We start from the raw sequence: 57671 nt of genomic DNA on the forward strand, positions 1-57671 counted from the left end.
CTATCGTCACATTCCGCTACCAGTACCCGCAGTGGCTCTTCCCGGGCAAGACGCAGCTCAGTTCTGAGCCGCCACCTACGGGATTGGAGATCTACCCCATCCTCCACTCACTCTGGCCAGTCAACTGGCTCAAAACCGCTCGGCAAATAGCCGAATGGAATCCCGAGGTACTCCTCGTTAACGTTTGGCTCCCCTTCTTTGCCCCATGCTTAGGCACGATCGTACGCGCTGTACGCCGACGGCGACCAACGATCGTTTCGGTTGGCATCATTCACAACGTAACACCCCATGAGCATTTCCCGGCTGCAGATGCCTTAACTCGCTATGTCCTGCGGCCACTTGACGCCTTCTTGCTCCTTTCCGAAGCCGTGGCCCGCGAGCTCCAGCGCTTTGATGCCTCCAAGCCGCGGCGCGTGTCGCTTCATCCGCCATTTGAGTATGGCGAGCTGGTTTCGCAAGAAGAAGCACGCCAGCGGTTGGGCCTACCACTGAACGCTCCAGTCGTGCTCTTCTTCGGCTTGGTCCGCCTGTACAAGGGAGTTGATCTTCTCTTGGAAGCCCTGCCGCGAATACCCCTGCCTGCTTACACCGTCATTGCCGGCGAGTGGTACATAGATCCGGCTCCATTCCTGCGCCGTGCCCGTGAACTTGGGGTGAGCGAGCGACTCGTCGTCCTCAACCGCTTCATCCGGCGTGAAGAAGCGCCTCTCCTCTTCAGTGCAGCCGATATCGTCGTGCAACCATATCGCAGTGCGACTCAGAGCGGAGTTACTCCCTTGGCACTCCGCTACCAACGTCCTGTTGTGGTTACCAACGTCGGTGGGCTTGCCGAGTACGTTGAGCCTGGGAAGACTGGCTACGTTGTCCCGCCTACTCCGGAGGCTATTGCGGCAGCTCTCACAGACTTCTTCGTACACCGTCGAGGAGTGTCGTTTGCCCCCTTTCTCCAAGCTGCCGCTCAGCGGTGGAGTTGGGACAACGTCGTCACGACCTTAGACGAACTTGTCGAAGGAGTGCTCCAGCAGCGCCAGCAACAGAACCGCACGCAGACACGCCCCGGAAAGGAAGCCCTACGCCAAGGCCTCCCGTAAGCGTGCCGAGGCGTAGTCCAATATCCAGACTACGGCAGCAATCACCAGCACAATTAGGCCAACCTCATGCCAGCGAGCTAGCCCCTGGTACTGCATCAGAAGCGTTCCAATACCGCCACCCCCCACCAAGCCGATTACCGTTGCCATCCGGACGTTCGTATCCCAGCGGTAGATCGTGAACGCCAAGAAGGGCAGCACCACCTGCGGCACGATCCCGAACCAGACGACCTGGATCGGATGCGCCCCTGTCGACTCCACTGCCTCAATGAGTCCAGGGTCGACGGATTCCACCTGCTCCGAGTACAGCTTCGCTAACGCGGCCACTGTATGTACCGTCATCGCCAACATCCCAGCAAAAGGGCCAATCCCAACCCAGACGGAGAAGATGACAGCCCAGATGAGTGGCTCAACCGAGCGTGTGAAGTTGATGAGCACCCGAAGGACCGCGTAGAGCGCAAACGTCAAAGGATGGCGTCGCATTACGTTCCGCGCTGCAAGGAATCCAAGGAGCAATGCTGGCGCTAAGCCGGCCAAGGTGGCCATCAGCGCAATGTAGATGGTCTGCACCATCGCCGCGAGAGCTTTATCCAAGATGGAGAACTCGGGGGTCAACAGCGCCCGGAAGAGACGGCCCGCGCTCTCCAAGCCCTGTGGCGAGAAGAGCTCCAGCGGCGAGATCTTCGTCACCACCCAGCCTGCCCAAACCGTCAGTACTAACAGCGACAGTCCCCAGTGAAGAGCTCCAGCTTGCTGCCACGGACGGAGCCCATGCCCGCCAGCACTAATCCATGCGCCAAGCGTGCAATGGCATCCTAGTCCAATCGCCACCGTCAAAGCTCCGCCTCCCACGTACGCTGCCAACTCGACGGCAGAGATGACCTCTGAACCGCTCCCCACCACCATGTGCTGCCACACAACCCGATGGAGAACAACGGCCGCGTACGTGCCCAACAGGAAGTCCACCACGATACCCTGCCAACGGCGGTGCGTCATCGGATCTCCACCTCCTGTGCTTCCTCGCCGTAGATGTGGCGGAACCACTCGTCGGTGATTTCCGTTGGAGCCCCCTCGAACACTATGCGCCCTGCGCGGAGCGCGACGACACGGTGAGCATAGCGCCGCACGAGGCTCAAGAAATGGAGGCTGCAGACGACTGTGACGCCAAAGCGCTGGTTGACCTCCTCCAAGTACCGCATGACAGAGTGAGACGTTGCCGGATCCAGACTAGCCACAGGCTCATCCGCCAAAAGGGCCTGAGGACGCTGCATGAGGGCTCGGGCAATTGCCACCCGTTGTTTCTGTCCACCGGAGAGCATCCGGACACGGTCGTAGGCCTTGTCAGCAAGTCCGACCACTTCCAAGTTGTGCAGTGCCTCTTCGATGAGCTCTTGCGAGAAACTCCCCACGAGCGAACGCCAGACGCTGACACGCCCCAGAGCACCTACGAGCACGTTCTCCAAAACCGTCCGACGCTCAACGACGTTGAATTGCTGGAAGATCATCCCAATCCGCTGACGGAAGCGGCGTAGTTCCCGTCCCTGGAGATGGGTCACGTCCTGCCCATCGAAAAGGACTCGCCCTGTCGTTGGCTCGGTGAGCCGATTGATACAGCGCAGCAGTGTAGACTTCCCAGAGCCACTCAGCCCAATGACAGCCAGGAACTCCCCCCGCTGCACTTGCAACGAGACACCATCCAACGCCTTAACACCATTTGGGAAGACCTTGCTGACGTCGTGGAGCTCAATGAGTGCCATCAGCGCAGCAACCTCTCTACATCGCCAACATATCGGCGCAGGAGTTGCCGAAGTCCGTCGTAGTCTTGGTCCCGCACGGGTGCGAACCCCTCCACGCTGTAAATCTCAAAGAGAGCCCGCCGACCTTCCGGCGTAGACTGGAATGCCAAAAGACCGCGCACGAGCCGCTCCACAACAGGCTCGGGCAAATCTGCCCGCACGACGATGGGGTCATTCGGAATGGAATCCGTCAGTGCGATGATCCGCACCTTCTCCACAACATCTGGGAACTGCTTTAGGACGCGAGCTCGAGCATCACGGATTTCCCCCGTAACGGGGTCTGGCGGCGAGTAGTACGTTGCTCCGGCATCCACCTGGCGCTGGTAGACCATCGTCACCACGTTGTCGTGGCGCATCGCGAAGACCTCTTCCGCAGGACGGACACCTGCCTGTTCCAGGAGTGCTTTGGGCAAGATGTAGCCAGAGGTAGAGGCCGGGTCAACGTAGGCGATGCGCTTTCCGGAGAGCTGCTCCAGTTCTCGGATGCCGGTATTCGTGTGGGTGATGATCTGGCCACGGTAGCTCAGCTCCCCATGTCGCCGGACGACTCGGAGTACAGCCCGGACCCCATACCGTTCGCGGGCCAATAGGTAGCTGAAGGCATTCATCGCAGCGATATCAGCCTTCCCTGCTCCGAAGGCTTCTACGACGGCTATGTAGCTCGTCGGTACCGAAGCCTCGACGTGATAGCCCGTAGCTTGCCGGAGGAATCTCACAAGCGCCTCGGCGCTCTCTGTCACCTTCTGGGCGTCCACAGCCGGCACCAGCAATAGCCGTATAGGTCGTCCCGGTGTACCCAGGGCCTGGGAGACAAACAACGGCTGAAGCGAGAGCTTCGCAACACCGGCCAGCAACAGAATGCCATAGCCTAACAATAGGCGCAGTAGCCGCCGTCTGTGTTGCCCGAATTCCATAGGTTTGCGCGTCAAAAGAGGGCCTGTGTCACGCCAAATTACAACGCCATGTACCTACCTGTGCTGTTAGCTCTTCTGCTGCTCCTATCGTGTGCTCCGAGCCGTCAGCCCGAACCAGCAGCCGAGCCGCAAGAGCTCCGACTGGATACAGCTCCTAAACCAGTCGCGGATACAGCTGCTGCGCAGCCGGCTGCAGTTCCTCAGCAGAGTGCCGACACAGCGAAGCAGACGGCAACTCCACAGAAGACCGAGCAGAAAGCCCAGCAGCAAAAAGCCCAGCAACAGCAGCCTCGTCGGCTACCGCCAGCTCCGCAGACGGTAACGCCTCCTGAGGAAGGGATCCAGATCCGCACAGAGAAGAAGCCACGCGACGGCGCCACTCAGCAACAAGCCCCCCAGCAGCAAGCTCCTCAACAGCAGCAGAGTGGTGCCGAAGAGGGCGGCCTGCAGATTCGAACTGAGAAGAAGCCGCGTAATCCGTAAAGCTGCTCCTGAGGACGAGAGTGTAGAGGCCGCCATGAACCTGCACGAGTTCCAAGCGAAGGAGCTCCTACAACGATACGGCGTCCCAATTCCATTGGGACGGGTCGTCCGGACTGCTGAAGAGGCTGGGGCCGTCACTTATCGAGACTTCGTGCTGCGGAACATCAATGCCATCGTTGTGAAGGCACAGATCCACGCTGGTGGGCGCGGGAAAGGTCAGTTCGTCCATGCCGAGACCGGCGAACCCCTCACTTGGAACGGGGAACCGCTGCGGGGCGTGGTGCTCCTACGGGAGGGCAACATCGCCGACAAAGCCTACCGGGTAGGCCTGTTGATGCTGGGGAATCGGCTAGTCACGGCACAAACAGGTCCCGCAGGACGCCGTGTGCGTTATCTGCTCCTCGAAGAGGCACTCCCGATTGCTCAGGAGCTCTACGTGAGCATCACATTGGACCGCAGCCGTCGCCGGCCCCTGCTTATGGTCTCTGGCGAGGGAGGTGTGGAGATCGAAACGATTGCAGCCGAACGTCCTTCGGCATTGCTACGCGAGCACATTCACCCCTTCTTAGGCCTCCAAGCCTTCCAAGCACGCCGTATTGCCTTCTGGATCAGACTGGAAGGCGAGTTGATCCCTACCTTCACGGAGCTGCTCCAGAGGCTTGCCCATGCTTACGACGAGCTTGAGTGTAGTCTGCTGGAGTTGAACCCGCTGGTCCGTACCCAGGACGGACGCTTCATCGCCCTGGATGCCAAAGTGAGCTTGGATGACAACGCCCTCTTCCGCCATCCGGACCTAGCCGCATTAAGGGACACCGAGGAAGAAGACCCGCGGGAGGTGGAAGCCTCTCAATACCACCTCAGCTACGTCAAACTCGATGGGAACGTTGGCTGCATGGTCAATGGAGCTGGTCTGGCAATGGCAACGATGGACATGATCCAACTCGCGGGAGGCCGACCAGCGAACTTCCTGGACGTGGGGGGTGCAGCTAACGTAGAGCGGATTGCCCATGCTTTCCGGATTATGCTCTCCGATCCCGACGTCCGGGTAGCCTTGGTCAACATCTTCGGGGGAATCGTGCGCTGTGACCGCGTCGCTCAGGGAATCGTTCAGGCACTCCAGCAGATAGAACCGACCGTTCCGATTGTCGTCCGGCTGGAAGGGACGAATGCCGAAGAGGCAGCCCAAATCCTCCACGCTTCGGGGTTGCGGTTCCGCGTCGCTCGGAGCTTGGAGGAAGCTACAGCCCAGGTTCGGGAAGCTCTCCAAGAGGCCGGTGCACAGGCAGTAGTGTAGTACATTCGGCACTGTGCTATGGCACTTCGGGTTGCCATCAACGGATTCGGACGCATCGGGCGCCTCTTCCTCCGGGCTGCTCTCCAGCGCCGCGTTCCGATAACGTTCGTCGGCATCAACGACCTAACCGATGCTCCCACGCTGGCCCACCTGTTCAAGTACGACTCTGTCCATGGGCGCTTTCCGGGAGAGGTCAAAGCCGAAGACGGAGCCCTCATCGTAGATGGACATCGGATCCCAGTCAGCGCTAGCCCTACTATCGAGGACATCCCATGGAGCGAGGTAGACATCGTTGTAGAGGCTACAGGCAAATTCACCCGCCGCGCCGACGCCGAAAAGCACCTCCAGCGGGGTGTGCATAAGGTACTCCTCACAGCCCCTCCCAAGGACAGCGCCGACGCAATCATCGTCCTTGGGGTCAACGAGGACTCCCTTACAGGGCAGGAGCGCATCATCTCGAATGCCTCCTGCACAACCAACTGCATTGCTCCGATGGTGAAGGTCCTCCACGATGCCTTCGGGGTTGAGAGTGGCTTCATGGTAACCATCCACGCCTACACGAACGACCAGCGCATCTTGGACCTCCCCCACAAAGACCTCCGACGGGCCCGAGCAGCGGCGCTGAATATCATCCCGACGACGACCGGGGCAGCTCGAGCCGTCGGAGCTGTCATTCCAGAGCTTAAAGGCCGCATAGACGGCTACGCTCTCCGAGTCCCCGTGCCGGACGGGTCCGTTACAGATCTGACCGCCGTAGTGAAGCGTCCGGTAAGCCGCGAAGAGGTGAATGCTGCTTTCCGCGAAGCAGCTACAGGAAGACTCCGTGGCATCCTGGAGTACACGGAAGAGCCGCTGGTCTCCAGCGACATCATCGGCAATCCGCACTCGTGCATCATTGACGGCCTCTCCACGATGGCCAATGGGACGCTGGTCAAGGTCGTAGGCTGGTACGACAACGAATGGGGCTACGTCCAGCGGCTCGTAGACTTGGTGCTCCGCTTAGGGGATTGAGCAGCCACCTCAATGATACTCCGCCTGCACGAGCTGCCGATTGCTGGACGCCGTGCCTTGGTACGCGTCGACTTCAACGTCCCGCTCTCCGAGGACGGGGCTATCGTCGACGACACCCGCATTCGAGAGGCGCTACCAACACTCCAAGAGCTTCGCTCAGCCGGAGCGATACCAATCCTCCTCTCCCACCTCGGACGCCCGAAGGGTAAGCCCATGCCGCATCTGTCGTTAGCTCCTGTTGCCCGCCACCTGGCAACACTGCTGGATTGCACTGTACACTTTGCTCCCGACTGCATCGGCGAGCCTGCCCAGCGAAGCATTGCCGACGCCCGCCCAGGGGATGTCGTCGTCTTAGAGAACCTCCGCTTCCACCCAGGCGAGGAGTCCAACGACGAAGCCTTTGCCGCGCAGTTGGTTCACGGGACTGAAGTCTACGTCAACGACGCCTTCGGGACCATTCACCGAGCACACGCAAGCGTTGTAGCGCTTCCGCGTCGGATGCGGTGGAAAGGCATGGGGTTGCTAATGGAGCGCGAAATCACGGCGCTCCGACGACTCCGAGACACTGCCGAACGCCCGTACGTCGCCATCCTGGGTGGGGCGAAGGTATCTGACAAGCTGGATGTGCTGCAGGCCCTGCTCCAGCGCTGCGACGTGCTCTTGCTCGGCGGCGGCATGGCCTTCACGTTCTTGGCAGCCCGTGGAGTCCAAATCGGCAACTCCCTCGTAGAGCCTGACCTCATCCCCACAGCTCACCAACTCCTCCAGCAGGCCGATGCTCTCGGCAAGCAGATCCTACTTCCCGTCGATGTCTACTGCGCTCCGGAACTGCGCAATGGGGCTCCCGTGCAGCTCGCCTTGCTCTCGGAGGGAGGCATTCCCGAAGGCTGGAGAGGAGCCGATATCGGGCCACAGACAGTAGCGCTCTTCGCACGCCAACTGGAGTCTGCTCGCACCATCTTCTGGAATGGCCCGCTTGGCGTCTACGAAATCCCTGCATTCCGCGCTGGGACCCTTGAACTAGCCCGCGCTATTGCTGAAGCCACCCGCCGGGGGGCTTTCAGCCTGGTCGGTGGCGGCGATTCCGTTGCAGCGCTACGGCAGTTAGGGATGGAGAGTGCTGTAAGCCACCTCTCTACTGGTGGTGGCGCATCGCTGGAATTCTTGGCGGGACGCACTCTACCTGGCCTAGAGGCCTTGGAGGGGCAATCTTAGCCGATGGGCTACGTCTTACAGCGCCAGGTACGGAAGTACCCCAGGCGATGACCTACTACGACACCTGGCGCCGGCGCCGCTTCCTGGCCGATAATCCAGCCCTGCGAGCAATCATCCTCCTCAACATTGCCGTCTTCGTTGTCCAGCACCTCTTCCTAGCCCTCTTCCGGTACCACGGCACACCGCTGGAGGTGTTCTTCGTAGAGTACTTCGCCCTCCAGCCTCTGCTGAGCGGTTCCTTCTTCCCCTGGCAGCTCCTGACCTACCAGTTCATGCACGCTGGTTTGGAGAACATCTGGCACATCGTCTTCAACCTCTTCATCCTCTGGATGTTCGGGATGGAGCTAGAGCAGCTCTGGGGAAGCCGGCGCTTCACGTGGTACTACCTACTCTGCGGGATTGGAGCTGGCCTCCTCCACCTCCTCGTCCAGCTCTTCTGGACCTACCCTGCCCCAACGGTCGGCGCATCGGGAGCCGTCTACGGCGTGCTGCTTGCCTTCGGTCTGACCTTCCCTGACCGCCCTGTCTTCATGTTCCCCTTCTTCATCCCCATCCCGGCCCGCATCCTTGTCATCCTCATGGCAGGCATTGAGTTCATCTCTGGCGTCAGCAGCGCTGGCTCGCCAATTGCGCACTTTGCCCACCTGGGAGGCGCCCTCACCGGTTTCCTCCTGCTGCGCTTCGGAGACCGCGTGGGACTCTTCTCAGCTCTCGATCGAGCGTGGTTCTGGGCACGTCGAGCACGTTTCCGGCTCTCCGCTCCACCACGGCGCAGGAGCAGGAGAGGTGTTTCGCAACCTCAAACGGTGCGCCTTGTCCCTGCTGAGGAGGTCCTCCTCTACTTTGAAGGGCAGCCTATCACCCAGAGCGACATTGACGCCATCCTGGACAAGATTGCGGCCTTCGGGTACGAAAGCTTGTCGGAACGCGAACGTCGCATTCTCTACGAAGCAAGTCGCCGTCTCCAAGCAGAGCCATGAGCGAACTCATCAAGCTACCTGTTGCTGCAGAAACCTCTGCGGCTATCACCGAGCAGCCCTATGCGACTCGACCATACCGGCGCCGCCGGACCCGGCGCGTCTGGGTAGGGAATGTTCCCGTCGGAGGGAATGCTCCGATCTCGGTGCAGACGATGACCAAAACCAAGACCGCCGACGTAGAAGCTACGGTAGCCCAAATCCTGCGTTGCAAAGAAGCCGGTGCCGACATCGTGCGTGTCACCGTCAACGATTGGGAAGCCGCCGAAGCCATCCGGGAGATTGTTCGCCGTGTGGACATCCCCATCGTCGCTGATATCCACTTCAACCACGTCTTTGCCCTCAAGGCCATAGAGGCCGGAGTTGCCAAGGTGCGCATCAATCCTGGGAACATCGGCTCTCGAGAGCGCATCCGCCAAGTCCTCACGGCTGCCAAAGAGCGGGGCATCCCCATTCGGATCGGCGTCAACTCGGGCTCGCTGGAGAAGGATATCCTGGAGAAGTACGGCTACCCTACCCCTGAGGCACTGGTGGAGAGCGCTCTCCGGCATGTGGAGATCGCCCAGGACTTCGGCTTCGATGACATCGTCATCTCTGTGAAGTCCACCGACGTGCGGCTGATGATCGAAGCTTACCGCCTTCTGGCAGACCAGGTTGATTTCCCGCTCCACTTGGGCGTGACCGAAGCAGGACTGCCCGGTCCAGGGATCATCAAGTCAGCCGTCGGAATTGGCACCCTGCTGGCCGAAGGAATTGGAGACACCATCCGCGTGTCCCTCACGGACGAGCCGGAACGGGAGGTCGAAGTCGGCAAGGAAATCCTCCGCTCGCTCGGCTTGGCGCAGCGTAGCGTGGAGATCATCGCCTGCCCGACCTGCGGACGAATTGAGGTGGACCTGTTCCGCATCTCCCGAGAGCTAGAGGAGGCCGTGCGGCGCTCGGGAATCCGCAAGCCCGTCAAGATTGCCCTCCTGGGCTGTGCCGTCAACGGTCCTGGGGAGGCCAGTGAGGCGGACATTGGCATTGCGGCAGGCCGTGGCGTGGCGATCCTATACAGAAAGGGCGAAGTCGTCCGCCGTGTGCGAGAGGAAGAGATCGTCTCGGCCATCTTGGAAGAGCTAGAGCGGTTCCAGCCCGAGGAGTAGCCTGCCCGATGGAACTGAGCCTTGAGGGGAGGCGGGCGCTCGTCTGCGGCAGCACACAAGGAATTGGAAAAGCCATCGCTGAAGCCTTCGCACGCGCCGGCGCCTCCGTGACACTGCTGGCACGCTCCCCAGAACGCCTGGAGGCCGTCCGAGCAGCTCTCCCTACCCCTGCCGGACAGCGCCACCATGCCATCGCTGCCGACTTCAGCTACCCCGAAGAGCTAGATCGAGTCGTGCGCGAACACCTGGACCAATCGGGCCTTGTCTACCACATCCTGGTGCACAACACCGGTGGGCCTCCACCAGGGAAGCTCATAGAGGCACCGCTGACCGCCTTTGAGGCCGCTTTCCGCCAGCACCTCTGGACAGCCCATCTTCTCATGCAAGCCCTGCTGCCGGACATGCGGGCCGAAGGATACGGTCGGATCCTGCTCGTGCTCTCCACCTCAGTGCGTCAGCCGATTGAAGGGCTGGGAGTCTCCAACACTGTCCGCGCTGCATTAGCAAGCTGGATGAAGACTCTGTCGGCCGAGGTAGCTCCCTGGGGGATTACCGTCAACGCCATCCTGCCCGGAAGTATTCTCACCCAGCGTCTACAGGCCCTCTGGGAGTACCAGGCACAGCAACTAGGGATTCCCGTTAGCGAAGTCATCCAGCGCACCATAGCCTCCATCCCCGCCGGACGGATAGGCCAGCCTGAGGAGATCGCCGCCGCTGCTCTTTTCTTAGCCTCCCCAGCGGCAGCATACATCACCGGCGTCAGCCTTCCTGTTGACGGCGGCCGCACCCGTTGCCTATGACTACGGCATCCTGACGAGGACGCCCTCCGTACTCCAGCGTGGCTTCAGCTCTATCGGCCCCACTCGCACAAACCGTTCGGCGAAGCGATAAGGGAAGGCCTGCCCAGCGCTGTAGCGTCCGTTGCGGTCCTCATCGCAGAAGGCCTCCAACTCGTAGAAGCCCGGTGGAAGCTCCCGAAAGCGCCATGGACCAGGTTGGGGGAGCTCCTGCCGCCAGATTCCAGAAGCCCCGCGCGTAGCCCGCACCTCGAGGATGTAAGGACCACGACACCGGAGGCTGTCCTGGAGTTCTCCGGCTAGGTCCGCATACTGGCGAGTATCCACGCTCCGGAAGGAGCGAACCAAGAGCGTATCGGCAAGCATGCGTCCGCCAGGAAGCTGACGGGAGCGGAAATGGACTCGGAGTTGCTGCCATTGCTCGCTGTCCCATCGCCCTTGAGGCCATAGCCGCCAGTGGTTCGGAGCCACCACTTCCCACCGGTACGGCATTGCCCGGCCGCGTTCATCCCGAATGGAGACTTCTGCGGTTGTGCTATCCAACGGCGCTTCAGCAATGAGCTCGAGGGGCTGCCACGGGAGAAGGGACTGGAAGCTGTCGGGCGGAACAGTAGCCCAGCGAACCCATGCGGTATCAAGCCCTCTGCGGAAGCGGAAACGTCGTTGCTGCGGTGCAACAACATTCCCGGACGTGTCCCGAATCCCGCCTGGCAACAGGTGGAGAAACCACAAGCTCAAGGTGTCCATGACAGGCTGAGCCATCATGAGCTCCACCATTGCAGAGCTCCCCGGCACCAGGTATGCTGCCACGATTGGCAACCGCACCGAACCAGTGCTGTCCTCCACAACAACGGCCGATGCCTGCACCGACGCCGTGTCCAGCGGCTCGCTGAAAACCAAGCGCACGCGCTGCTGACTCTGCGGACGAACGTCCATAAGCTCTGGTGGGGCTTGGTCAAGAACAGGATTGAGTCGGAGGAGCGCTACGGCTGGGGTATCCGCTCGGACGAACACTGACTCAACCGTCGTCCCAATACCGTCTCGGCCCTCCGTGTAGAGGCCATCGCGGTCAGCGTCCCGCAGGGCGAAGAGCCGATACTCCCCATCTGGCAGCCCTTGGAGCCGAAAGGTCCCCGCAGTCCCAACCTGCGTCCAGTACCGGGCGCGCGTATGGGCTGGATTGAGGGTATCGGGTTGCAGATTGGCCAGAGGATATGCCAGCACGAAGACTCCAGCAGGCTGTGCGTCCACGAGCCGTCCCTCGATCTGGCCGCGATCGATGCGCTCGCCTGTGGAGAAGACGACACTAACGGCAGCCGCCGCTGTATTGCCAGCGATATCTCGGTAGTCAGTACCGAGCGTGAGCACGTACGTTGTGTTGGAGTCCAGCGGTTCAGTGAAGCGCAACGAGAGCGTCTTTCCGAGCCAATCCCACGTTGCTCTCCAGGGTTTCTGCGGCTGTAGCGAAAGAGAAGCCAATACGGAGGCCTTGTCCACGAATTCGCTGAAGCGGAGCACGATGGTATTGCCGCGGAAGTGCGTCGTCCCAGAGACAGGCTCAGTAGAGACCACTTGCGGCGGTTCCCGATCCGGAGGTCCCCCGGGGGGCAGCAATGGATTAGCGCAGCCTGCAAGGAACACCCCTACCGCACAGCAGAGTCCTAACACAGCCCACGTTCTATAGCCCCACCGTCGCCCCATGCCGCACCTTGCGACGCTGTCCCCAGACCATGAGCATGACCCCGAGAGCATAGAGCGTCTCCATGCCGACGTAGACGTATGCAACGGCGATGCTCCCCCACGGAGGCAGCAACGATGCTGCCGACAGGAAGCCCAGCCCCAAGACTACCGCTGCCCACAGCACGATCTGGCGTTGTCGCCCTCGAAGGGTCAGACCGTAAGCTTCAGCAAGATGCGAGAGCATCACTCCCGGCAGTGCCCACGCCAATACTTGCAGCATCGCCACCGCTTCTGGTATCCGGAAGGTCCACTCTATGAGCCACGGCGCAGCACCGTAGATGCCAGCGGCGATCGGGACGCCTACAGCAGCACTCATTCCCACAGCCCAAAGCTCCGAGAACTGGTCGGGCAGCTTCGCGAACTGCGGGAGTAGGACCCGGAAGAAAGCGTTCGGGATCATCCGCAGGACCATCATGAATCGCTGTGCTGCGGAGTAAGCCCCGATAGCGGCTGCCTCAGCCCCTACCCAACCGAGGAAGAGGACCCCAAAGCGCATGTAGCCATTCGTCACAAAGCCGAAGGCAATCCAATACCACCGCTCCCGAAGTACATCGAGGACAGCCTCCCACGTACCCCGCACCCCTCGAGCAAAGACATCGCGGAGGAACTCCACCGCATACGTCCGCCACAGAGGCCACCCTGGTTGCCAACGTCGAAGAGCAATCCCGAACCACACCCATGCAGAGAGTGCACCAACACCTCCTTGGACGAGAATCACAGGCACGAGCGGCCACCCAGCCACTACCGCAGCAATCCCTGCCAAAGCCCCCAACGTGCTGCTGACGGCAATCACAGCCCCCAAGAGCTGTAGCGCCCCAAGTCCCTGGAGGAGAGCCGCGTAGCTACTTACGAAGCTATGGAAGAGCGAGACGACAAACGCTGCCACCGTTGGCGCAAGCGCATCAGCCCTTCCCAGCCCAATCGTGAGTCCGACCCCCAGCGGAAACCCTATCAGCGCCAAGTACCACTTCGCAAGCTGTGCTTGGCGCAGTGGGGAGGCTATCGTGCCAGTACGGGCCACCTCCTGCGGCAGTGTCACAGCAAAGTTTGCCTCTACAAACAGCTGCAAAAGCAGCGCCTGCGCCATGCTGAACGAGTATAGCCCCAACTCCTCTGCCCCCCGAAGCCGCCCTAAGAGGATGGAGAAGAGCACAGCCCCAATGATCCCCAGTCCGTCAGCGATCAGGAATGAGGCTACCGACCTCAGCAGCTGCCGTGAGGCCCTCGGCATTCCGGAATCCGCCTACCACCGTATTTTTGCGAGCGAATTGACGTACAGCATTCCACGGTAGCTCAACGGTAGAGCACCTGGCTGTTAACCAGGGGGCTGTGGGTTCGAATCCCACCCGTGGAGCTGAGCTTCCGCTTCGCGCGTGGAGGTTTTGCACCACCCTCCGGTAGGCCCTTCCCAACAAGCTCAAGAACGAGCGCCGACAGCCGATACATTTGGCAGCTTGCCGACGGCGGCTACGGCATCCTCTACCAAGTCCACGCCCCAGAACTCGGCAAGTGGGACTTAGGGAGCTGAGGAAGCACATTCGTCCTCGCAGGTCCAATCATCGTCCTTGCCGGCACCATCACCAGACACATGCTGTAAAAGCAGGCGACCACCGGCCCCGTTCCAGAATCAGAGTTCGATTGACGGCCCAGTTCTTAGGGCCTTGTCACTGCTGTCGAATGTAGTAGCAAGCCACGAACAAGTCCGGCCTTCCACCCCCAGCTTTCAGGAGACGGAGAGGCCTCAAGCAGCATGGTTGCGAAGATGGCACAACCACGACAAGAAGGATTGACGGTCATTTGTCGCCGATCGTAGTGAACACTCTGGATATCACGGCAGAGCGTCGAAGGTGGCCTATACAGATTCGTTACCGCCGTGATGCGATTCCTCTGAGTTGTATGGAGCATGCAGCCCAGCGGGTCCGCTCGCAATGCCACCATCAGCCATTCCACAAACCCAGAGCTTTAGCCTCCTAGCAAGCAAGCCACTTCCGAGACATCAGGACACACCCCGGAATGCTACGCACCCAGGAAAAGGTCAGACTGCTACAACAACTCCTCCAAACGCTGCGGGCCGCATTACGCCTTCCCGGGTCGAAGTAGGAGCGCCGATGTCAGCCTAGAGCAACACCCAACTGAAGACATTGCTCATGGCTTCATCTCCTGGTCCGAGGGCCTAAGGTAGGGAGAGCACCGCAGACCGCAGGACTTCGGGAGAGGTGAAAGCATCCATCCAGCGCTTCGGCTGCCGCTGCCTCCACACACCCCGATGGTAGACGTAGCCTACCAGGAGCGGAAGGGCCAATGTAGCTTCGGCGAAGACCATCTGCTCGTATGTTCCCGCAACCTTCCCCCATGAGCTGGCCTCCCGGAGAGTAGAGCCCGAAAGCCCTCCATCACGCTCGTCAGCGACTGTGATCTGGATGGCGTACTTGTGCATCGGCACGGCATGTCCCAAGATATCTGCCGCGACCACCACGTCTTGCGCGAAGTTCTTCGGCACCCCACCGCCCACCATGACCAACCCTGTCTCACCCGCCCGGATCTTCAGGTAGGTGAGCTCCCGAAAGTCCTTCACGGAATCAATCGCCACATGCCGTTCTGGGTGGCGATGCTGGTGGAGTACCAGGCCAAATCCAGCTGAACAGTCAGAGAAGGCCGGAACGAAGATGGGCACGCCGTGCTCGTATGCCGTCCGCACGATGGACTCCTCTCCAATCCCTCGCGCAACCAAGTACTGTCCCATCGCAGCGATGAACTCCCGCGAGCTGTAGACGCCTGGAGGAAGCTGCTCTGCGAGTTCAGCGACGGTATGGTCGCACACCCGCAGTTCCTCCTCATCGATGAAGGTGTCGTAAATGCGGTCAATCATGAGCTCCCGCAGCTCGTCGTCGTCCACCCGCGGCGAACCTTGGTAGTGTCGGAAGCCCAGAGCCTCAAAGAAGTCTTGGTCCACGATGATGGCGCCGGTAGAGACGATGACATCCACCATCCGGAAACGGATGGCGTCGGCAATCACCCGTCGCAACCCCGCGCTGACCAACGAGCCAGCCAAGCAGAGGATAACCGTACAGCGCTCGTCTTGCAGCATCTGCTCGTAGATATGTGCAGCTTGGTGGAGGTTCCGAGCCTGGAACGCCATGCGCCCCATTGCCTCCACCAGAGGAGCAATGTCGGGGTAGCGTGTAATGTCAAGGTGCTCTATAGCGAGCTCCGGGCGGAGATATTCGTGCTTCGTTGGCATCTTTCCTACCTCGTGCAACTTTGAACGAGGGGCCAAGGACGAAGGGTCCATCAGAGTGTTGCACCCTACGCGAAGAGCTCCGGAAAGAGTGCCTCTTCCAGCATCTCGCACCAGATGTGCCCCACGAGAATGTGGGCCTCCTGAATCCGCGCAGTCACGTGACTGGGCACCACAACAGCAGCAGTGCAGTACGGCAGGATTCGTCCACCACCAGCGCCTAACAGCCCAATGACACTCATCTGCTGCCGTTGCGCCTGCTGCACAGCGCGGAGCACATTCTCCGAGTTACCGCTGGTGGAGATAGCAATCAAGACATCCCCGGGACGCCCGTATGCTTCTACCTGACGGGCAAACACATTCTCGAAACCCAGGTCGTTTCCGCCCGCTGTTAGGATAGAGCTATCCACAGTCAGCGCCATGGCGGCAATAGCGGCTCTGTTGACGTGTCCTCGCAGCCGTATGACCAATTCGGCAGCCAGGTGCTGGCTGTCAGCGGCACTACCTCCATTTCCACAGAGCAAGGCCTTCCCCCCACGGCGGTAGGTCTCTATGAGCAGTTCCCCACAGCGCTGGATGTCTTGACTACACTCCTCCAGGAGCCGACGCTTCACGGCGATAGATTCGGTAATGGCTTCAGCAATTCGACTCTGGAAGGGGCAGCTCTCCATCAGTACTTGACGACGTAGCACACAATCTGCCCTCGCCACCCGCCGAAGCGGACTGCATAGACCCCTGCAGGGAGCGACCGGACAGGCACAGTAGCATACTGCTTCCCCATCCTCTGCGCAGTCCCGCTCCACACCGTCCGACCGAGGACGTCGCTCAGCACCACCTGGGCCGTCTCAACTTCCTCTGGCAGCTCCACCCAGAGGAAGTCGCCAACAGGGTTCGGAACACACGGCGCCATCCCTCCAGGCTGCAGAGCCACACTGACAACGACCCCTATCGGATCGGACATGTTCCGACAGCCGTTGCTGTCTGTGATCTCCACGGCGTAGCTCCCCGAGAGTCGTGCCACCAGGCGGCGTCCTGTTGCACCGACAATCGGCTGTCCGTTGAGATACCATCGGTAAGCGGCTGCCTCCCGAGTGCAGATGAGCGTATCGCCACGGCGCTCAATGTCCGGCTTCGGTGGCAGCGGATAGACCCGAATTGTCACCGAATCGGAAGCCCCTCTACAGCCTGCAGTAGAGACGACCTCCACGTAGTAAGTCCCTGCACTCCGCACGACGATGCGACGTGTTGTATCACCAGTACTCCAGCGGTGGCGGAGATATCCCGCCGGTGCCTCTAGCACGGCACTATCGCCCTCACAGAAGGCCGCACGACCGACAACCGTCACTGCCGGCCGTGGCAACGGATGGACGACCACCCGGAAGGTATCACTGAGGGCCTCGCATCCATACTGGCTCCGCTGCCGCAGGAGCAGACGGCCTGTGCCAGGGGTTGTCCAGCGCACCAGTACCTCAGCCATCCCCTGGCCACGGAGGAGTTGACCTCCCAGCACCATCCACTCAAACCAGTCGCCCGCCTGTGGCAGAGTTGCACGGTATGACGCAGTATCTCCAGCACAGGCAGCGGACGGTCCTGTAACTTGTGCCTGGGGCAGTGGATACACTGTCACCACAACCGTATCCGAAGTCCCCCAACAGCCGAAAGCATCTTGTGCCATTACCCAGTATGGGCCACCACGGCGCACCGTCAGGACACGCACTGTATCACCCGTGTTCCAGCGATAGCGCTGGTAGCCTATCGGCGCAACCAGACGGACGCTATCACCCTCACAGAATGCCGTCTGCCCAATGACTGAGAGCCTCGGCTCAGGCCGCGGACGTACGACAATGGTCACCGTATCTCGTGCCTGACACCCCCGAGCATCGGTAACGGTCAGCACGTACTGCTGTGAGGTCTCCAGCCGCGCCGTAGGGTTTGCACTCGTGGGGTCGTCCAGCCCTGTGGTGGGCTCCCAAGCATATTGGTAGGGGGCCGTCCCGCCCGAAGCCGTCGGAGCGCCCCCTAAACGGATGCTCTCACCAGGGCAGACGGCTCGATCTGTCCCTGCGTCTGCTACGGGCAATGGGTAGACCGTGATGTAGTTGGTACGCACCAAGGTGTCACTACCGTACGAGTTGCTGACAATCAGCCGCACCGTGTACTGGCCAGGCTGCTGGTACGTGTGGACACAGTTGCGGGTCGTGTAATCAGTAGCCCCATCGCCATTTACATCCCACGCCCAGCTCGTGGCACCAGTGCTGGAATCCGAGAAGGCAACCGTCAGTGGAACGCAGCCTTGGCGTGGTTGTGCCCCAAAGCCAGCTACTGGACGGCCGACAACGCAAGTACTCGATGTCAACGGCACCATAGCCCCTGGACCGCACGGCGCACTAGCAGTGCTGAGCTGCATAACCCGGAGTCCACCAGCTCTGTCCGTCTGTTCACCTAGAGTCCGTGTAGTCTGCCCTGGGCCGATGGCGTAGTGCATCAGCTGTCCTGCTGCAATGATGTGCCCCAGCAGATGGGCATGCCCCAACTCGTGGAGCGCAACGGACTCGAAGTCGTACTGAGTGCTGCTCGGCAGCTGCGGGCCGAAGTTCCACCCCCCGCCTGGAGCCGTACGCCGAAAGACGAGGTCAAAACCGGCCCGCCTCCAGTACTGTTGGCCCCCCATGGAGCACGCAGTGTAGTAGTTGTAAGTTGCCCCTAGAACGCCACTCGGTAGCGAGCACGAGGTAGCGTCAAAGCTGACGATGTTCGTCCCGTCGTCGGAGGGACAGTTGATGTTGGTCGTTGTCTCCATGAGGCCAAAGTTCACGTACGTGCTACAGCGCCATGTCTGGAGCGCTTGCATGAACGCCTGGAATGCCGCCGTGTTTGCGGCGAAGTTGCTGTTTGGCACCAGCGTATACCCACCACTGCCGTTGTGGTTCACTAGGCGCACTGGGTAGCGCACACCGCCGGAGGAAATCGTCAGCAGTGCGTAAGGGATGGTGACCTGGCTGGGGGAAGTGATGGTCTGGTTGGCAGAGGTTATGACTTGGAACGTGCCTGTTCCAGCCTGTGTTGGGACGATAACCCGAATCTCAGTATCGGTCCACAGCACGATGTGGTTGCTCGGTACGCTAACCCACGAACTCCCGCCATCGTCTGGATTCCGGAAGCGGACACTTCCGGCAGTGCTCCCGAACCCAGAGCCCAAAATCCGTAGTGTGTCAAACGTGCCCGCAGGAATCGTGCTGGGAGTGAAGCTTGTGATGTTCGCCATCGGCTGCATTGGCTCCCCCTTCCGTAGGCCCTGGGGTTGGGGTACCGGAGCATACTCCCGGTAAGGCCGCCCCGTCAGCTGTTCTAGCTCCCGATAGAGCTCCAGTAGTGAATAAGTGGCGAAAGGATCATAACCCCTCTGCTCAGCAAGCTCGTACAGTATCACCCCCTGTGGACCTGCTGTGAGTGTGTACATCTGGCCTTCTATCGGCTCCAATGTAGGGAGGCGCTGCAAGAAGAAGAGCCCTACGCTCCCCAGCCGTAACGGCGCTGATGGCTCAACGACGACGGCTCGGTCCCCGAGGACCCCACCCTCCCGCGCTACACGTAGCCGTGGTCCTGGCAGCACCCCATGGAAATGCTTCGTCACAGCGAGCTCCCACACCGTGTAGAGCATCCGTCGGGATGGCTCTTCAACAACCCATTCTCGCACCAGCTGTCCCTCCACTACTAGCTCGCTTTCGGCCACCCGCTCCCAAAGTGGCACCGGATACAGTAGGCACTGAGCTACTGACTCATGCGCCACGGCAACTGTAAGGAACAGGAACCCTAGCCACATCGGCATGCCCTCCATGCCGTTGAACATCCAGCGCTGTATAGGGCCACCCGTGCCCTACCCCTCCAATAGCTCCTCGTCCCGGATGAGCAGCAAGATAGAGGAATGAGGCACGACGACATACCGTTCCCCTTCTAACTCCAGCTCTAAGGCATCCCGCTGAAGGTAGATCGCCAAGTCCCCTTCTCGCGCCTGGAGCGGGAGGTACTGGACTTCACGAGGCTTCCACGGCTCCTCCCACTCCGGCGGGGCTGGAACTAAGTAGCCTGGGCCCACTTTGACGACGTAGCCAGTCTGTACCCTCTCGTTCTCCCGGACTCCCGGCGGCAGGTACAGCCCTGACTTTGTCCGTACTTCCCCAACCCGGGGTCTGATGAGCACGCGATCACCAACAACAACAACCCGTTCCAATAGTGCTAACATATTCCCAGCATGGCGATACCCACATTCTCACGAAAGCCGGCAGTGCTTCGTTATACACCTTGCCGACGACTCGTGTTTCTAAGACGATGATGCTGGAGCTTCCCGTGCTCTCTCAACTCGAGCCCTTCCAAGTCCCTAGCAAGGAACAGAGGGCACGCCGAGTCTACATCGAGACCTACGGCTGCCAGATGAATCTCAACGACTCCGAAATCGTGCTGGGTATTCTCCATGCCAATGGCTACGGCATCACTGAACATCCCGAAGACGCAGACGTCATCCTCATCAACACCTGTGCCGTCCGCGAGCACGCCGAGCAGCGAGTCTTCGAGCGGCTCAACCACCTGAAACCCTACAAGCGTCGCAAGCCCGAGCTTGTCGTCGGGATTCTGGGATGCATGGCTGAGCGGCTTCGCTCTCGACTCCTAGGCGAGAAGCGCTTGGTAGAGCTTGTGGTCGGTCCCGACGAATACCGAAAGCTCCCACAGCTCCTAGAACAAGCCTTCGCTGGCGAACAAGGGATTGCCGTCCGCCTTAGCCGTGTCGAGACCTATGACGATATTGAGCCCCTGCGGACCGAGGGAATCAGTGCCTGGATCTCCATCATGCGCGGCTGCGACAAGTTCTGCACGTTCTGCATTGTGCCATTCACCCGTGGACGTGAGCGCTCTCGCCCGCTCCAGTCCATCGTCGCCGAGGTCCGTCGTCTCTGGCAGCGCGGCTTCAAGGAGGTCACCCTCCTGGGACAGAACGTCAACAGCTACCGTGATCCCATCACAGGGGCAGACTTTGCAGACCTCTTAGCCGCATGTGCCGAAGCAGCCCCGCAGATGCGCATCCGCTACCTCACCTCCCACCCGCGCGACATGAGCGACAAGCTCATCGACACAATGGCCGCATACCCCAACCTCTGCAAGTACATCCACCTGCCCGTCCAATCTGGCTCCAACCGCATCCTCGCCCTCATGAACCGGGGATACACCGTAGAGCAGTACCTGGAGCGAGTAGAACGCATCCGCTCCGTCATGCCCGACTGTGCGCTCTCCACCGACATCATCGCTGGCTTCTGCACAGAGACCGAAGAAGACCACCAAGCGACGCTGGAGCTGCTGCGCACCGTTCGCTACGACGGCGCTTACATGTTCAAGTACTCCCCCCGTGAAGGCACGAAAGCCTGGAAATGGGGCGATGACGTCCCAGAAGAGGTCAAAGTTCGCCGCCTCAATGAGATCATCGCTCTGCAGCAGCAGATCTCGTACGAGATCAACCGAGAGAAGGAGATTGGCCGGCTCCACGAGGTCCTGGTTGAAGGCCCTAGCAAGCGCAACCCTGAGCAATGGCAGGGTCGGACCGATACGAACAAGGTCGTTATCTTCCCCAAGAGTCCAGAGATTGGCACCGGAAGCCTCATCCGCGTTCGAATCCGACAGGCGACTTCAGCAACGCTCTTCGGCGAGGTGGTCGCTATCCTAGAACCCGCATCCCAGCAGTCAGCCTGACCGCCTCCTCTGAGTGATGCTTCACGCATGCGTAACCTCCAGAACCAATCGCCGAGCAGGATGGCGTATCTGCAGAGTAGCTGCCCAAAAGCCGAAGACGCACGCCGATGGATTTCTTAGTCACCCTCCACGGACACAACCGCTGGCTCGTCGTTGTGGCGTGGATAGTAGCGCTTGTGGCTGTTCTCGCTAGCAGCCTGCAGAAGTCCAATCCATCCGTGCCACGCACGGCAGTAGCCCCTCTGCTTGTGCTGCTGGGACTCTTCGCCCTCCAGTTCCTCTTGGGGAGCGTGATCTTCATCCAGAAATGGACGGGCTGGGCGAACGTCCCACACTACCGCTGGGAGCATACGGCGCTCATGATAGGATCCCTAGTCCTACTGCACTTGCCGCTCCGCTGGCGGAGACGCTTACCCGCATCCCAGTGGCATCTGCGGACTACTCTCCTCCTTCTCATCGTTGGCATACTTGGATTCCTCGGCGTTGCCCGCCTCCCCGAAGGCTGGCTGGGATAATCTCCTGGTCCATGTCTAACGAGCTGCAGCTAAGCCGCACTACTAGAGCGAGCAAAGCAAGCCGAGGACTACTGAGTTGAGCTACACGTCAGACAGCGGTCTATACAACGTTCGGCACAAGATGCAGAGGTGGTTGCTCCAGCAGATGTAGCTGAGTTGCCCTTTCAACGGGATAGTTTGTAATGACTAATTCCGTGATTCTGCCTCGCTTCGCGCCGTTGCAATTGATAGCGCGGTTTGCCAGTACTTCACCTATGGTGAAGTAGGGCAAGCTATAGAGAGACCGGACGACTTCGGTATCAGAGTTAGAGAGCATAACATACACTCTGTTCTTGCTTAGCTCGACGCAGACATCACGCAAGCGTTTTTGGTCAGATAGTCCAAAGCCATTTGCGTGGTACGACCTGAAGTTAGCCGTCTGTGATAAGGGCACATACGGCGGGTCGAAATACACCCAATCGCCTGGAGCTGCCCTTTCCAGTACCGTTTCGAACGGTGCGCATAGAATGTCAACATCTTGTAATGCCCGAGAAACTGCAAGCAGATTCTCTCGGTCCAAGTACTTCGGGGACTTATACCGTCCAAACGGAACGTTGAATTTCCCCTGGCGATTCACGCGATACAGACCATTGTATCCCGTCTTGTTCAAGTAAATCATGCGAGCTGCCCGTTCTGGTAGGCCCAATTGCCAAGGGTCTTTTTCACGGATAGCATAATAAAACTCTCTGTCGTGAGGAAACTCGGAAAGAAGCCTGATGACTTCTGAAACACAGTCGCGAATGGCCAGGTACGTATCGATCAGCTCAGCGTTAAGATCGGAGAGAACTGCACGTCGTATTCTGCGCTCGCGGTAGAGGCGAAAGAAGAGAGCGCCGCTCCCTACAAAGGGCTCATGATAGACGTTAAACACAGGCGGCATGCGTTCCAGCAACGCATCCGCCAATTGTGTCTTGCCACCGGCCCACTTAATATAAACGCAACCACTCCTCAAGTTCGCTATACCAAACTACTTTGCCGGTAGACATCAAGTAGTGCCGCATATTGGCAGAGAAGCCCTCTCCGTCTATTACAATCCCAGGGATCGGCCAGTGAGCAATGTCGTCAATTGTAGCAAGTATTTTCTCCTCTGCCGTTCCTGGTGTGGCTTGATATTTGCATTCCACGCCCAAACGTTTGCCCGTTCTCTCGTCCGTAATGACCACATCAATGTAACGTCGCTGCCCCCAGAGTCTCCTGGCAGCCTCGACTTCCGTCTCCGCTTTCAAACCCATCCTCTGGGCGAGAGCAACTACTTTTCGCTTAAGTTCATCGCCGCTCTTTGGAGCAGCACCTTTTCCCGGCATAGTTTACCCTCGCGCGTGATTTACTGCGATTTTACACCACCATTGCGCTACATGCTACTGTCACCCAACTATTGACTGAATGACTAGGGTCCTTTGCGGTCAACATCCTCAACATCGTCCTTGTCATCTTACAGGTTCTTATGCAGCCTCTGTACAACATCGTTCTCTGTACGGACAATGCGTCAATTGGGCTACGCGACGTACACTCTTCTCCGCCAGGGTTCAGAACGTGTGTATGTACCGTTCTCACGCCCTTATGTCCTACAAACTCCTGCATCGTGCCGACATTGCACCTGCCACGCAAAAACACCTCATCGCTCTAAATAACGGGATCAAAACCGCCCCGTGACCATCCATAGCTGCCATTGACAATGCCCCTGGCCAGCTCTCCTATGCTCTTGGTAACGTAGAAAGAGTTTTTGTTCCACGTGACTACCACACATCAACACTACCACTGTGCGAAGTCGAAGACTATGCCAATATTCGATACTGCCGGCTCTCACCACCGGAGAAAATTTAGCTCATAGCCAAGCATTATGTAGGGCATCAGTGCTTCCACCGGAGTGCCTTTCTTCCCCGTGGCAGTCAACCCCATTCCCACGGTCCAGGGACTGCGGGGGATAAAGTCTATCGCGATTGTTGCCACATAGCGAAACGGAGGCCGTGGACCGCCGGATGACCCCTCTATGGAGCCAAAGCGCTCGCGCACAACCGCACCAAGTGCAAGACGCACAAGACCACTAAATGCCATCCCGACTGATAGCTCATCCCGTTGCCATCCTGTCAGGGAGAACTGCCGAGTAAGCAGAAGACCGACTTTGTCGGCAACCACGACTTCGCCATCGCTATCGCGCACAAAACCAAAGCGATATGAAAGTCCCACCGCCGCCCGAGGGAGAAAGGACCTTCCGTATACTTCGTAACTCGATAGACCGATGCATTCAAGCGAGAAGCGTTCACCGAGCTTTTCGGTGATGGTGAATTCTTTTTCCTGGATCCAACGTTCGCGTCGTTCAAGCTCTCGCTTGCGTTCCTCCAACTCTTGCTCTCGGCGATTGAGGGAATTGGACTTGATCTCGTACTCTCGGAGAAATTCCTCTGCCTGCCTCTTTCTTGCCTCGAAAGCCGCTTTCTCCCTCTCAAAGTTCATCCGCTCCGAGCGTAGTCGCTCCCACTCACTGTCGAGCCGCTTCTGCTGCTCCTCTAGGCGTTGACTCTGCTCCTCCAACGCGCGCTGCTGTTTTTGAAGCAAACGAAACTGTTCTTCCAAACCCTGCGGGGTAGGGTAGAACAGGGGATCCGTGCTATACGGGATACCATAGTAATCAAGCAGGCCTTTGAGAACGTCAGAACGCACTCCAAAGTTCGCAGTCTGTGCCAGAAGGACTATTTCCTGGGCTACCCCAACTACTTGCCCCTGTGCGTTGATGAGCGGACCACCACTGTTGCCCGGATCAAGCGCAACGTTCAATTGCAGAAGGTCCTGGTAACTGTTGTTCGAAACAATCCCCTTCGTCGCATTCCACGGACTCCCGAGGGGATGACCTATTGCAACGATTTCCTCTCCTACTTCAGCGACAGTTGGCTTGATGGGCAAGACCGTTCTCTGCCGCGCCCGTACTTTGAGAACTGCAAGGTCAATTTGGGGATGATCACGGAAAGCGTTAACTTCAATGACCGGGATTGTTTCTCCTGACTTGAGATGCACAGTAATCTGATTGGGCGAGTAGTATGCTGTTTCGTACTTGCGCATATATGACTCTGCACCCCCCCCTCGCTCGATAACATGCTTGTTGGTGACAATGTATTGTGGGTGAATGAAGAATCCTGCCCCCACACCCTTCTCCGTCTCGATGCGGACAACGGCAGAGGCACATTTCTCAACAATTTTCCTTGCATCGAGCTGCTGCGCGTACACAGTACATGCAGCCCAGCACGGCGCGATGATCGCAAGGCGGATAGCAGCAACACCTCGCATCTTGCAGCTACCCATTTTACTCTGCCACGCTGTTTATCGTACAGGTTGTCGGCAAATCTACTTTGTGACCAATCCGCAACCCATTGCCATTCGTGGGTCCACCTGCGACATGGTCGGCAAATCTACTTTGTGATCAATCCTCAACTCACCCACGCGTCGAACGCTAGTCGTGATGGTTGCTGGCAAATCTACATGGTTTGTAGCAATCCGCAATTACTTTGCGGTCGTCCCCCGATGCACAACTTTGAGAGTTTCTCTACGCCCCTCGTTATACTGAATATGCACCAGGTACACCCCCGCTGCTAACCCGCTCATCGGCACCACTACCCGCTCCTCCACCACACCCCTGTACACCTCCCGCCCATCCACGGACACCACCCTTACCGTCCCCCGCTCTGGCAGTAGCACCGTCAGCATCTCCTCCACCGGGTTCGGGTACACTACCGCCCACTTCTGAAGAGGAACCTCGCCATGATGCCCTATCACTGTTGTATCATATCTGACGCGCATCAAAATCCGGCTCCCCCATGGTGCCACTTGCACACGCCCCCACACTACTTGACTATCCAACGTCATGTACACCCATCCCCGCGGTAGCTCAACTGTGCGAACCGTGTCCGATGGATTGATGAAGATTGGAAACAGCTCCTCAAACGACGGCACCGTCTGCGGGTCAATCTCCTCGACGTTGTAGTAGCTCAGCCACACGGTATCTCCCGGCTCCATAACCACGTGCGGCATTGTCCAGAACTGCCGAAACCGCGGCTGGTAATACACCCGCAGTGTGTCCCCCTTGTACGGCTGTCGCACCGGCAGGGCAAAGTGGTAGGGAATGATGATAGTATCTCCTGTATTCGGGTGAATTGTCCGCGGCCACCACACCGACCAGTACTCCTTTCGCCGATTGCTTGCCCAAAGGAGACTCCACCGGTAAATTTCGTTCGGTGCTGTAAGAGTGGAATAGAACGGCTCTCCACTAACCATTACAAAGCCCGCCCAGTGATTGCGAGCAGTATCTGGATACCAGAGCATGACCGCAGGACCTCCCAGCGGTGAATTTGCCACTCGCTCCATCTGAACTCCGCCGAATGGCCGGATTGGCAGCGGCTCTATTTCCAACACTGCATTCCGTATCAGTTGCCGCTTCACACGAGCTGTATCCCACGCTCTCAGCTGCACCCACTCCAGCCACCGGCTCAGTGGCGATTGCTCGTACGGCGTTCTGCTCCTGAGCTGCCCGAAACCGTACACAAAATCCCTTCGTTCCTCCGCACTCCAGTGAAAGTATGCCGGAGCGTAGGTCGGCAGGGCGTAGAGGTTCTCGTTGACGAGGTCAAATCTGTCAGCTCTTCCGTTTCGAGAGTAGTCAAGGGCAGCCACAGCTGCTGTCCCATGCATTGGTCCAAAAAACACATTTCCTCTCACCTCACACCCGCGGATTTCTGTTCCCTCCCCTGCTACTGCATCGGCACCTTGCACTCTGCAGTTGTAGAAGGTATTCCGGTAAATCTTGATGTTCCGGACCGGACCGCCTCCATAGTAGTTGTGGCACCCCAAGTCGGTACCAATTACAGTGTTGCCGTCCCAGACGACATCATGCGGACCAACATCGCTGTAGATGCCTATCGCAAAGGGCCTCACGATGTAGGCATGGTGGGACTTATCCCCGTTGTGGCCCTTGATGAGAATGTTGTTGCGCACAATTCCGTTCCTGCAGTAAAAGCCGAGCTTGATTGCTGCGCAGTCGGAGTGATGCATACAGAAGTTCGTGATGAGGTTCTTTTCTATCACAAACGGGATGGTTCCCTTGTATGCACTGTCCCATCGAGCTTCTGTGACGTAGGATGCAAAGATTCCTGCTTGGTCGGAGCTGTCAATGACGTTGTAGCGTACAATGACACTGTCAATGTTATGGCCCACAATGATGCCACCAGTCTCCACCACAAACCGCGAGCTATCGACGCTTGCGGTTTGCCATGACCATCGGTGTGGGAACCCAGTCCGTTTGATTGTGTTGTGCTCTACATACACCTTCCGCGTCATGCATCCAGGATGGCCAAGGAGTCTCGCAGGAGTTCTCCCGTACACGCAGACGGGAAAAACACCAGTGTCGAAGAACTTGTTATTGACCACCGAAAGTCCTTCTGCAAGGAAGTTCCAAACTCCTCGGAAGCAGTCTGTGAACATGCAGTTGCGAATCGTTACATCCTTGACCCCTGCCAGTCGGACACCTTCAACGAGCCGGGAAAAGTGAATGTTTTCGATAACAACGTTCTGGAGAGGAAAACGCGGAAGAGTGTCATACGAGATTGTGAGCACTAGCCCTCGAGAGAGATAGTTGATGTTTCGATTCGCTTGGTTGATCCCGATGACCATCATTTCGTACTGCTGCGGCTCAAAGGGAAGCTCTGGCGGCAAAAGGTACAGCGTGTCGGTCTGCTCGTCATAGTACCACTCGCCGGGCTTGTCAATGAATTCCCTTTTGCCCTCAAGGTAAAACCGGGAGCCTCGCAAAGGATAAGCCCATCCCCAACTAAGCGTGATCAAGCTGTCGCCCGCCTGCCGGATTACCTTCGAGCAGCCCCACGAGTAGTCAGCCCCAACTGAAGCCCACACAAGCGCTCCAGCCGCGGAGGGCAACGCCCCCTGCCCCCTGGCAAGAACAAGCGTATCGGGTTGAGAAGGGTCTTGTGCTCGGACGTTTGAAAGGATGAGCATGGTGTCGTTCGGGAAGCGTGCGGGAGTAAGAGGAATGCCTTTGTAGAACACCCTCAGTGGCATCAGGCTGTCGTGTCCCCCAAATGGCTTTGCCACTCTGACGATACCATCTGTCCCCACAACAATACTGCGCGCCGAGTCGCTCAAGCGCCATGTTCCCGTAATCATTGGAAGCGGCGCATCTGGAGGTCCGTAAGCTGTAATCACCACTGGCAAGCCAGGCTGTGTCAGGAGCCTGCTGTGGAGGCTAATCCAGTACGCCAGCGGACCCCACGACTGCGCATACACAACTCTGAAGGTATCTCCTCGCAGCAATGCGATTGTGTCCCCTCGCTGCAGCGCATCACCCCCGATTGCACCACCCCACAACAGATGCTGCAACATCTGCACCGACCTCAACGCGGTTGCCGGCGTCTTGCCATCATTCCTGTCGTCCCCCTGCGACGACGAAAAGTACCACGTCCGTTGACCAAACGCCACGTGGACACACAACCACCAGCTAAGCACAACGATCGCTTTCAGCCGCAGAGCCATGGCATCTCTCCCGTTGTGGCACGAGAAGTGCACTGAGAATAGCATACTGCTGTTAATCAACGGCTTTTTCAGAGACCTCGTTCCACGCGTCACCCAAAAGCATAACAGCGGAACCGCCTGTTGCACTACTTTTCCTAACCACCTCTCCCACTCGTTCACTACGTTGCCAGCAAATCCAACCCGCAAACGCCACGAAGTCACCGATCGAAAAACAAAGCTACATCTGGGCCTGTGGTCGCTAGAGAGGACAGTACTTGCGGCGACCACCAGCCCTCTCCCTAGGAAAACGGAAGCAGCATACGAATTTTCGCATAGCTTACACAACCTTCGCACGCACGAAGCTGCGATTCGCACTATTGAAAAAGGCCATGTCTATAATCCCACCGATCGGGATCTTTGCAGCCAGTATACATGGTCGCTGTCCCCCTCATCCTTGGGTGTCTAACCGCAGTCTACTACGGAGACGGGGTTGCTACAGGTCCGCGTATTGATGTGCTACGGAGGAAGATTGTCTGCGCGCGAGATCCGCAGTTTGCCAAAGACTACCATGACCCGGAAAAATGCTCGCTCGCAAACAGCCTCACTGTTGGACTCAACGACGCCACCCTCCTCGACGAAGTAGCCGCCGAGTAACCAATTCGTCACAAACGCTGGCGCAAAGAAGGCATTCCCGAGCTGCTCCAAAAGTTCAAGACAAACCTAGCACGAAGGTTCCCTGGAAAACACTGGACTTTAACACCGTTGCATAGATGCCTATCCACGAGTACACGGACCTATCTGGTGATTGAGGTGCCCACCAGCAGACAGGCTCTCAACACTGTGCACCACAAGCACTAATTCTCTGCCGTGAGCATGCACGTGAACTCGACTCAGCAGGTTTAGTTACCGAAGAGACAAACAGTGAAATGGCTGGCCCTCGCTTGAAGGAGTATAGACAACGCATACGAACTTCCGAAGCCCGATGTACTGCTCTTCTCCCTCAAGCTGCTCGAGCAAATCCTCACGCCTCTGGCGAAACTCATGTCATCGTTTCGATACCGCAGCTACCTGCTCTACGACGTTCCGCGTTCGGAGCACCTTGAAACCTGTACTCTGCAATAATCGCTCGTTTTCACCCAACAGCGTATACAAAGCCAATTGGGTTTCGATTTGCGATCTCGTCATCGGTCAGAATGGCGGTGACCACACTGAGTCGGTGACAGCGCCCCAGGTTATAAGACCCCGAACCACTCCTTGAACCAGCTTGGAGTTGACCGGTGTGACTCTCATCAGGATCAACGGGTTCGTCATGGGAGATGGCTCTGAAGCAATACTCTATCTCCGTGAGAACACACATATCGCTGCCCAACGGTCAGGTTCGGCCGCATTGCGGAGCAACGTCAGTTGCAACCCGTTATTGGGTGGCCGGGTTGCCAACTTGACCAGATCGAAAGGGAATTTCCTACTGGTCGGCCATTCCTTCGTTTTCCGCACCCTCCGGTTCAACAATAACCTCCGCACCTCCGGCCGGTAATTGTAGGATCCGGATGGCTTCTTCCTCAGGCAACTGTTCGACGGAACGAAGTTTCCGCTCCATAGCACGAGTCCGCATGCTGGTCTCTTCGATCGTGCGGCTAGCTGCATTGAGCTGTCTCTTTACCTTGTCTAGGACTTCGCCGAACTTTCCGAACTCCGTCTTTATAGCTCCAAGGACTCTCCATACCTCCGCTGCACGTTGCTCGATCGCCAAGGTCTGGAAGCCCATGCGGAGGCTACTCAGAATGGCTGCCAAGGTTGTGGGACCGGCAACGACGACGCGATAGTTGTGGGACCGGCAACGACGACGCGATACCGGTGCAGGAGGTCCTCGACAAGGGCTGGCTGCCGAAGCACCTCGGCATAAAGACCCTCGGTAGCGAGGAACATAATGCGAAATCAGTGGTAGCGGGTGGGTGTATGTACTTGTCGTGAGTTTCCTTCGCAGCCTTCCGGACAGTTTGTGCCAAGGCCTCTGTTGCCCTTTGAACCGCCTCAGCATCCGCGCTCTCCGCAGCCTCTTGCAAGCGGAGGTAGTCCTCCTGGGGGAACTTGGAGTCAATAGGAAGCCACACGCAGGCCCCGGGATTGTCCTTTGGCCCCGGCAACCGAATAGCGTACTCAACTGCTTCCGTTAATTCCTCATTCACGCGGACGTTCCTTTCGTACTGTCCATTTGTGAGAATCTGCTCCAAGATCGCTCCAAGCTGGACTTCACCCCACGTTCCGCGTGTTTTCACATTTGTCAGAACCCGCTTGAGATCTGCTACTCCAGTGGCCAAAGCCTGCATTTCGCCAAGACCCTTCTGGACCGCCTCCAATCTTTCACTAACGAGCAAGGACTCGCCAAGGCGCTTCTCAAGGGTATCGTGGAGCTTCTCATCCACTGTCTTGCGCATTTCTTCGAGCTTCTTTTCGTTGCCTTCCTGAAGTTCCTTGACGCGTATGTCGAAGGTCGTGCGGATGTTCTCCAGTGCTCTCTGGCTAGAATCCGTGATTTCTTTCAACTGCTTCGTCATGCTCTCAAGCTGGTTCTCCTGGAGCTTGCCCATGCTCTCGAGCGTCTTCGAAAGCGTATCGTAGGCTGATTTCAAAGTGGCAGATATCTCTTCCCGAAGACTCTTTGCCTCCTCACGCCCCATACGGAGTTCATCGCGCAGTTCCTTCCCAGCGTTCTGGAAAGCCCACGACGAACGAACCAGCACGACGACCACGAGGACAACCGTGAGGGCCGTGCCGAGCAAGATCAGCCAAAGGAGGACCTCATTCATGACTTACTCCATGCCACATAGCGATTGAGTTTGTATAGTTCTATACAAGCCGCTTCCACCGCTTCACTGTTGGCATAAAACGTCTCTGGAGTAAGTTCTTTGCTATCAATGTCCCCAACATGGCTGTTGTCATCCCCGGGTCTCATTCGGTTTCCGTATGACATGCCTTCATTCTCTCGACTGTATCTTGTCCTACTGCGGTTCAGAACGTGCGTACATACCATCGTTGTTTTCACATCCTTACGTCCTACAGACTCCTGCGTTATGTGGATATTGTATCTGGCACGCGAAAATATCTCGATGGACTACCACTCCAAATCACGAGAGTGAAATTGCCATAACTATTCATAACGGTCACGCAAAACGTATCGGGCACAAACGTACAATACACTCGCTCTCATGCTCGCAAATCCGTAGCGACCGCCCATGCATGTTGTTTGTTACATCACCTCCGCAGCAACCACTGAGCTACTGCAGCGTCAAACCGTTGTGGCTCCCGACGTGCTTTGTAGGGTTTCTTCCAGTTACTGCCCCAACACCTTCGCCACTAGCCGACAGAGGTGGTGAACGCCTTGTTCCTGCGAAGGAGAGAAGCGGCCAGCCTTGTAGAAACGTGATTGGATCCCCCGCTGGACTGCTTCCACCACCGCTTCTTCTTCGCGCTCCACGCGGTCCAGCTCCGCTCCCGCTCCGACGCTGAGCTTGTCGGCTCGCCACACGTACGAACGAAAGCTCACCCGCGTCAGCCTTACCTCCAACGGCCGCACAATGTTCAGCGACAGTCCCCACGGATAGAAGTTGAACATGATGTTCGGGAACAGCCAGAAGTAGTACGCGGCGATTTGCTGGCCAGCATCCTCGTGCTCGGGCGGGAGTTCGAAGACCTCCTCTCCTCCTCGCGCAATCCCAACCTGACAGCTCCCCCATGGCAGTAGCTCTGTCCGGTACGCTTCGCAGTCCAACGCCGCTGCAAGGCTGCGGTGCACAAACGGGATGTGGAATCCCTCCAGGTAGTTGTCGCAGTAGAGCGCCCAGTGCGCCCGCACCAGGTAATCCCGCGAGCGGGCAGGATCAAAGCGGAACTCCTCGATGGGCAAAAACCACACCTTGCACTCCATTGCGGCAATCCATTCTTCAAACGGCACAAGAGGATCAAGCGAGGTGAACAGAAACTGCCGCCACCGTCCAAGGGGCAATTGCCGTAGGTTATCGGACTCGCATGGAAAGTTTTCCATCCCCTCTGTTGCAGGCATGTGGAGGAATCGCCCATCGAGCGCAAAACGTCTGCCGTGGTAGTTACACGTGATTACCCGTTGCAATCGCTGCGGATGCCACACAAGCAAATTCCCTCGGTGGGTGCATACGTTCGATAGACACCGAATCTGGTCGTGCTCATCTCGCACAAGCACGAGCGGCTCTTCCAGGAAACCTTCCATGAATACACAAACGGCAGCGCATCGCCCGGAACACGGACATAGTCTTCGGCTCCCACGATCATCTGCCACGAGCGCGCGAAGATGCGCTCTCGGCATGCAGCGAACATCTCTGGCGAGCGGTAGAACTCTGCCGGCAGCGTCGCTGCGCGGCGAATGTCGTCGTGAATCTCAAGCTTCATCGTCCATACAGTCGCTGGGAACGACGGCCTCGCATAACGGCTCAGCAGCTCAATCGTGGACTCGCTACTGAGAGACCACCACCGAACAACACATGCGCCCCTGAATCCTCAGGCATAGGAAGTATGCTCCCGAGGGCAAATTCCCTAGTCCCAGACGATACACCCCTGGGCGGAGCTCAGTCAAGGAGGCCCGGTAGCTTATAGCCTGTCCCAGGAGATTGTAGAGGCGCACGCTCACTCCTGGATCGGCAAGACTGCTTGGTTGGTCGGTGACGATGGTAACGCTCTCCCCGTCATAGTCAAATGCTAGACAGTCAAGGCCGGATCGGATTGCTTCTACCGACTGTGGCGAATCGGCGCAGTTGGTGATATAGCGCAGCGTCGCAGAGAGCTTGGGAGCTGGTACTTGTGCTGTGTCCTGATGGAGGTCTTCCAGCAAGCCCCACGAGCCATACTGGGCACTGCGCCCAAACACAAGCGTGAAGTTCATCAGCAACCAGGGATGAACTCCCCGGTGAATGCGTTTTAGGTACTCGTAGTTCTCTACGTACAGGTTGTACATCGCTGTGTCGCGTTGGATGTCCAGTAGCACCTGGTCGTAGGAAGACGGCACACCAAATGGAATGGGCGTGATGTGTTGCCCACCTTCGTAGAAGTACACCTTCTTGCCCAGCGGCACGGCAATGGAGTCCACAATCTCCTTGATCCAGACCCATTCCCGCTCAGCGCGGTCGCGGCGCACACGTTCGGCAAGGAGCGCGACCGTCGCGTTACTACCCAAGGAATCCAGCAGCGCATCGCTCTCCTCGCTAATGCCGAAGTAGTACGTCGGCGCAACAGCATCGAAGCTGCCGGGACGAAGGTTGACAGCAATCCGCCGGCTTACATCCAGCCATGAGGTGAACATCCCAACAGCTCGTGTGATGCGGTGGAGCTGCCCGGCATACTCTTCCGTCCAGATATCCAGCGCCTGCTGGATTGCCGGCACAAGGCATTCGGGCCAATAGTTTCCTCCCTGTTCGCAGTGGTATCGCTCCCACAGCCAATGGGATTGCCCGAAGATGGCGTTCCAAATTTCATTGCTGAACTCCACCACCAGATGGCGCTGTGGCTCAAGATTATCCCGGAAGAATCGAGCCATCGCACGGATGTAGCCTGGGCTGGCATTGTGTGGAACGCAGACCCAACCATCCAGGTCGTAGTCGTTCATCAGCTTGACCATGTACTCGTAGGGCACGCCCTTTGAGTGAGTGAACGTGTAGTAGCCCGGTTTGGAGCGTTCTTCCCACTCGAACGTCTTCTGGGGGTTGATGCTGTCCGGATGGGGTTGTCCCCAATTGTTGGTATGTCCCCAGTCCATAAAGCGCACAGCTTTGAACTTTCTCACCCACTGCAACCAGCGAGGATTGAACGGCTGCTGGCGATACGTTGCCACATGTCCTGGCATAATGAGCCGCACATTCCGCACGGGATTAAGGGAATCCGACCGCAGGATACACAGCTCAAGCTGTGCCCCGCGCGGAGCAGGGAAGTCGAACGTAATCGTGGAATCATTGACCTGGCGCCAATTCTCGATCGGGCCGGTCATCTGGAATTCCCCACGTCCTTCCCATAGCAGCGTGTAGGTACCCGGCTCCCAGCTATCGGTAACCGACCAAATTGTGCAAACATACTGCGGCAAGGGATGATGGGGAGTTCGCTGGGGGAGATGCGTGGGATAGCCATTGGTGTCGTATTGCAGATACCGCGCTTGCTGAGTATCAAATTCATAGTCTGGGTCATTCAGCGCTTTCGTGTACCACTGGCGGCACACCTTCATCATGTCCACGAAGGGAATCTCTGTGGCCCAGTCAAACAGCCCACTGAGGTTCGTGCCCAGCCGTAAGCGGCAGGTATCGGGCAATTGGGCAAAGACTACAACACTTCCTTCCAATATGCACAGAGCAAGCGCATACAAAATAAGGTACCGAGGCAATAGGAATCTTGAACGTTGACTTCTCATTACCTAAATGGACCAAGTGGCTTCGGCATTGTCGTTGATGTTGGCACCCCGGCGCAGTTCAAAGAAGGAAGCTTAACGTAAAGTGGGATACAGCAATCGAGCGTTTCATTTTTCTCTCCACCGTAGTTCAGCAGTACAAAGAAAACAAGACAGTACACGCTTCCATTCACCCAACACCAACGTCTCCAGCACCAGAACGGGTGTATTACCGTCCGATAATCACCGGTCGTGCAAGTGTTGCAGACGTCGTCCGCAAAACGGCGACATACACACCTGCACAAAGATCACTCGGTATTGGTACAGCATAGCTACCGGCATCATGGTACCCTTCCAATACCACACCAGCATGTCTGCCCTGCACGTCGAAGAGCAACAGGCTAATAGCGCCCGGCTCTGGCAGAGTAAAGAGAATGTGAGAACCGTTGACGACAAGCGTTTCGCTCGAGGCAGGAAGCTGAACATCTGCAGAACTGACAGCGCTCGTACTGAGAATCCACCCAAGCATACGATTGAGGGATGCATTATATCCCCGACCAACAATGTATCGGCCATTCGGCGAAACCGCATATGCCTGCATGAGACGAGAACCATCAGCAACAACACTGGGGTAGAGCAGCTCGATAAGTTTCATGCCGTCCTGTTCGGTCCACACAAATGCGCTGGTCTGGTTATTGTCGAACGTGATCTGTCCCACAACAGTTTTCCCATCAGCACTCACATCGTATGCTCGCCCGTATGCACCAATTGTCTGGATGTCGCGCATTCCACTGCTTGCTGTCCAGCGAAACGGACGCTCAACATTGGCAACGTTTGCAGACCAGCCGACAATGACACTTCCATCAGCAGAGGCAGCACGCGCTTCGCTGAGTGATCCTCCAAGCGTACCGAGGGTGTCATATGTACCCGCATACCAACGAAAGGCGATGCTCCGGGTGTTGTCGAGCGTTGTTGCATTCCCAACAATCGTTGTCCCATCTCCGGAAACGCCATGAGCAATGCTCCCTGCAAACTCGGTCGCTGGCAGTATCCGGGCAGCATCGCTCCCAACCCAGCGAACCGCATGGAAAACGCCGGTATTGTCCGCGTTTGAGTAGCCTACAGGAATGTCTCCCCGGGCAGAGAGAGCCACTGCACCCGCTTGGTATCCGTTTGGTCTGATTGCGTGGAGCACTTCCGGTTCGCTCTCAGTCCACAGGGCACCGCGCTCGCCATTCGGCGTTGCGATGATGCCAGCTATCACCTGTCCATCAGCGCTAATAGCACGGGCTTCGTCGGAGGGAGACTGCGCAATTGAATCAAGTATCTGGAGCCCTGTTGCAGCCGACCACCGGACTGCACGACGGATCTCTGTTGCTAAGTTCGCTGGGTTTGGATAAGCTATCATACCAACCGCAACCCCTGCATCATTGACATCCCAAGCGGTGCTATTGGTAATAACCCTCGTCTGCTCAAAAAGCCACCACAACTGCTGTGCGGTAGCTGTACCCGATAGCAGAAGCACAGCAGCGACTGCTGTATAAACAAAAGCACGCGTCATGGCAACACTTGGTCTACGAGTGAGACAGCAACTCTGCACAAACTTTTTGTACAAACTTATGAACGACGCTTTGCTTCCCTGCAACAATTCCATCGGTGATACGGGGACAGTCGTCGCGATAGGATATTTTCAATAATCGCTCGATGTGCGAAAAGAATTCCTCCGCCGGTGGACAGCCCCTATCTTCCTGTAGCAAGGGGAGAGATTGGAGAGGCCCCGGACGCTGCCAGCACAGAAGCAATGTCCACAGAGCATCCAACACAACCCCATGGCACATCTCACTAACAGCTCCAACCCCCGAATGCCCACGAGATCATAGAGCACCCATCAAGCTAAGACAGCACTGTAGGCTCTGTCGCCCCAGAGGAGCCTCGATTTTCTGGCTATACTGTAAGTTTGCGTGTGTTTTCATAACACACGGGTGAACTTCTTCGCTTTTGAGAGAGCTGAAGGCAACACGCTAACACCGGTTCAGGGCCGTGCTGGTGATACATGCCCCTTCCAGAAGTGCAGGAAGCTCCCAGCGATGCCGAGGGAATGGCCCTAACGGGGCAGGTGTAAGGTGATCAGGGCTCTTGCTCGCTAAGACCGTATAGTATGGGCATTGCGTACATATTGCTCACCCAGAGGGTTGAGACCCACCAAACGACTACAGGGGCGGTGGACCTCCCTCACCGAGACAGCGAGTCCCCTCCCATATCTCATCGGAACCCTGCAAAGCAGCACAGAGTTCTATCACCGTGGTTGTGTCCCATCCTCGCAGGAAGCTGTTCCATGTGGTGGATTTTTCTCGCTTTCTTGGGCCTCCTCAGCATTCCTTCCACAGCTCAGTGGATTCGCGCCAGCGGCTCACTTGGCGCCTCTGCTGACATGTACCGAACCTTTGGCAGCAGCACACGGTTGCCGTCACAGAGCTACCGTGCAATCGCTCGGTTCACTGTTCACCTGTTCGACCAGGTTGACCTGCCCTTTGAGGTATACCTGAACAGTGGTCGGATTGGCTACCTGCAGCCCTTCAACCAGTTCGGTGTCACCCCACGCATCGGAAACTGGCTGCAACTGTTCGGTGGGTGGTACTCCACCCGCATCTCCGACTATACTTTCGGCGACCAGCGCATCCTTGGAGGCGGTGTAGAGCTGACCCCCGGCAACCTCCGTCTCGCCTTCCACTACGGCTACACGCGGCAGGCGCGGAACCCAGACATCGCTTACCGCTTCTACGGGGAGTACCGGCGCCGCACCATCATCGGCAAGCTGGGCTATGAAGCCCCCGGAGGGAGCTTTTTGACACTCCAAGCGATGGCCTCACGGGATGAGGCAGGCTCTATCCGCCGCGATAGCCTCACCCCGCCACCGCAGGCGAACGCCGTCTTCTCGATTGCGGGCGGAGTCGGAATTCTGGAGGGCACAGTGCGCTTCCGCGGCGAGCTCGCCTTTAGTCTCTTCACGAACAACACAGGGGCTGAGCCCGATAGCGCAGGTATCCTCAATCTCCCATCCTTCACACAACGCCTTCTCCCCATCAATACCACCTCCCACATTGATGGGGCTGCCCGTGTCAACCTGGCCGTCACTCCCAGTCCGCTCTGGGGTATCACGCTCGATGGACAGTGGATTGGCCCTGGCTTCGTGACGCTCGGCTTCACTCAACTGTTCAACGATGTCTTGGACTTGGGCGCCTCCCCATACGTGCGCCTGTTCAACGGAAGGCTCCTCGTACGGGCGACGGTGAGCCGAAGGACCAACAACCTACGCCAGACCCGCATCGCCACTACCGAACGCTGGACCACAACCGGTGGCATCTCCTGGCAGCTTACGGACGCTCTCTCTCTGGACGTGCAGGCAGCACAGTATACGATGAGTTCCGACCACGCCAACGACACGCTGCGGGCGGACAACCGTACCCGCACCCTGACTCTGACCCCGTCTTGGCGCTTCCGGGCGTGGGGAGCCGATCAGTTCCTCTCTGCCGCCGTGACATACCAGCACGCGAGTGACCGCAACATCCTCAGCGGTCGCTACGGCACGAGCTCCGCGCTCAGCGCCTCCCTCTCGCACTCGCTTCAATTTCGCTCCAAGCTCAACCTGAACACCTCCCTCAACGTCAGCCGCACGGATACCTACTTCCAAGACATCACCTTCGCGACCCTCAGCGAGTCGCTGACCTACCCCTTTGCTGAGCGCCTCGCCCTCCGTGCATCCCTGAGCTTTGGGATGACGAGCGCAGCCCTCACGGCTTTCCAGCTATCCCTCCGCAGTGGCTTGACCTACTCTTTGGAAGAGTGGGGTAGCTTTACGCTCTATCTGACGAGCAACACCTATGACCTGACAGCTCGGCACGGCAACCGCTACACTGAGCTGTTCGGAAGCTTGCAGTACTCTGTCAACTTCTGAAGTCGGAGATGTCCAACACCAGTAGCAGGGCAGCTATGAACCTCCGACGCCTCGCATCGGCTCTCTTCTGTGCCGCCACCCTCTGGGGGCAGCCATTTGAGGTCGTCGTCAACGTGCGGAATCCCGCGCCGTTGTCGCTGGAGACCTGGCGCACTGATCCGAGAGTCGTAACCCTCCAGGTCTTCAACCAGGGCACGTCTGAACGCCGAATCGTCCTCGGGATTGAGCTCATCAATCGCACGACGAACCAGAGTGCAAAGACCAACATCTGGCATCCCTGCATGCCAGTCTTCACAATCCCGGCACGAGGGATGACGACCATCTTCGGTCCACAGCTTATCTGCGAAGCCTCTCTGGAGATTGACCCAGGAATCCGCACAGCCGTCGCCACCGCCGGAGCTATCCCTGAGGGCGACTACCAGTTCTGTGTGACTGTCTACGATGCCGACAACCGGAACATCCGCTATACGGACGTCGGCCAATTCTGTGCCACCACACGGGTAACCTGGCCTGAGCCGCCGGTCCTCATCTACCCCTTGAGCAGCGATCCTGCCCAGCGGTGTGACCAGCCCATTATCCTCCGGTGGCAGCCCCTCTCGCCCCCACCGCCGACCCCGGTCCGGTACCGAGTCCGCGCCGTTGGGATGTTCGAGGGACAGACCCCAAGGCAAGCCCTGGACGCGGCCACGCCGACCGAGACCGTCGTTGACGATGTCACGTTGGAGACGAACTACCGAATCGCGCCCAACAATTCGGTGCTCCTGGACTTGGCGCAGCGGCGCGCCCCACGCCTCGTCGGGATTGCTTGGCAGGTAGAGGCACAGGACGAGAACGGCACTCCGATTCCCACGCGCGGCGGTACACGCGGCAGAAGCGACATCGGCTCGTTCGCTGTGGAGTGCCCGAATGCGGGCTCCACAGCTTCTTGCACCGGTCCGATGACGCTCGGGGCCTACTATCCCCTCAACGCCGATACCATCCCTTGGGTCCCACCGCTCATGGTGGTGCAGTGGGGGCCATACTGTGAAGACGTCGTGCAGATGCAGTACCACCTCATCGTCATGGACATCCGCGAAGGGGGGCCTGTATACGACAATGAGCGCGTCCTCCGCTGGCCGCGTGGCCCAATTGACGGCCAAGGCCTGACAGGGCAGCCCAACGCCCAGGAGCGCGCGCGCCTCATCATCGTCAACCAGTGGGACGAGGGAGGCAACTTCGTTGCGTGGAACCGTGATCTCCGCCGCGGGACCACCTACCGCTGGGGCGTCAACGCTCGCCTCACCCGCCGCGAAGGGCGCGATGAACGAGAGCACTCTGTCACAACCGGCGTCCACACCTTCAATCTTGGCTTGCGCATGCCGACGAACCCCAACCCACCGAACGGCGCCACCGTAACGGAGCGCCGTGGCTTGTCTCTCTCGTGGCACATCCCGGAGCCTGCCGGCTTGACGCGCGAGTTCATCGCCGAGCTCTTAACCCTGCGAGGCGGAGGACGTGCTGGTATGGCGTTCGCTGAAGCTGCAGAGGTCGTCCGGGTCGTCGTATCGCGCGACTCCACCTTCCGCACCCCTGTTGCAAGTCGCACGCTGAGATTCCCCGCCAGTGGCAACTACATTAGCTTCGATGAGCGGGTCCGGGAGATATTCGGCACCAAGCGCGCGGAGTGGCGCGACCTGAACCTCAGCGACGGTGTCTACTACTGGCGCGTCGAGTACTACGATCCCTCCGATACGCTCACCCCGTACCGCAGGGGACCTATCTGGCGCTTCCAGGTCGGCTCCGGGGTGACGGCTGAAGAGTGCTTCCGCCTGCGCCCGAGCAACCCAGCGCACCGAGCGACCATCTCCGTACCGCGCGGCGGAGCGCAGATACCTTTCGAGGTCACCGCCGAACCCCCGATACGCCTCTCGGAGGTGACTGTCTGCCGGTTCCGCATCTGGGAAATGACCCGTCCCGATGAAGACCCCGCCACAGTCCGCTCCCGGTCGCCGCTGCTGGATATCACGCAGAACCGCCGCGATGGCTCCCTCCAGCTCCGCGAACTCAGCAACAACGGTTCAATACAACGCATCGCGCTGGAGTTGATTAACACCCCTGCCGCACGACACACCTTCACGCCCACGATTGGGCGGACTTACCTCTGGGAGTGCGAGTTGCAGTTCCAGGGCGAACGGATCCGCGCCGACGGCACCCCCTGCACTCTGCGGGAGAAGCGGTGTGAGGCCGTCTTCACCGTCCGTTCCAGCGAATGCGACGACCCCTGCGTGGCAACCCCCCCGAGCAACACCACACCGTTCAGCGGCAGCCTCAACCCCGGAGACATCATCCGTATTGGGCACTTTGAGGCAGTTCTGGAGCAGGTCTCCGGTTCCCCTTCCCGCCTTTCGGGCCAGGCGCTGGTGCGGCTGCCGTGGTTTGACCTCCGCGTGCGGGCCCGCTTTGAAAATATCGCCGTCAACACTGACCGCCAAGTCTACGAAGGTGAGCTCGAGGCAGTGCAGGAGGAGGACTCCCCCATCCCTGAAGAGCTCGCGAATCGTTTGACCGGCGGCCTCGGGCTGGACTCAGCCCAGTTAGCCCGCATCCATGAGTACATCACCTCCCGACGACGGCTCGTGAGCTTGTTCGTGGACCGAGAGGTGAAGCTCCCGCTGGGCTTTGACCGCACGATTGACGGCTTCCAGTATACAATTGGGCTCATCGGCATGGTCTTCCGACCCGACGGCGCTTACCTCAACGCCGTGCAGGTCATCCGGCTGAATCTCCTTGACCGCGAGCACACCTTCGGGGTAGGTGCCCGGAACATCTGCTTCTCGCCGAACGGCATCGGCCGCTCGGTGGAGTTGTACCTCGCCGAGGACCGCGTCTACACGACCGATGGCGAATTCGTCGTCAAAGTCAAAGCACAGCAGAGGGATGGTGGTGGGGGCGCACCAGCAGACTCCGGTACCTATGTCCGCTTCTCCTGTGCTGGCTTTGAGTTCCTGCGTGTCGCCGTAGATGTGGAGTTCCCCCGCTCCTGGATGCTCCCCTCACCCGACAACGGGCGGGACAAGGTTACTCTACGCCTGCGCGCCCATGTGCGGAATACTGGTGACTTCCTCGCCACCGGCACTATCACGCCCTTCAGCCCCTCCGGTGCGCCCGGCTTCGTGTTTACGTGCGACAACGTCGCCGTTGACTGCTCCGATCGGGATAACCCACCGGACATCAGCTTCCCACCGGGATACAGGGGGGAGACCACCACGCGATGGCGCGGCTTCTACCTGAACCGCCTCAGCATGCGCTTCCCCGAGGGGATTCGCGGCTGGAGGGGCCCAGAGCCGCCGAGCGTCGGCATCCAGAACGTCATCATCGACCAGAGTGGCGTCAACTTTGACATCGTAGCGCTCAACATCCTCCGCTACCCCGAAGGCAACCTCGGCGGCTGGGGCGGGAGCATTGATACGATTGGCCTACGTGTGCTGAACTCCTCTCTGGAGAGCGGCTGGATGAGCGGGAGCATCCGGGTGCCGGTGAGCGACTCGGCACTGGCGTACTCCGCAATCCTGCGTGACACCACTGGCGGTATTCGCTTTGAGTTCACCGTGCGCCCACGTGGACGCCTCAACATCCCCATGTGGGCAGGGACGCTGGAGTTGGAGAACACCTCCTGGGTCCGTATTGAAGCGGGCGCAGGCACCCGTGGTGGATTCGCAGCCCGGGCGAACTTCACCGGGCGCATCTCCTTCGGTGGAACCCGTGACATTCCTCTCAACATGGGTGGGATTAGCTTCCAAGAGATGCAGATTCAGACGCACCAGCGTCCATACATCACCGTACGACACTGGTCGTTTGCTTCTCCGCCGCACAACATCTTAGGTTCTCCTGAACCCGAGCCGCCTCCGAGCGGCGGAAGCGGCTCAGGCAGTAGGAGCGCCGGCGGCTTCCCCATCAGTATTCGGGGATTTGATCTCGTCAGCGGTGACCGCCGTGAAGGCCCAGGAATTGGAGTCCGCATTGGCATAGATGTCAACCTCCAGCCCGGTGGAGCTGGCATCAGTGGTGGAACGACGATCTCCATCTGGGGTGCTCTCAGTACCGGCCGCGACAGCCCGCCATCGTTCGTGTTCAGCGGGATAGACCTGGACTCCATCGGCATCCGCGCCGACATGGGGGCAGTTGAGATCGAAGGCTCGGTCCGGTTTTACAACAACGATCGCACGTACGGGAACGGCTTTCGCGGAGCGGTGCAGGCAAACTTCGTCCGCATGGTCCGAGTGGAGGCAACGGTACAGTTCGGCTCTATCAGCGCACCGCAGGCATATCGGTATTGGTACGTTGATGCCCGTGCCCTCATTGCCAGCGGGATACCGGTGTTCAGCGGCGTCGCTATCTACGGATTCGGTGGAGGCGCATGGTACAACATGGTGCGGGCAAGCGATCCTTCAGCCATCAATCCTACCGGCGGTAGCGAAACAAGAACGACCGCCAGCAGTGCCTCACCAGGCTCGACGAACTCAGGCGCTCGGTATGTGCCCTCTTATTCGGATCGTGGTGAGACCTTTGGGTTCTATGCGCTGGTTACAATCGGGACCCATCCAGAGCCCAAGGCCTTCAACTGCGACGTGCGGCTGGAGGTGAGCTTCGCTGGTGGGGGGATCCGCGAAATCAGCTTGCGGGGTGATGGCTGGATGCTGGCAGGCCTGATGGAGCGGGGTCAAGCCCCTGTGAGGGCCACTGCCGAAATCTCGTATAACTTCCCTGAGCGCACTTTCTTTGGTCAGTTCGGCCTGTCGGTGAACCTTGAAGCAGCAACAGCATCAGGCAGAATGGTCCTGTTCTTCTCCCCCGAGACGTGGCACATCAAGATTGGCGATCCTGAGGGAGAGCGGATTCGGGTAGAGGTACTTCGCATCATTACCTTGCAGGCGTACTTCATGGCGGGAATGAACCTGCCGTCCATCCCACCAATTCCCCCTGAGGTCCTTGAGCTTACTGGGCCAGTCCCGGCCCCGGTGCGTCCTGAGGCGTTGGGACGCGGGAACGGCTTCGCCTTCGGCGCAATGGCAGACTTCAACCCTGGAGAACTCCGCTTCCTCATCTTCTACGCCTCCATGCGATTCCTCGTAGGGTTTGACATGGCATTGCTGGACTATGGCATCACAGCCCGATGCGCCGACGGCCGTCCGATGGGTGCTAACGGGTGGTACGCCACTGGGCAGATGTATTCTCGGCTGGATGCCTCCATTGGCCTCTTCGTTGACCTCTGGTTCGTGTCGGGCAAGTTTGAGATTCTTGGGATGAGGGTAGGCAGCGTGCTGCAGGCAGGGCTGCCGAACCCAACCTGGATTGCGGGCGCCGTTGGTGGCCACTACAGCATCCTCGGTGGGGCCGTCAGTGGGTACTGTAACTTCCGGTTCACGCTCGGCGAGCGCTGTGTCCCTCTGACGGAATCGCCGCTGGCAAGCCTGGAGATGATCAGCGATGTTGCCCCGAGCGACGGCTCGGAGGATGTCTCTGTCTTCGCCGAACCGACGGCGTTCTTCAACCTGAAACCGGACCGTCCGTTCGCGCTGGAGGAGATGCGCGACGACGGCAGCCGAGCCACGAAGGTGTACCGGATCCGTGTCGGGACCTTCCGGCTGCTTCGGCAGGACACCCGAGGGAACTTCAGCGTCACTGTGCCTACAACTCAAGTAGACCGTTCAACGCCGGAAGCCCCAGCGGTTGCGCTCGTTCCGAACGAACCGCTGCTGGGGTTGACCCGCTACCGAGTTGAGGTCTCCGCCTACGGACAGGAGTACACGGGCAGCGGCTTTGCACGCCGGGAAGGCGAGACGGTTGAGCAGGCAAGCGAGCGGGCTGCACGCGAGCTGGCAAGCTCTACAGCGTGGAGCGACGTACGGTACAGAAGGGGCGACCGCGCAGGGCAGCGGATTGAACAACGGGTTACTGCAACATTCACCACCCAGCCGCGGCCAGATACGATCATGCCCCAGTGGGTCTATATGGGCTATCCGCGCCCGCAGCAGCGCTTCTTCCTGCAGGATGAGTGCCGCGAGGGCTCCATTACTCTGCTGACGAACCCGGACTGGCTCTTCCCCAGTAGAGGGAGCGAGGTACGAGCAGGAGACACCATCCGACTCTACCGCGTACGCCTCGTCAACCTTCGCACGGGCGAGCGCACGGAGGTGCCGCTGACCTACACTCGGATTCCACGCCCCCTGGCGCTTGGGGAGACGAGCCCCTCGGGCTCCTCTGGCGGGCGGATCCTGTTCTCCATCCCACGGTTGGAGAACAGCGCTATCTATGCCGTCCAAGTCATCCGACGCGATTCCGTCATACGTCGGGCTGCAGCGAGTGGCCCCGAAGGTGGGACACCGCGCATAGACGAGCGGTACCTCCGCGGTACGGGCGTTGGGGGACCAGCCGGATCCCAGTACACGGGCATCGTCCAGCAGCGGATGATGGACCGCCTCGGAGCTACTCTGGTCATTCGGCGGGTCTACCGTCCCTCGGGCTTTGACGTTGGGCGCGCCGTCGCCAGCAACGAGAAGCTCCTCTACGCCTACTTCTTCCGAACGAGCCAGTACAACCGCCTGCAGGAGAAGCTCCGCCACCTGACAGTCCAGCGAGTTGACTCGGTCCGAGTAATTGCAGCCTTCGTCCCCATCGTTGGTCTGGTCTGCCACGTCTCCTCCCCTGAGGGCTTTGACCCCTATGACGTGCAGAAACAGACTATCACCGCGGCGCCGGACGGCAGGACGGAGCGGGAGTACCTCATCCCACCGCTCATTCACGTCTCCGGCACTGACCGGAGTGGGCTCTGGCACCGACTCTTCGTCAATCCGAGCGTGTACGACGAACTGAGATGGGTATCGGGACTCCCGCCCAGCAGCTCCACCGTTGCCCAAGCCAATTGGGACTGGACTCGTGCGGTATTGCGAGGCTACTGGATGGTCTCCATCCCTCAGACCAGCCACCGGCCGCTTAGCACGGTAGAGATTGGAGCAGCGACTGGCGATCCGACGTACACTCGCCTGCTTGCTCTCCGGGACATGGCAAGAATGCTGCGCATTCGGCTTGACGATGGTGGTATCGGAGGAATTGACATCCGGCCCCCAGCGGCTGCAACGACAAGCTTCTTCTATGCACAGCCGACTTACGTGCTCTTTGACCTGGGGCGCCTCACACGCGAGGCTTCCAGACTGCTGTCGCTTGAGGGCGTCTGTAGCCGAAACAGCTTAGGGGTCGGTCCCCTCCTCAACAGAGAGCAATGCAGCCGTCTGCGGAGTATTGCCGCACAGCAGTTCGTCTTCCCAATCCGCGCTGCCGACTACCTCATGCACTTCACGTACTCAGAATGCGTAGATCCTGACCGTGTCGCCAGCTACCCACTCCGTATTCCGTACTGAGGGAGGGAACGGCCATGAAGGGCGTACTGCTCTGGCTTGTGTGGCTCCTGACCTTAGCAGCTTCGAGCATTGCCCAAGAGAGGACGACGACCAGAAGGCCAGCAGAGATGGCGCCACCAGACACAGCGGCCCTCCAGGAGTACCGCGAGCTTATAGCGCCGAAGCTGCATCTTCTGGCACAGTCATATGGGGATTCGGTCGTGCTGCGCTGGGCACCCTCCAACGCCCCGGCGTGGCGTGCGTACAACCGTATTGGGTACATCGTGGAGCGGGCGCTTGTGGACACCACTGAGAGCGGTCCGCTCCGGTACGAACGGCTCACCCCGGAGCCCTTGAAGCCCTGGACGCTGGAGGAGTGGAGACGCCGCAGCCGGCCCGAGCAACAGTTCGCTGCCATTGCGGTGCAGTGCCTCTACGGGGCGCTCTCCATCCCGAACCCAAACACGATGCAGAACTTCATTGACGCGGCCAGCGAGCTGGAGAACCGCTTCGGATTTGCCCTCTTCGCCGCTGACTGCGATGCGCACACGGCCAATGGTTTAGGGCTCAGGTGGGTGGACCGTGCCGTCCGCCAGGGGCAGGTGTGGGCGTACCGCGTCTTCCCGGCGCGGTTGGACTCCGTGTTCCTGCTGGACACTGCCTACGTGGTGGTCCACATTACCCCGTACCGACCCTGGCCGCCTGTGCTGGAGCTTACCGCCGAAGGGCAGGACCGCGAGATCACGCTCCGCTGGAAGAACTTCCCTGAGGGGGGCTACACGGGCTTCAACGTGTACCGCAGCGAACCAGGTGGCCGCCGCACGAAGCTCAATACTATGCCGATCGTACCGGCCACTCCCCGCGGCTGGTCCCAACGCATCGAGCCTTGGTTCAGCGACACAACGGCCCGCTGGGGCGTGGAGTACACCTACGAAGTCCGGGGCATCAACCCCTTCGGCGAAGAGGGCGAGCCTGCCGTGGTCCGCGCCAGTCTGCGCGACCGCACGCCACCCCCACTGCCTGTGCTGAAAAAGCCCATCCTCTACGGCATGACGATGGTGCGCCTGGAGTGGGAGATCAAGGAGACGCCCGACCTCAAGGGCTTCTTCGTGCTCAAGAGCGACAAGCCAGATCAAAACTGGCGCCTGCTCCACGACCAGCCCCTACCGCGCACGCAGCGAAGCTTCCTGGATACCCTTGCAGACCCCGACTTCCCCCACTACACCGTCATTGCCATTGACACGGCTAATAACTTCAGCGACTACCTGCCCATCTACGTGGACATCTACGACACTATCCCGCCAGCGCCCCCTACGGGCGTCCGCGGCACGATTGACACCAACGGTGTCGTCCGGCTGGAGTGGAACTTGGGCACAGAGCGTGACCTCCTGGGGTACCGCGTCCTCTGGGCCAACGACACCACGCACGAATTCACGCAGCGCACAAACCTCGTCTGGACCGACACCGTCTTCTACGACACGGTTGCCATCAACACGCTGACGGAGTACGTGTACTACCGCGTTGTGGCGGTGGACAACCGGTACTTCCACTCCGATCCATCGCCCATCATTGCGCTGAAGCGGCCAGACGTTGTCCCGCCGGTAGCACCCGTCTTTACGGATGTGCGTGTCTTCGCAGACCGCGTCGTCCTGACGTGGAACCCTTCCACCAGCACGGACGTTGCCAAGCACGTCCTCTACCGCCGTGCCCGAGGCGACACGGGCTGGACCGTCCGCGCCGAGCTCCCTGCTACCGCACAGCAGTTTACCGACACTGCCGTCGTTGAACGGGTGACGTACGACTACACCCTGGAGGCGGTGGACCGCACTGGCCTCCGTTCGGAACGGGCACTGCCGGTCCCGGCGCGCCCCTACGGCACCGTGGAGCGGCCGCCCGTGGAAAGTGTCCGCGCGGCGTATGATAGCGCCCGAGGGGTTGTTGTCGTGGAATGGAGCTACACCCCACGTTCCACCGAGCGCCACTGGTACGTCCTCTACCGCGCCGTTGACGACAACCCGCTGCAGATGTACCGCACCATCGATCCTCCGGCGCAGCGCTTCGTGGATGCCGAATTGGTCGGGCGTGGGCGCTACCGGTATGCCGTCCGTGTCATGACGGCGAACGGACAGTCCCCGCTGTCGGAGGAACAAGAGGTCGAAGTGCGGTAGCAACACGAACGCATTCCTTTTGGGGCCTTACCCCTACGGTCTCAGCAGGACCCCACAAGCCACCGAAGGATGCCTGCCCTTTGCAGTGTCCTCGTAGCCTCTTGCGGCCCTCACCGCACGACTACGAACCGTTCAGCGGCCACCATCTCCCCGGCACGGGCGACGACCGTGACACCCCCGCAGGCAATGCCGGCAGCAGCAGCGACGCTATGCCGAAGGCTGGGACGTCACATCCTACCCCAGCAACACAACGCCCCAGCGTGTCCACGACTTCTACTCGCTCCAAGGTCCCCTCGTGCTGGACACGCACCTACCCCTGCCCCTCCACGGGTTGGGGTTCCACCCGCAGCAGAAGCAATGCCGCAGGGCTATTTGCCACCGGAGTTACTTCCTCCCGTATCCAGCAGGTAGGCCTCTAACCGCCTAGCCCTGGCGTTGTAGCCAGCACCGACGATGAAGCGACCATTCGAGGAGATCCCTCTCGGCCGATGTCAACCTGGAGCCATCCTGCAACAGACCGGCATAGAGGACGTTGAGGTCCTGCATCCCTGTCCCCTGCGTCCAGCGGAAGGCACGGGATTCATCTGATGTCACCTCCGCCGCTCCCACAACGACGCTGCCATCACCCGAGACATCGAGGGCACGACTATTCCCACCCCCAAGGCTGCCCAAATCTTGCATAGTTCCATTCCGCCAACGAAAGGCACGCCAGCGCGCTCCCGTTGCATCCATGGCCTCTCCAACGATGACCGAACCGTCCTGCGAGATACCGTTCGCCCGACTCATCCCATACCCCGGCAGCGAGCCGAGCGTTTGCATACCCGCCTCTGTCCATCGGAAGGCGGTGATGGAGAAACTGGTCGGGTCGAGCATATGGCCTGCAACGACAGCTCCATTCCCAGAAACCCCCCGGGCTTCACCTACCCTATCGCCTGAGATACTTCGCATCTCCCTAGCCCCGCCACCGAAAGGCCCGCTGCATTGGGACGGAGGTCCCCCCGTTGATACACCCACAATAACCGAGCCGTCGTCAGAAACATCGTACGCCACACTGGGGCTTACACCGAGCGTCCCCAAGTCTACCATCCCCGTCTGTGCTGTCCAACGAAAGGCCCGGATGGCACCATTAGCGCTGTCGGCCTCGCCGACGATGACCAGGCCGTTTGCCGAAACTGCGCGGGCGACACTACCCCGTCCCCCGAAAGTCCCCAGCTCCTGAATGCCCGTTGCCGCAGTCCAGCGGAATGCCTGTGCAAGTTCCGCGCCATCTGTCAGGTATCCGACGACCACCGAGCCATCGGCTGAGACGTCCAGAGCAACGCTGTACGGCTGGTTGCCCGTCCCCAGCCACACTAAGCGCTGCCCTACTGCCTCAGCGCAGAGCATCAAGACAGCTACTCAAAGCCCTGCCGCGCACCTCATTGGACCCTCCACGAGTTTGGTGGAACACCTCACGACGCCGTAAAAATTGTTGAGCGCGAAGCCCGTGGGGCAAATCTGCGCTTTCTCCTCTAGGAAAACGCTGCGGACCCGTTCCGCAGGAGCCTCACTCCATGGGATGACGCCCACTGAGGGCACGCGACAGGGTCGCCTCGTCCATGAACTCCAACGCGCTCCCCATCGGCACCCCCTGCGCAATCCGCGTGACGCGCACGCCCAGCGGCTTCAGCAGCCGCGCCAAGTACTGCGCCGTCACATCCCCCTCCACCGTCGGACTGAGCGCCAAGATGACCTCGGCCACTCCGGAAGAGATGCGCGCCACAAGTTCCCGAACCTTTAGCTCTTCCGGTCCCACTCCGTTGAGTGGATTGAGCACTCCGTGCAGCACGTGGTACAGCCCGCGGTACTCTCCTGTGCGCTCGATAGCCAGCACATCCATTGGCTCCTCCACAACGCAGAGGAGTGAGCGGTCACGCTGTGGCGAAGCACAGATCGGGCAGGGATCTGTCTCGGTGAACGTGAAGCACTGTGAGCAGTAGCGGACCTGCTGCTTTAGGTTCCGAAGAGCCTCAGCGAAGCTCTCTATAAACTCTGGTGTTTGGCGAAGGAGGAAGAACGTCAGCCGTAGGGCCGTACGGCGCCCAATGCCAGGGAGACTGGTGAAGAGCTCTACGACCCTCTGGACCGCTGCCGACGGATACTGCATCGCCTACAGCCGTGCCAGGTAGTCCACGCCCGCTGGGAACAGATGCTCCAGCGGCCTCAGCGTCTGCTGCACCATCTCCTGCGCTGCTTCCAGGGCCTTGTTGATGCCAGTAACGAGGAGGTGTTCCAGCGTCTGGGGGTCTTCCAGCGCATTAGGGGCAATGACGATATGGCGAACACGCAGATCGCCCCCGACGGTGACGCGCACCGCCCCTGCTCCGACATCAATGGTGACCGTTCTATGCACTGCTTCTGCTCGCAAGCGGGCAGCTTCCTGCTGCAGGCGCTGAATCTGTCCCAAGAGATGTCCCGGCGGGAAGATCATCGCAGCAGTGGACCTCACATGCCAACCACCCCAAAAATAGCACGCCTCTTTAGCTCACCGCCGTGACGCAGCTCAGTCTTCTGCCTCCCGCTCACCCAGCCGCCGGTCTACGAGGTAGAGTCCCAGGCCCGTATCTCCCGCCAGTCGAAGCTCCTCCAGCACCTGCCGAGCCTGGCTCTCTTCCTCCACCTGCTCTTCCACGAACCACTGCAAGAAGACCTGCGCCGAGTAGTCCTGCAGCTCGACAGCCCTCCGATACAGCTCGTGGATGCTTCTACTCACCCTCTGCTCGTGGGCAAGGGCTTGTTCAAAGAGCTTCCGAGGGGACTCCCACTCGGCTGGGGGTTGTTCTAACGCCATTAGGCGCGGAGCAACTCCGCGCTCCAGCAGGAAGTCAAAGATTTTGAGCGCGTGCTTGAGCTCCTCCTCCCACTGCAGCCGGAGCCAATGCGCCATTCCTTGGAGTCCCTGTGAGGCACAGTACCCGGCCATTGCGAGGTAAGTATAGGCCGAGGTGAACTCCAACTGCATCTGCTGCCGGAAGCCCTCTTGGAGCTCGGGATGCATGCCGAATTCCCCACGCATTCTCACACAGCGGTAGAAACGCAGACGGCTACTCGTTATTGGTGGCATGCCCGAAAAGCCACCATGGGCGCGTAATTTCGTACGTGGTGCCACAGAAAAGCTGCACAGTGATGTTCGAGCCCTTCAAGCAGCGCCTCCAGGAGCTGTCCGAGCGCGTAGAGTCACTACGAGGCTATCTTTGACCCCGCAGCGTTGGCAGACCGCGAAGCTGCATGCGAGGCTGAACTCCATTCATCCGAGGTCTGGGAGAACCCTCGCCGCCTCCAGAAGCTCCATCGCCAACTCCGGGTCCTCCGCGAAGAGCGACAGCAGTGGGAACGCGTCCAACGCCTCCTCAGCGACGTTGCAGCGCTCATTGAGCTGGCCGAAGAAGCGCGGGACTTGAGCCTCAGCGCGGAGTTGGAGCGGGAACTCGGCAAGCTGAGACAAGTCGTCGAAGCATTGGAGCTCCGCTACCTCCTCTCGGACCCCGATGACTCCCGCGATGCTCTACTGACGATCCACGCCGGAGCTGGCGGGACGGAAGCCCAAGACTGGGCTGAGATGCTGTTGCGGATGTACACCCGCTGGGCAGAACGCCACGGCTACACGGTAGAGCTGGTGGACCTGCTGGAAGGAGAGGAGGCGGGGATTAAGTCAGCTACTCTGGAGATCCGCGGACCCTACGCCTACGGCTACCTGAAGGCAGAGAGTGGCGTCCATCGGCTCGTACGTATCTCACCCTTCGATGCTAATGCGCGTCGGCACACTTCCTTTGCCTCCGTCTTTGTCTACCCACTGGTGGAGATCGACGACACCATCGTCATTCGCCCGGAGGAGCTGGAGATTGAGACCTTCCGTGCTAGCGGGCATGGTGGGCAGAACGTTAACAAAGTAGAGACGGCCGTCCGCATCCGCCACATCCCCACGGGAATTGTCGTCACCTGCCAGCAGGAACGTTCCCAACACCAGAACCGCGAACGAGCGCTGAAGATTCTGCGGGCGAAGCTGTACCAGAAGAAGTTGGAAGAGCAGGCTGCTGCGCGGGCAGCGCTGGAGAAGACGAAGCGGAAGATTGAGTGGGGGAGCCAAATCCGTTCCTACGTCCTCCACCCGTACCTGATGGTGGCAGACCACCGGACAGACTTCAAGACCAGCGACGCCTATGCCGTTCTCGACGGGGAGCTGGACGAGCTTATCAAGGCGTATCTCCTGGCCCAGGCAGCCGAGCGCTCTCAAGCCAATCCTTCTGACACTGAGTCAGTACGCTAGCCCGTGCTCAGTCAACGAGCTTCCGCAAGAACGCAGGCTGCTCTAACACACTGCTACTGGCTGAGACGACCCGTACGCTACCGCGCCGCAAGAAAGCAGGCTCGTCGTACATCTGAAGCTCCTGCGCGCCGACGGGACTGGAAGCAGGGATGGCTTGACGAGGATAGCCTCCGCTAGTAGCGACAGCAGCAGCCTCTTGCATCGCAGGGAATGCTTCCTGGACGTGCAGCTCAGAGACCGATACAGCAGACGTCGCAAAGCCCGTCGCTACCAAGGTGATGCTAATCTCCTCGCAGGGTTCATCCCTCATGACGATGCCGTGGATGATGTTAGCTTCACTGCCAGCAGCTTCCTCAATGAGCTGCATAGCCTCCGAGACTTCATACATCGCCAGGTCCGAGCCGCCAGTAATGTTGACCAGCACTCCACGCGCCCCTGCAATGGTAATCCCCTCCAGGAGCGGTGAATTGAGAGCAGCCTGAACTGCCTCAATAGCCCGGTGTTCACCGCGTCCCCAGCCCATCCCCATGAGGGCATCTCCCATGCCCTTCATGATCGTCCGCACATCGGCGAAATCGACGTTGATGTAGCCGCAGCCCGCGACGATATCTGCAATTCCGCGGGTTGCGTTGTAGAGCACCTCGTCAACCCGCTGGAAGGCCTCCCGGACGCTGGTATTCCGGTCAATGATGCTGAGGAGACGCTGGTTGGGCACGATGATGAGAGCATCCACATGCTTCCGCAGCTCAGCGATCCCAGCCTCTGCAACTTGCATCCGATGCCGTGCCTCCCACTGGAAGGGCTTCGTCACAATAGCCACCACTAATGCACCCAGCTCCTGCGCAATACGGGCCACAACCGGTGCTCCCCCTGTTCCTGTACCGCCCCCCATACCAGCCGTAATGAAGACCATATCGCTGCCAACCAGAGCATCGCGAATCTCGTCAGCGCTCTCCTCCGTTGCCTGCCGCCCTACAGCAGGATCAGAACCTGATCCCAGGCCTCGCGTTAACTCTTTGCCCAGTTGGATTTTGACCGGTGCCCGATTGACTGCCAACGCTTGGATATCCGTGTTCGCCGCGATGAAATCAACGCTCCGAAGGCCACGTTCAATCATCGTATTGATGGCATTCCCGCCAGCGCCTCCAATACCGATCACTCGAAGGCAGGCACCATGCCGTATCGTTGGTTCCAAAGCGATCATGGCGCCCTCGGTTTGTAGGTTGGACATACCGCTACCACTCCGTGAAGAGTGCTTTCAGACGCTGGAAGAGTGAGCGCTTCCGAGGCTGTGGCTGGTTTCGCTGCTCTAAAGCAAACAAGACCAGCCCAACAGCGGTTGAGTACATTGGATGAGCTATCTCCGAGGCTAGGCCGCCACAGGCCGTCGGGAAGCCAATCTTGACCGGCATCTGGAGGACCCGTTGCGCTAACTCGTCGACGCCTCGTAGAAGAGCTGTCCCGCCCGTCAGCACCACCCCAGCCGGCAGCCGGTTGAGATATCCAGCACGGTGTATCTCTCCGAGCACGAACTCCAGGATCTCCTCCACGCGCGGTTGGATGATCTGGCAGAGGAGGCTCTTGCTAATCTCCATCGGCCTCCGTCCCCCGATGCCGGGGATAGAGAAGAGCTCGTCGTGGAGGATGCTCTCCGACAGAGCGTGTCCGTAGCGCTGCTTGATCTCCTCAGCCTGCGCTGCAATAATCCCGAGGCCACGTCGGATGTCATCGGTGATCTGTCGCCCGGCAATCCCAAACATTGCCGTATACCGCAACACCCCCTCCTCGAAAATGGCGATGTCGGTCGTGCCCCCACCAATGTCCACTAGCGCCACTCCAACCTCGCGCTCCTCAGGCTCTAAGACAGCATAACTGCTGGCAAGGGGCTGAAGCACGACGTGCTCCACGTGGAGTCCAGCACGCTCAACACACCGAAAGAGGTTCTGGAGTGCTGTCGATAATGCCGTAACGATGCAGACTCGCGCTTCCATACGGACTCCGCTCATTCCGACCGGATCGGAGATGCCGTCCTGGCCGTCCACGATGTACTCTTGGGGGATGAGGTGGAGAATCACCCGATCCGGTGGCAATGCAACCCTCCGGGCCTCCTCCAACAGCCGGGCAACGTCATCGGCTGTGATGACTCGATGGGGATTGGAGATGGCAACGACGCTGTGCGTCTGCTGAGCCCGCACATGGTCTCCGGCAATCCCAACGGTGACGCGCTCAATTCGAATACCCGAGCGCTGCTCGGCCTGTTCTACCGCCCGCGTAATCGAGTGGATGGTCTTCTCGATGTTGACGACCACACCGCGGTTTAGACCTTCACTGGCAGCAGTACCGATACCAAGCACTTGTAGCTCCCTGCTCTCTGGCTGGCGCTGGGCAACCAAGGCGCAGACCTTTGTGGTGCCGATATCTAAGCCGACAACGATATCCTGCGTCTGCTGTTGGCGGTTCATCTCGCGCCTCATTGCAATGCTGTCTCCTGTTGGACTAGTGGCCGTACGACGACAACCCCTCGCCAGCGCAGGTCCACCCACAGTGGCAGATCAGAGGCAGCGAACCGTCGAAAGTGCAGCCACTGGCGCCATTTGCTGAGCACCCGCCCAGTATCGCCGATGCAGAGGACAGTTCCATTACGCAGCTGGACATTCCAGCCGCAGAACTCATCCCAACGGATGACGGCAACAGAGTCACGTGGAACGTGACGGAGGAGGTGGAGGACAGCATCCCTTGCCGCTGTCCCCTCTGAAGGAAGCTCAACCCTCGGAATCTGGGTCAGAAGCCACTGGGACGGCACAGGCAGCACCGCTCCCGTCGCATCCAGCAGCCGAACACCGTTGGCCACCTGAAGTGCAGCCACGATGTCCCGCTCCTGGACAGCCACTTGGACTACCCCAGGAGCACTCCAGTAAACATCAACGGAGGCAATCAACGGGTGTTGCTGGAGCGCCGCACGCCACTGTTCTAAGTCTACCTGCCCGTGGAGACGCTGTGCTGTTGGCAACAGCGCCAGCAGCTCCGTTGTATCTACGTGGTGAACACCCTCGAAGGAAACCCGCTGGATGGGCTGCCGCTGCCACCAAGCAACGGCCACGAGAATGGCCACTGCGACGAGTCCTACAGCCGCCCCCACGTAAGGTAGCACCCCCCTCTTCTGGGTCTTTCGCCCAGAAGGGGCCACCCTCGAACGGGATGCGCCCTCCACCCCTCGCAGACGCGAGCTGTATTCTCGCCACTCCCTCATCTGCTGCTGCATACCTACAGGAGTGCTGCAGCTCCTGCAGGCATTGAAGAAGACGCCACAAATTTAGCACAACAGGCACAAACCGTCAAGGCCCTGGCATGCCAGAAGATAGAAAGAACAAGGGGACCAAGCCGACCGCGTCGCGCCGCCTCCAGGCCTACCGTTGCTTCCTTCCGGACCTGGCGGGGTTGAGCCTGTAGCAGCCGCGCGGGACTCGGTCCCAGTGCGAAATTAGCTGATCCACGCCTCTCGCGGCTCTATTGCCTTCGGCGGCTTTGCTAATTTCGTCGCTAGCAGTAGGCTCAGACCATGCGACCTGAGGTTGCCGCCCTCTTAGGCAAAGAATTCCGCTGCCTCGACAAGGGCTTCGTGCGGCTCGTGGATGTTATGGGAGATGACGCTGCAGTAGTCCAGGCTGCCCGTGTCTCATACGGCGAAGGAACTCGCACCGTTAGCGATGACCGCAAGCTTATTCGCTACCTCATGCGCCACCGCCACACTTCTCCGTTCGAGATGGTGGAGTTCAAGTTCCACGTCAAGCTCCCCATCTTCGTAGCGCGGCAGTGGATTCGGCACCGGACTGCGAACGTCAACGAGTACAGCGGTCGCTACTCCGTTATGCGGGAGGAGTTCTACGTGCCGGAGCTCTCCCAGCTCCGTCCACAACATCCCATCAACAAGCAAGGCCGTGCCGAAGAACCCTTTCCCCTAGAGATTGCCCGAGCACTGCAGGAACGGATTCAGCACACACAGGCTCAGCTATATGCCGAGTACCAGTTCCTGCTGCAGCAAAACCTTGCCCGCGAACTCGCCCGGATTACGCTGCCCCTGTCGGTGTACACGGAGTGGTACTGGAAGATCGACCTGCACAACCTCTTCCACTTCCTGCGCCTGCGGTTGGATGACCATGCCCAGTATGAGCTCCGCGTCTACGCACAGGCAATTGCCGAGATCGTCAAGGTCGTCGTCCCCCTCTGTTGGGAGGCTTTTGAGGACTACGTCCTCAACGCCCTCACCTTCTCCCGCCTCGAGCAGCGGGCGTTAGCCCGTCTACTCCGCGGAGAACCTCTCACGGAACAGCTTCTAGAGGAATCTGGACTCCAGGGGCGTGAAGCCCGGGAATTCCGGGCAAAGGTACACCAAATCCTCAGCATGAACGATGAGGGAGGCACTCCGTAGCGGCCCCGTCTTGCTTGCTGCGGTTATCGGCCTCCACTGCTCGTATCCCTCGCTACCTCCCACAGAAGCCCCGGAATTCGCAGAAGTTCGCCCTCCCGCAGGCTTCCCTCCCATCCCGGTACCACCAGACAACCCGCTAACACCCGAACGGATCGCCCTCGGACGCCTTCTCTTCTACGACTCAGCCCTATCGCCGACCGGGACTGTGGCCTGCGCCTCATGCCACCGACAGCAGTATGCCTTTGCTGATTCTAGATCCCTTAGCCCCGGCACTCACGGCCGTAAGCACTGGCGGAATACCCCCTCATTAGCAAACGCTGTTTACGTCCCCACGCTCCTACGGGACGGGGCATCCAACAGCTTGGAGCAGGAAATCCTTGCAGTCCTCACCTCACCCCTCGGGTTTGGCTGGACAGACACCACCGCGCTATCGAACCGGCTACAGCGGCATCCAAGCTACAGAGAAGCGTTCCGCCGTGCCTTTGGGACCGCCCCTTCAGCAATGCTGGCAGCAAAAGCATTAGCAGCTTTCG

General features: G+C 59.3%; 39 protein-coding genes, 1 tRNA gene, 1 other RNA gene and 3 pseudogenes (2 of these 44 cut by a window edge). 19 read left to right on the forward strand and 25 right to left on the reverse strand.

Features of this window, described 5'->3' with window-relative positions:
- On the forward strand, nucleotides 1–1091 hold the 3' portion of the coding sequence (locus NZ960_05095) for a glycosyltransferase (GenBank protein ID MCS7176983.1). Its footprint begins 115 nt before the window's first position; the window shows 1091 of its 1206 coding nt (coding positions 116–1206); the start codon falls outside the window, past its left edge; the stop codon is at nucleotides 1089–1091.
- Here the strand turns inward: NZ960_05095 and phnE are convergent.
- Genes phnE through NZ960_05110 form a run of 3 tightly spaced genes read right to left on the reverse strand, consistent with a single transcriptional unit; the run spans nucleotide 1071 to nucleotide 3798 of the window.
- Nucleotides 1071–2084, reverse strand: a complete 1014-nt coding sequence (gene phnE / locus NZ960_05100) for a phosphonate ABC transporter, permease protein PhnE (protein MCS7176984.1) — start codon at nucleotides 2082–2084, stop codon at nucleotides 1071–1073. The genes NZ960_05095 and phnE overlap by 21 nt on opposite strands.
- Nucleotides 2081–2845, reverse strand: a complete 765-nt coding sequence (gene phnC, locus NZ960_05105; protein ID MCS7176985.1) for a phosphonate ABC transporter ATP-binding protein — start codon at nucleotides 2843–2845, stop codon at nucleotides 2081–2083. The genes phnE and phnC overlap by 4 nt, the downstream gene beginning before the upstream one ends.
- Complete coding sequence (locus NZ960_05110) at nucleotides 2845–3798, reverse strand: phosphate/phosphite/phosphonate ABC transporter substrate-binding protein (protein MCS7176986.1); 954 nt, start codon at nucleotides 3796–3798, stop codon at nucleotides 2845–2847. The genes phnC and NZ960_05110 overlap by 1 nt, the downstream gene beginning before the upstream one ends.
- A 48-nt stretch (nucleotides 3799–3846) precedes the next feature.
- Between NZ960_05110 and NZ960_05115 the strand changes: the two genes are divergently transcribed.
- The 7 genes from NZ960_05115 to NZ960_05145 are packed head-to-tail and all read left to right on the forward strand — an operon-like array spanning nucleotide 3847 to nucleotide 10723.
- Entirely contained in the window at nucleotides 3847–4281 is a 435-nt protein-coding gene (locus NZ960_05115; protein MCS7176987.1) for a hypothetical protein, read from the forward strand.
- A gap of 34 nt (nucleotides 4282–4315) precedes the next feature.
- Nucleotides 4316–5575, forward strand: a complete 1260-nt coding sequence (gene sucC / locus NZ960_05120; GenBank protein ID MCS7176988.1) for an ADP-forming succinate--CoA ligase subunit beta — start codon at nucleotides 4316–4318, stop codon at nucleotides 5573–5575.
- An 18-nt stretch (nucleotides 5576–5593) separates the two neighbouring features.
- Complete coding sequence (gap, locus tag NZ960_05125) at nucleotides 5594–6586, forward strand: type I glyceraldehyde-3-phosphate dehydrogenase (protein ID MCS7176989.1); 993 nt, start codon at nucleotides 5594–5596, stop codon at nucleotides 6584–6586.
- 12 nt (nucleotides 6587–6598) lie between these two features.
- On the forward strand, nucleotides 6599–7801 hold the full coding sequence (locus tag NZ960_05130; GenBank protein MCS7176990.1) for a phosphoglycerate kinase: 1203 nt from the start codon (nucleotides 6599–6601) through the stop codon (nucleotides 7799–7801).
- Between the two features lie 47 nt (nucleotides 7802–7848).
- Nucleotides 7849–8781 (forward strand): rhomboid family intramembrane serine protease, encoded by a 933-nt coding sequence (locus NZ960_05135; protein ID MCS7176991.1) that lies wholly within the window; start codon nucleotides 7849–7851, stop codon nucleotides 8779–8781.
- Nucleotides 8778–9923, forward strand: coding sequence for a flavodoxin-dependent (E)-4-hydroxy-3-methylbut-2-enyl-diphosphate synthase (gene ispG / locus NZ960_05140; GenBank protein MCS7176992.1), 1146 nt, complete (start codon nucleotides 8778–8780; stop codon nucleotides 9921–9923). Before NZ960_05135 ends, ispG begins: the two co-directional genes overlap by 4 nt.
- 8 nt (nucleotides 9924–9931) lie before the next feature.
- A complete protein-coding gene (locus NZ960_05145; GenBank protein MCS7176993.1) occupies nucleotides 9932–10723 on the forward strand; it encodes an SDR family oxidoreductase in 792 nt (263 codons plus the stop codon).
- On the opposite strand, the gene NZ960_05150 is transcribed toward NZ960_05145, so the two are convergent.
- Both NZ960_05150 and NZ960_05155 read right to left on the reverse strand, forming a co-directional pair.
- Nucleotides 10724–12421 carry an Ig-like domain-containing protein gene (locus NZ960_05150; GenBank protein ID MCS7176994.1) on the reverse strand — a complete coding sequence of 566 codons (1698 nt, stop codon included), beginning with the start codon at nucleotides 12419–12421 and terminating at the stop codon, nucleotides 10724–10726.
- Nucleotides 12399–13691 (reverse strand): oligosaccharide flippase family protein, encoded by a 1293-nt coding sequence (locus NZ960_05155; GenBank protein ID MCS7176995.1) that lies wholly within the window; start codon nucleotides 13689–13691, stop codon nucleotides 12399–12401. Before NZ960_05155 ends, NZ960_05150 begins: the two co-directional genes overlap by 23 nt.
- A gap of 51 nt (nucleotides 13692–13742) precedes the next feature.
- Here NZ960_05155 and NZ960_05160 point away from each other — a divergent pair.
- Nucleotides 13743–13814: transfer RNA gene (locus NZ960_05160), tRNA-Asn, on the forward strand.
- Nucleotides 13809–13988, forward strand: coding sequence for a hypothetical protein (locus tag NZ960_05165; GenBank protein ID MCS7176996.1), 180 nt, complete (start codon nucleotides 13809–13811; stop codon nucleotides 13986–13988). The genes NZ960_05160 and NZ960_05165 overlap by 6 nt, the downstream gene beginning before the upstream one ends.
- Before the next feature lie 645 nt (nucleotides 13989–14633).
- On the opposite strand, the gene NZ960_05170 is transcribed toward NZ960_05165, so the two are convergent.
- The 4 genes from NZ960_05170 to NZ960_05185 form a co-directional block, all read right to left on the reverse strand.
- Nucleotides 14634–15701, reverse strand: a complete 1068-nt coding sequence (locus NZ960_05170) for a deoxyhypusine synthase (protein ID MCS7176997.1) — start codon at nucleotides 15699–15701, stop codon at nucleotides 14634–14636.
- 65 nt (nucleotides 15702–15766) lie between these two features.
- On the reverse strand, nucleotides 15767–16369 hold the full coding sequence (locus NZ960_05175; protein MCS7176998.1) for an SIS domain-containing protein: 603 nt from the start codon (nucleotides 16367–16369) through the stop codon (nucleotides 15767–15769).
- Complete coding sequence (locus NZ960_05180; protein MCS7176999.1) at nucleotides 16369–19521, reverse strand: PKD domain-containing protein; 3153 nt, start codon at nucleotides 19519–19521, stop codon at nucleotides 16369–16371. Before NZ960_05180 ends, NZ960_05175 begins: the two co-directional genes overlap by 1 nt.
- Before the next feature lie 54 nt (nucleotides 19522–19575).
- Nucleotides 19576–19941: a co-chaperone GroES family protein gene (locus NZ960_05185; protein MCS7177000.1), complete on the reverse strand. Its 366-nt coding sequence runs from the start codon at nucleotides 19939–19941 to the stop codon at nucleotides 19576–19578.
- Nucleotides 19942–20027: 86 nt separating this feature from the next.
- On the opposite strand from NZ960_05185, the gene miaB reads away from it, so the two are divergent.
- The gene (gene miaB, locus NZ960_05190) at nucleotides 20028–21437 is read left to right on the forward strand and encodes a tRNA (N6-isopentenyl adenosine(37)-C2)-methylthiotransferase MiaB (GenBank protein ID MCS7177001.1); all 1410 of its coding nucleotides are present in this window, start codon (nucleotides 20028–20030) and stop codon (nucleotides 21435–21437) included.
- A 107-nt stretch (nucleotides 21438–21544) separates the two neighbouring features.
- Nucleotides 21545–21952: a hypothetical protein gene (locus NZ960_05195; GenBank protein ID MCS7177002.1), complete on the forward strand. Its 408-nt coding sequence runs from the start codon at nucleotides 21545–21547 to the stop codon at nucleotides 21950–21952.
- 100 nt (nucleotides 21953–22052) lie between these two features.
- Here the strand turns inward: NZ960_05195 and NZ960_05200 are convergent, their stop codons facing one another.
- The 4 genes from NZ960_05200 to NZ960_05215 form a co-directional block, all read right to left on the reverse strand.
- Nucleotides 22053–22952: a DNA adenine methylase gene (locus NZ960_05200; protein MCS7177003.1), complete on the reverse strand. Its 900-nt coding sequence runs from the start codon at nucleotides 22950–22952 to the stop codon at nucleotides 22053–22055.
- Entirely contained in the window at nucleotides 22918–23295 is a 378-nt protein-coding gene (locus tag NZ960_05205; GenBank protein MCS7177004.1) for a hypothetical protein, read from the reverse strand. Before NZ960_05205 ends, NZ960_05200 begins: the two co-directional genes overlap by 35 nt.
- A 499-nt stretch (nucleotides 23296–23794) precedes the next feature.
- Nucleotides 23795–25273: a trypsin-like peptidase domain-containing protein gene (locus NZ960_05210; protein ID MCS7177005.1), complete on the reverse strand. Its 1479-nt coding sequence runs from the start codon at nucleotides 25271–25273 to the stop codon at nucleotides 23795–23797.
- Between the two features lie 213 nt (nucleotides 25274–25486).
- Complete coding sequence (locus NZ960_05215; protein ID MCS7177006.1) at nucleotides 25487–28525, reverse strand: right-handed parallel beta-helix repeat-containing protein; 3039 nt, start codon at nucleotides 28523–28525, stop codon at nucleotides 25487–25489.
- 325 nt (nucleotides 28526–28850) lie between these two features.
- Between NZ960_05215 and prpD the strand changes: the two are divergent.
- Nucleotides 28851–29248 (forward strand): annotated as a pseudogene (gene prpD, locus NZ960_05220) (2-methylcitrate dehydratase).
- Between the two features lie 718 nt (nucleotides 29249–29966).
- Here the strand turns inward: prpD and rmuC are convergent.
- The 4 genes and pseudogenes from rmuC to NZ960_05240 all read right to left on the reverse strand — a co-directional run bounded on the left by rmuC (nucleotide 29967) and on the right by NZ960_05240 (nucleotide 36465).
- Nucleotides 29967–31311 (reverse strand): annotated as a pseudogene (rmuC, locus tag NZ960_05225) (DNA recombination protein RmuC).
- Nucleotides 31312–31835: 524 nt separating this feature from the next.
- Nucleotides 31836–32926, reverse strand: a pseudogene (locus tag NZ960_05230) (aromatic ring-hydroxylating dioxygenase subunit alpha).
- A gap of 64 nt (nucleotides 32927–32990) precedes the next feature.
- Nucleotides 32991–34859 (reverse strand): hypothetical protein, encoded by a 1869-nt coding sequence (locus tag NZ960_05235; GenBank protein ID MCS7177007.1) that lies wholly within the window; start codon nucleotides 34857–34859, stop codon nucleotides 32991–32993.
- A 274-nt stretch (nucleotides 34860–35133) separates the two neighbouring features.
- On the reverse strand, nucleotides 35134–36465 hold the full coding sequence (locus tag NZ960_05240; protein ID MCS7177008.1) for a hypothetical protein: 1332 nt from the start codon (nucleotides 36463–36465) through the stop codon (nucleotides 35134–35136).
- A 774-nt stretch (nucleotides 36466–37239) separates the two neighbouring features.
- On the opposite strand from NZ960_05240, the gene NZ960_05245 reads away from it, so the two are divergent.
- Genes NZ960_05245 through NZ960_05255 form a run of 3 tightly spaced genes read left to right on the forward strand, consistent with a single transcriptional unit; the run spans nucleotide 37240 to nucleotide 48403 of the window.
- Nucleotides 37240–38859 (forward strand): hypothetical protein, encoded by a 1620-nt coding sequence (locus tag NZ960_05245; protein MCS7177009.1) that lies wholly within the window; start codon nucleotides 37240–37242, stop codon nucleotides 38857–38859.
- Nucleotides 38860–38894: 35 nt separating this feature from the next.
- Nucleotides 38895–46256, forward strand: a complete 7362-nt coding sequence (locus tag NZ960_05250) for a hypothetical protein (GenBank protein MCS7177010.1) — start codon at nucleotides 38895–38897, stop codon at nucleotides 46254–46256.
- 14 nt (nucleotides 46257–46270) lie between these two features.
- Nucleotides 46271–48403, forward strand: a complete 2133-nt coding sequence (locus NZ960_05255) for a hypothetical protein (protein MCS7177011.1) — start codon at nucleotides 46271–46273, stop codon at nucleotides 48401–48403.
- A 423-nt stretch (nucleotides 48404–48826) separates the two neighbouring features.
- Here NZ960_05255 and NZ960_05260 read toward each other — a convergent pair whose 3' ends face one another.
- The 4 genes from NZ960_05260 to NZ960_05275 all read right to left on the reverse strand — a co-directional run bounded on the left by NZ960_05260 (nucleotide 48827) and on the right by NZ960_05275 (nucleotide 51506).
- Nucleotides 48827–49789: an HAF repeat-containing protein gene (locus tag NZ960_05260; protein ID MCS7177012.1), complete on the reverse strand. Its 963-nt coding sequence runs from the start codon at nucleotides 49787–49789 to the stop codon at nucleotides 48827–48829.
- A 160-nt stretch (nucleotides 49790–49949) separates the two neighbouring features.
- Nucleotides 49950–50549, reverse strand: coding sequence for a recombination mediator RecR (gene recR, locus NZ960_05265; protein ID MCS7177013.1), 600 nt, complete (start codon nucleotides 50547–50549; stop codon nucleotides 49950–49952).
- Nucleotides 50550–50552: 3 nt separating this feature from the next.
- Nucleotides 50553–50873 (reverse strand): YbaB/EbfC family nucleoid-associated protein, encoded by a 321-nt coding sequence (locus NZ960_05270; GenBank protein MCS7177014.1) that lies wholly within the window; start codon nucleotides 50871–50873, stop codon nucleotides 50553–50555.
- A gap of 72 nt (nucleotides 50874–50945) precedes the next feature.
- On the reverse strand, nucleotides 50946–51506 hold the full coding sequence (locus tag NZ960_05275) for a ferritin (GenBank protein MCS7177015.1): 561 nt from the start codon (nucleotides 51504–51506) through the stop codon (nucleotides 50946–50948).
- A gap of 62 nt (nucleotides 51507–51568) precedes the next feature.
- On the opposite strand from NZ960_05275, the gene prfB reads away from it, so the two are divergent.
- Nucleotides 51569–52709, forward strand: a protein-coding gene (gene prfB, locus NZ960_05280) for a peptide chain release factor 2 (protein MCS7177016.1) whose coding sequence is annotated in 2 segments (ribosomal slippage) — nucleotides 51569–51625 and nucleotides 51627–52709 — 1140 coding nt in all. Because the reading frame shifts where the segments join, the coding sequence is not laid out codon by codon here.
- Nucleotides 52710–52716: 7 nt separating this feature from the next.
- On the opposite strand, the gene ftsZ is transcribed toward prfB, so the two are convergent.
- The 4 genes from ftsZ to ffs form a co-directional block, all read right to left on the reverse strand.
- Nucleotides 52717–53913 carry a cell division protein FtsZ gene (gene ftsZ / locus NZ960_05285; protein ID MCS7177017.1) on the reverse strand — a complete coding sequence of 399 codons (1197 nt, stop codon included), beginning with the start codon at nucleotides 53911–53913 and terminating at the stop codon, nucleotides 52717–52719.
- Between the two features lie 31 nt (nucleotides 53914–53944).
- Complete coding sequence (gene ftsA / locus NZ960_05290; GenBank protein MCS7177018.1) at nucleotides 53945–55183, reverse strand: cell division protein FtsA; 1239 nt, start codon at nucleotides 55181–55183, stop codon at nucleotides 53945–53947.
- Nucleotides 55180–55959 (reverse strand): FtsQ-type POTRA domain-containing protein, encoded by a 780-nt coding sequence (locus NZ960_05295; GenBank protein ID MCS7177019.1) that lies wholly within the window; start codon nucleotides 55957–55959, stop codon nucleotides 55180–55182. The genes ftsA and NZ960_05295 overlap by 4 nt, the downstream gene beginning before the upstream one ends.
- Nucleotides 55960–56080: 121 nt before the next feature.
- An RNA gene (ffs, locus tag NZ960_05300) (signal recognition particle sRNA small type) lies at nucleotides 56081–56179 on the reverse strand.
- Nucleotides 56180–56268: 89 nt separating this feature from the next.
- Between ffs and thyX the strand changes: the two genes are divergently transcribed.
- Entirely contained in the window at nucleotides 56269–57138 is an 870-nt protein-coding gene (gene thyX / locus NZ960_05305; protein MCS7177020.1) for an FAD-dependent thymidylate synthase, read from the forward strand.
- Nucleotides 57119–57671 carry the 5' portion of a methylamine utilization protein gene (locus NZ960_05310; protein ID MCS7177021.1) on the forward strand. 476 nt of this gene lie beyond the right edge of the window, so the window shows 553 of its 1029 coding nt (coding positions 1–553); its start codon is at nucleotides 57119–57121; its stop codon lies off the right edge, out of view. The genes thyX and NZ960_05310 overlap by 20 nt, the downstream gene beginning before the upstream one ends.

It is taken from the genome of Candidatus Kapaibacterium sp., assembly GCA_025059875.1.
Classification (GTDB): domain Bacteria; phylum Bacteroidota; class Ignavibacteria; order Kapaibacteriales; family HRBIN21; genus HRBIN21.

Coding starts and splice junctions, on each gene's coding strand:
- phnE (MCS7176984.1), bottom strand. CDS start 2,084: ATGACGCACCGCCGTTGGCAGGGTATCGTGGTGGACTTCCTGTTGGGC.
- phnC (MCS7176985.1), bottom strand. CDS start 2,845: ATGGCACTCATTGAGCTCCACGACGTCAGCAAGGTCTTCCCAAATGGT.
- NZ960_05110 (MCS7176986.1), bottom strand. CDS start 3,798: ATGGAATTCGGGCAACACAGACGGCGGCTACTGCGCCTATTGTTAGGC.
- NZ960_05115 (MCS7176987.1), top strand. CDS start 3,847: ATGTACCTACCTGTGCTGTTAGCTCTTCTGCTGCTCCTATCGTGTGCT.
- sucC (MCS7176988.1), top strand. CDS start 4,316: ATGAACCTGCACGAGTTCCAAGCGAAGGAGCTCCTACAACGATACGGC.
- gap (MCS7176989.1), top strand. CDS start 5,594: ATGGCACTTCGGGTTGCCATCAACGGATTCGGACGCATCGGGCGCCTC.
- NZ960_05130 (MCS7176990.1), top strand. CDS start 6,599: ATGATACTCCGCCTGCACGAGCTGCCGATTGCTGGACGCCGTGCCTTG.
- NZ960_05135 (MCS7176991.1), top strand. CDS start 7,849: ATGACCTACTACGACACCTGGCGCCGGCGCCGCTTCCTGGCCGATAAT.
- ispG (MCS7176992.1), top strand. CDS start 8,778: ATGAGCGAACTCATCAAGCTACCTGTTGCTGCAGAAACCTCTGCGGCT.
- NZ960_05145 (MCS7176993.1), top strand. CDS start 9,932: ATGGAACTGAGCCTTGAGGGGAGGCGGGCGCTCGTCTGCGGCAGCACA.
- NZ960_05150 (MCS7176994.1), bottom strand. CDS start 12,421: ATGGGGCGACGGTGGGGCTATAGAACGTGGGCTGTGTTAGGACTCTGC.
- NZ960_05155 (MCS7176995.1), bottom strand. CDS start 13,691: ATGCCGAGGGCCTCACGGCAGCTGCTGAGGTCGGTAGCCTCATTCCTG.
- NZ960_05170 (MCS7176997.1), bottom strand. CDS start 15,701: ATGCCAACGAAGCACGAATATCTCCGCCCGGAGCTCGCTATAGAGCAC.
- NZ960_05175 (MCS7176998.1), bottom strand. CDS start 16,369: ATGGAGAGCTGCCCCTTCCAGAGTCGAATTGCTGAAGCCATTACCGAA.
- NZ960_05180 (MCS7176999.1), bottom strand. CDS start 19,521: ATGTGGCTAGGGTTCCTGTTCCTTACAGTTGCCGTGGCGCATGAGTCA.
- NZ960_05185 (MCS7177000.1), bottom strand. CDS start 19,941: ATGTTAGCACTATTGGAACGGGTTGTTGTTGTTGGTGATCGCGTGCTC.
- miaB (MCS7177001.1), top strand. CDS start 20,028: ATGATGCTGGAGCTTCCCGTGCTCTCTCAACTCGAGCCCTTCCAAGTC.
- NZ960_05195 (MCS7177002.1), top strand. CDS start 21,545: ATGGATTTCTTAGTCACCCTCCACGGACACAACCGCTGGCTCGTCGTT.
- NZ960_05205 (MCS7177004.1), bottom strand. CDS start 23,295: ATGCCGGGAAAAGGTGCTGCTCCAAAGAGCGGCGATGAACTTAAGCGA.
- NZ960_05210 (MCS7177005.1), bottom strand. CDS start 25,273: ATGCGAGGTGTTGCTGCTATCCGCCTTGCGATCATCGCGCCGTGCTGG.
- NZ960_05215 (MCS7177006.1), bottom strand. CDS start 28,525: ATGGCTCTGCGGCTGAAAGCGATCGTTGTGCTTAGCTGGTGGTTGTGT.
- NZ960_05240 (MCS7177008.1), bottom strand. CDS start 36,465: ATGACGCGTGCTTTTGTTTATACAGCAGTCGCTGCTGTGCTTCTGCTA.
- NZ960_05245 (MCS7177009.1), top strand. CDS start 37,240: ATGTGGTGGATTTTTCTCGCTTTCTTGGGCCTCCTCAGCATTCCTTCC.
- NZ960_05250 (MCS7177010.1), top strand. CDS start 38,895: ATGAACCTCCGACGCCTCGCATCGGCTCTCTTCTGTGCCGCCACCCTC.
- NZ960_05255 (MCS7177011.1), top strand. CDS start 46,271: ATGAAGGGCGTACTGCTCTGGCTTGTGTGGCTCCTGACCTTAGCAGCT.
- NZ960_05260 (MCS7177012.1), bottom strand. CDS start 49,789: ATGCTCTGCGCTGAGGCAGTAGGGCAGCGCTTAGTGTGGCTGGGGACG.
- recR (MCS7177013.1), bottom strand. CDS start 50,549: ATGCAGTATCCGTCGGCAGCGGTCCAGAGGGTCGTAGAGCTCTTCACC.
- NZ960_05270 (MCS7177014.1), bottom strand. CDS start 50,873: ATGATCTTCCCGCCGGGACATCTCTTGGGACAGATTCAGCGCCTGCAG.
- NZ960_05275 (MCS7177015.1), bottom strand. CDS start 51,506: ATGCCACCAATAACGAGTAGCCGTCTGCGTTTCTACCGCTGTGTGAGA.
- ftsZ (MCS7177017.1), bottom strand. CDS start 53,913: ATGATCGCTTTGGAACCAACGATACGGCATGGTGCCTGCCTTCGAGTG.
- ftsA (MCS7177018.1), bottom strand. CDS start 55,183: ATGAGGCGCGAGATGAACCGCCAACAGCAGACGCAGGATATCGTTGTC.
- NZ960_05295 (MCS7177019.1), bottom strand. CDS start 55,959: ATGAGGGAGTGGCGAGAATACAGCTCGCGTCTGCGAGGGGTGGAGGGC.
- thyX (MCS7177020.1), top strand. CDS start 56,269: ATGCGACCTGAGGTTGCCGCCCTCTTAGGCAAAGAATTCCGCTGCCTC.